This is a genomic window from Kribbella monticola, from assembly GCF_003261635.1.
Taxonomy (GTDB): domain Bacteria; phylum Actinomycetota; class Actinomycetes; order Propionibacteriales; family Kribbellaceae; genus Kribbella; species Kribbella monticola.
The window spans coordinates 342617-398597 of record NZ_QFXK01000031.1; the positions used below are offsets into that span (position 1 = coordinate 342617).

General features: G+C 67.8%; 56 protein-coding genes and 1 pseudogene (2 of these 57 cut by a window edge). 30 read left to right on the forward strand and 27 right to left on the reverse strand.

Annotation, left to right across the window (positions count from 1 at the left end; all coding sequences use genetic code 11):
* Window positions 1-2738: the 5' portion of an ATP-dependent helicase gene (locus DIZ26_RS20965; protein ID WP_232828492.1), read on the reverse strand. Its footprint begins 412 nt before the window's first position; 2738 of the gene's 3150 nt are visible here — the first part of the coding sequence; the start codon lies at window positions 2736-2738; its stop codon lies beyond the left edge, outside the window.
* Window positions 2739-2894: 156 nt separating this feature from the next.
* The gene (locus tag DIZ26_RS20970; protein WP_112244010.1) at window positions 2895-4817 is read right to left on the reverse strand and encodes a sensor histidine kinase; all 1923 of its coding nucleotides are present in this window, start codon (window positions 4815-4817) and stop codon (window positions 2895-2897) included.
* A gap of 231 nt (window positions 4818-5048) precedes the next feature.
* On the opposite strand from DIZ26_RS20970, the gene DIZ26_RS20975 reads away from it, so the two are divergent.
* The 4 genes from DIZ26_RS20975 to DIZ26_RS20990 all read left to right on the forward strand — a co-directional run bounded on the left by DIZ26_RS20975 (window position 5049) and on the right by DIZ26_RS20990 (window position 8116).
* Window positions 5049-5411, forward strand: a complete 363-nt coding sequence (locus DIZ26_RS20975; RefSeq protein ID WP_112244012.1) for a MarR family winged helix-turn-helix transcriptional regulator — start codon at window positions 5049-5051, stop codon at window positions 5409-5411.
* Window positions 5408-6856 carry an MFS transporter gene (locus DIZ26_RS20980; RefSeq protein ID WP_112244014.1) on the forward strand — a complete coding sequence of 483 codons (1449 nt, stop codon included), beginning with the start codon at window positions 5408-5410 and terminating at the stop codon, window positions 6854-6856. Before DIZ26_RS20975 ends, DIZ26_RS20980 begins: the two co-directional genes overlap by 4 nt.
* A 110-nt stretch (window positions 6857-6966) precedes the next feature.
* Window positions 6967-7437 carry an HIT family protein gene (locus tag DIZ26_RS20985; RefSeq protein WP_112244016.1) on the forward strand — a complete coding sequence of 157 codons (471 nt, stop codon included), beginning with the start codon at window positions 6967-6969 and terminating at the stop codon, window positions 7435-7437.
* On the forward strand, window positions 7424-8116 hold the full coding sequence (locus DIZ26_RS20990) for a DUF6624 domain-containing protein (RefSeq protein WP_157979770.1): 693 nt from the start codon (window positions 7424-7426) through the stop codon (window positions 8114-8116). The genes DIZ26_RS20985 and DIZ26_RS20990 overlap by 14 nt, the downstream gene beginning before the upstream one ends.
* Before the next feature lie 280 nt (window positions 8117-8396).
* Here the strand turns inward: DIZ26_RS20990 and DIZ26_RS20995 are convergent, their stop codons facing one another.
* Window positions 8397-8696 (reverse strand): MGMT family protein, encoded by a 300-nt coding sequence (locus tag DIZ26_RS20995; protein ID WP_112244020.1) that lies wholly within the window; start codon window positions 8694-8696, stop codon window positions 8397-8399.
* A 116-nt stretch (window positions 8697-8812) separates the two neighbouring features.
* The gene (locus DIZ26_RS21000) at window positions 8813-9652 is read right to left on the reverse strand and encodes a TIGR03560 family F420-dependent LLM class oxidoreductase (RefSeq protein ID WP_112244022.1); all 840 of its coding nucleotides are present in this window, start codon (window positions 9650-9652) and stop codon (window positions 8813-8815) included.
* A gap of 94 nt (window positions 9653-9746) precedes the next feature.
* Between DIZ26_RS21000 and DIZ26_RS21005 the strand changes: the two genes are divergently transcribed.
* Complete coding sequence (locus tag DIZ26_RS21005) at window positions 9747-10604, forward strand: phosphotransferase (protein ID WP_112244023.1); 858 nt, start codon at window positions 9747-9749, stop codon at window positions 10602-10604.
* A 19-nt stretch (window positions 10605-10623) separates the two neighbouring features.
* Here DIZ26_RS21005 and DIZ26_RS21010 read toward each other — a convergent pair whose 3' ends face one another.
* Complete coding sequence (locus tag DIZ26_RS21010) at window positions 10624-10962, reverse strand: hypothetical protein (protein ID WP_112244025.1); 339 nt, start codon at window positions 10960-10962, stop codon at window positions 10624-10626.
* Between the two features lie 7 nt (window positions 10963-10969).
* Window positions 10970-11236, reverse strand: a complete 267-nt coding sequence (locus DIZ26_RS21015; RefSeq protein ID WP_112244027.1) for a DUF2277 domain-containing protein — start codon at window positions 11234-11236, stop codon at window positions 10970-10972.
* Window positions 11237-11312: 76 nt separating this feature from the next.
* Between DIZ26_RS21015 and DIZ26_RS21020 the strand changes: the two genes are divergently transcribed.
* Both DIZ26_RS21020 and DIZ26_RS21025 read left to right on the forward strand, forming a co-directional pair.
* Window positions 11313-11957, forward strand: coding sequence for a TetR/AcrR family transcriptional regulator (locus DIZ26_RS21020; RefSeq protein WP_157979771.1), 645 nt, complete (start codon window positions 11313-11315; stop codon window positions 11955-11957).
* On the forward strand, window positions 11954-12757 hold the full coding sequence (locus DIZ26_RS21025) for a maleylpyruvate isomerase family mycothiol-dependent enzyme (RefSeq protein WP_112244031.1): 804 nt from the start codon (window positions 11954-11956) through the stop codon (window positions 12755-12757). Before DIZ26_RS21020 ends, DIZ26_RS21025 begins: the two co-directional genes overlap by 4 nt.
* 79 nt (window positions 12758-12836) lie before the next feature.
* Here DIZ26_RS21025 and moeZ read toward each other — a convergent pair whose 3' ends face one another.
* The 3 genes from moeZ to DIZ26_RS21040 all read right to left on the reverse strand — a co-directional run bounded on the left by moeZ (window position 12837) and on the right by DIZ26_RS21040 (window position 18290).
* Window positions 12837-14027: an adenylyltransferase/sulfurtransferase MoeZ gene (gene moeZ / locus DIZ26_RS21030; protein ID WP_112244033.1), complete on the reverse strand. Its 1191-nt coding sequence runs from the start codon at window positions 14025-14027 to the stop codon at window positions 12837-12839.
* Between the two features lie 334 nt (window positions 14028-14361).
* The gene (locus tag DIZ26_RS21035; protein ID WP_112244035.1) at window positions 14362-17130 is read right to left on the reverse strand and encodes a Calx-beta domain-containing protein; all 2769 of its coding nucleotides are present in this window, start codon (window positions 17128-17130) and stop codon (window positions 14362-14364) included.
* Window positions 17131-17372: 242 nt separating this feature from the next.
* Window positions 17373-18290, reverse strand: a complete 918-nt coding sequence (locus tag DIZ26_RS21040; protein ID WP_112244037.1) for an alpha/beta fold hydrolase — start codon at window positions 18288-18290, stop codon at window positions 17373-17375.
* A 41-nt stretch (window positions 18291-18331) separates the two neighbouring features.
* Between DIZ26_RS21040 and ligD the strand changes: the two genes are divergently transcribed.
* The 5 genes from ligD (at window position 18332) to DIZ26_RS21070 (ending at window position 21093) form a co-directional block, all read left to right on the forward strand.
* Window positions 18332-19258 carry a non-homologous end-joining DNA ligase gene (gene ligD, locus DIZ26_RS21045; protein WP_112244039.1) on the forward strand — a complete coding sequence of 309 codons (927 nt, stop codon included), beginning with the start codon at window positions 18332-18334 and terminating at the stop codon, window positions 19256-19258.
* Between the two features lie 50 nt (window positions 19259-19308).
* The gene (locus DIZ26_RS21050; protein ID WP_112244041.1) at window positions 19309-19515 is read left to right on the forward strand and encodes a hypothetical protein; all 207 of its coding nucleotides are present in this window, start codon (window positions 19309-19311) and stop codon (window positions 19513-19515) included.
* Window positions 19516-19580: 65 nt separating this feature from the next.
* Window positions 19581-20210, forward strand: a complete 630-nt coding sequence (locus tag DIZ26_RS21055) for a TetR/AcrR family transcriptional regulator (protein ID WP_112244043.1) — start codon at window positions 19581-19583, stop codon at window positions 20208-20210.
* 141 nt (window positions 20211-20351) lie between these two features.
* Window positions 20352-20579: a DUF3107 domain-containing protein gene (locus tag DIZ26_RS21060; protein WP_112244045.1), complete on the forward strand. Its 228-nt coding sequence runs from the start codon at window positions 20352-20354 to the stop codon at window positions 20577-20579.
* Window positions 20580-20814: 235 nt separating this feature from the next.
* Window positions 20815-21093: a GlsB/YeaQ/YmgE family stress response membrane protein gene (locus DIZ26_RS21070; protein ID WP_112244049.1), complete on the forward strand. Its 279-nt coding sequence runs from the start codon at window positions 20815-20817 to the stop codon at window positions 21091-21093.
* Window positions 21094-21460: 367 nt separating this feature from the next.
* Here the strand turns inward: DIZ26_RS21070 and DIZ26_RS21075 are convergent, their stop codons facing one another.
* Entirely contained in the window at window positions 21461-22144 is a 684-nt protein-coding gene (locus DIZ26_RS21075; protein WP_232828493.1) for a ferritin-like fold-containing protein, read from the reverse strand.
* Between the two features lie 325 nt (window positions 22145-22469).
* On the opposite strand from DIZ26_RS21075, the gene DIZ26_RS21080 reads away from it, so the two are divergent.
* The gene (locus DIZ26_RS21080; RefSeq protein ID WP_112244053.1) at window positions 22470-24719 is read left to right on the forward strand and encodes a DEAD/DEAH box helicase; all 2250 of its coding nucleotides are present in this window, start codon (window positions 22470-22472) and stop codon (window positions 24717-24719) included.
* 122 nt (window positions 24720-24841) lie between these two features.
* A complete protein-coding gene (locus DIZ26_RS21085) occupies window positions 24842-25780 on the forward strand; it encodes a DUF4349 domain-containing protein (protein WP_232828494.1) in 939 nt (312 codons plus the stop codon).
* Between the two features lie 5 nt (window positions 25781-25785).
* Here DIZ26_RS21085 and DIZ26_RS21090 read toward each other — a convergent pair whose 3' ends face one another.
* Window positions 25786-26544 (reverse strand): ParA family protein, encoded by a 759-nt coding sequence (locus DIZ26_RS21090; RefSeq protein WP_112244057.1) that lies wholly within the window; start codon window positions 26542-26544, stop codon window positions 25786-25788.
* 47 nt (window positions 26545-26591) lie between these two features.
* On the opposite strand from DIZ26_RS21090, the gene DIZ26_RS21095 reads away from it, so the two are divergent.
* Window positions 26592-27449, forward strand: a complete 858-nt coding sequence (locus tag DIZ26_RS21095) for an alpha/beta fold hydrolase (protein ID WP_112244059.1) — start codon at window positions 26592-26594, stop codon at window positions 27447-27449.
* Window positions 27450-27640: 191 nt separating this feature from the next.
* The gene (locus DIZ26_RS21100; protein WP_112244061.1) at window positions 27641-28660 is read left to right on the forward strand and encodes a winged helix-turn-helix domain-containing protein; all 1020 of its coding nucleotides are present in this window, start codon (window positions 27641-27643) and stop codon (window positions 28658-28660) included.
* A gap of 6 nt (window positions 28661-28666) precedes the next feature.
* Here the strand turns inward: DIZ26_RS21100 and DIZ26_RS21105 are convergent, their stop codons facing one another.
* From DIZ26_RS21105 to DIZ26_RS21115, 3 genes are all read right to left on the reverse strand, one after another.
* Window positions 28667-30166 (reverse strand): family 43 glycosylhydrolase, encoded by a 1500-nt coding sequence (locus DIZ26_RS21105; protein WP_112244063.1) that lies wholly within the window; start codon window positions 30164-30166, stop codon window positions 28667-28669.
* 174 nt (window positions 30167-30340) lie between these two features.
* Window positions 30341-31444 (reverse strand): hypothetical protein, encoded by a 1104-nt coding sequence (locus tag DIZ26_RS21110; protein WP_112244065.1) that lies wholly within the window; start codon window positions 31442-31444, stop codon window positions 30341-30343.
* Window positions 31441-31947, reverse strand: a complete 507-nt coding sequence (locus tag DIZ26_RS21115) for an RNA polymerase sigma factor (RefSeq protein ID WP_232828495.1) — start codon at window positions 31945-31947, stop codon at window positions 31441-31443. The genes DIZ26_RS21110 and DIZ26_RS21115 overlap by 4 nt, the downstream gene beginning before the upstream one ends.
* A gap of 218 nt (window positions 31948-32165) precedes the next feature.
* On the opposite strand from DIZ26_RS21115, the gene DIZ26_RS21120 reads away from it, so the two are divergent.
* Both DIZ26_RS21120 and DIZ26_RS21125 read left to right on the forward strand, forming a co-directional pair.
* Window positions 32166-32990: a hypothetical protein gene (locus tag DIZ26_RS21120; RefSeq protein ID WP_112244069.1), complete on the forward strand. Its 825-nt coding sequence runs from the start codon at window positions 32166-32168 to the stop codon at window positions 32988-32990.
* On the forward strand, window positions 32987-33301 hold the full coding sequence (locus tag DIZ26_RS21125; protein ID WP_112244071.1) for a hypothetical protein: 315 nt from the start codon (window positions 32987-32989) through the stop codon (window positions 33299-33301). Before DIZ26_RS21120 ends, DIZ26_RS21125 begins: the two co-directional genes overlap by 4 nt.
* On the opposite strand, the gene DIZ26_RS21130 is transcribed toward DIZ26_RS21125, so the two are convergent.
* From DIZ26_RS21130 to DIZ26_RS21165, 8 genes are all read right to left on the reverse strand, one after another.
* Window positions 33298-34257, reverse strand: a complete 960-nt coding sequence (locus DIZ26_RS21130; RefSeq protein ID WP_112244073.1) for an ABC transporter ATP-binding protein — start codon at window positions 34255-34257, stop codon at window positions 33298-33300. The genes DIZ26_RS21125 and DIZ26_RS21130 overlap by 4 nt on opposite strands.
* A 2-nt stretch (window positions 34258-34259) precedes the next feature.
* Window positions 34260-35075 (reverse strand): ABC transporter permease, encoded by an 816-nt coding sequence (locus DIZ26_RS21135; protein ID WP_232828496.1) that lies wholly within the window; start codon window positions 35073-35075, stop codon window positions 34260-34262.
* On the reverse strand, window positions 35068-35865 hold the full coding sequence (locus tag DIZ26_RS21140) for an ABC transporter permease (RefSeq protein WP_112244075.1): 798 nt from the start codon (window positions 35863-35865) through the stop codon (window positions 35068-35070). Before DIZ26_RS21140 ends, DIZ26_RS21135 begins: the two co-directional genes overlap by 8 nt.
* A gap of 193 nt (window positions 35866-36058) precedes the next feature.
* The gene (locus tag DIZ26_RS21145) at window positions 36059-36898 is read right to left on the reverse strand and encodes an alpha/beta fold hydrolase (RefSeq protein ID WP_112244077.1); all 840 of its coding nucleotides are present in this window, start codon (window positions 36896-36898) and stop codon (window positions 36059-36061) included.
* Window positions 36895-37737: an alpha/beta fold hydrolase gene (locus DIZ26_RS21150; RefSeq protein ID WP_112244496.1), complete on the reverse strand. Its 843-nt coding sequence runs from the start codon at window positions 37735-37737 to the stop codon at window positions 36895-36897. Before DIZ26_RS21150 ends, DIZ26_RS21145 begins: the two co-directional genes overlap by 4 nt.
* 115 nt (window positions 37738-37852) lie before the next feature.
* A complete protein-coding gene (locus DIZ26_RS21155; RefSeq protein ID WP_112244079.1) occupies window positions 37853-38749 on the reverse strand; it encodes a RecB family exonuclease in 897 nt (298 codons plus the stop codon).
* Window positions 38750-38771: 22 nt separating this feature from the next.
* Window positions 38772-39389 carry a MarC family protein gene (locus tag DIZ26_RS21160; protein WP_112244081.1) on the reverse strand — a complete coding sequence of 206 codons (618 nt, stop codon included), beginning with the start codon at window positions 39387-39389 and terminating at the stop codon, window positions 38772-38774.
* On the reverse strand, window positions 39386-40267 hold the full coding sequence (locus DIZ26_RS21165) for a PHP domain-containing protein (RefSeq protein ID WP_112244083.1): 882 nt from the start codon (window positions 40265-40267) through the stop codon (window positions 39386-39388). Before DIZ26_RS21165 ends, DIZ26_RS21160 begins: the two co-directional genes overlap by 4 nt.
* A gap of 80 nt (window positions 40268-40347) precedes the next feature.
* On the opposite strand from DIZ26_RS21165, the gene DIZ26_RS21170 reads away from it, so the two are divergent.
* The gene (locus tag DIZ26_RS21170) at window positions 40348-40752 is read left to right on the forward strand and encodes an NUDIX hydrolase (protein WP_112244085.1); all 405 of its coding nucleotides are present in this window, start codon (window positions 40348-40350) and stop codon (window positions 40750-40752) included.
* A gap of 13 nt (window positions 40753-40765) precedes the next feature.
* On the opposite strand, the gene DIZ26_RS21175 is transcribed toward DIZ26_RS21170, so the two are convergent.
* Window positions 40766-41515 carry a helix-turn-helix domain-containing protein gene (locus DIZ26_RS21175; protein WP_112244087.1) on the reverse strand — a complete coding sequence of 250 codons (750 nt, stop codon included), beginning with the start codon at window positions 41513-41515 and terminating at the stop codon, window positions 40766-40768.
* 84 nt (window positions 41516-41599) lie between these two features.
* Here DIZ26_RS21175 and DIZ26_RS21180 point away from each other — a divergent pair, with 84 nt between their 5' ends.
* Both DIZ26_RS21180 and DIZ26_RS21185 read left to right on the forward strand, forming a co-directional pair.
* Window positions 41600-42436, forward strand: a complete 837-nt coding sequence (locus DIZ26_RS21180) for an NAD(P)H-binding protein (RefSeq protein ID WP_112244089.1) — start codon at window positions 41600-41602, stop codon at window positions 42434-42436.
* A 17-nt stretch (window positions 42437-42453) separates the two neighbouring features.
* Entirely contained in the window at window positions 42454-43239 is a 786-nt protein-coding gene (locus DIZ26_RS21185) for a GNAT family N-acetyltransferase (RefSeq protein ID WP_112244091.1), read from the forward strand.
* Here the strand turns inward: DIZ26_RS21185 and DIZ26_RS21190 are convergent.
* Window positions 43228-43638: a hypothetical protein gene (locus DIZ26_RS21190; protein WP_112244093.1), complete on the reverse strand. Its 411-nt coding sequence runs from the start codon at window positions 43636-43638 to the stop codon at window positions 43228-43230. The two genes, DIZ26_RS21185 and DIZ26_RS21190, sit on opposite strands and share 12 nt — an antisense overlap.
* Window positions 43639-43869: 231 nt before the next feature.
* A complete protein-coding gene (locus DIZ26_RS21195; RefSeq protein ID WP_112244095.1) occupies window positions 43870-44316 on the reverse strand; it encodes a DUF4267 domain-containing protein in 447 nt (148 codons plus the stop codon).
* An 89-nt stretch (window positions 44317-44405) separates the two neighbouring features.
* Here DIZ26_RS21195 and DIZ26_RS21200 point away from each other — a divergent pair, with 89 nt between their 5' ends.
* Window positions 44406-44981 (forward strand): TetR/AcrR family transcriptional regulator, encoded by a 576-nt coding sequence (locus DIZ26_RS21200; protein ID WP_112244097.1) that lies wholly within the window; start codon window positions 44406-44408, stop codon window positions 44979-44981.
* 162 nt (window positions 44982-45143) lie between these two features.
* Here the strand turns inward: DIZ26_RS21200 and DIZ26_RS21205 are convergent, their stop codons facing one another.
* Window positions 45144-45731 carry a histidine phosphatase family protein gene (locus DIZ26_RS21205; protein WP_112244498.1) on the reverse strand — a complete coding sequence of 196 codons (588 nt, stop codon included), beginning with the start codon at window positions 45729-45731 and terminating at the stop codon, window positions 45144-45146.
* Between the two features lie 234 nt (window positions 45732-45965).
* Here DIZ26_RS21205 and DIZ26_RS21210 point away from each other — a divergent pair, with 234 nt between their 5' ends.
* Genes DIZ26_RS21210 through DIZ26_RS21235 form a run of 6 tightly spaced genes read left to right on the forward strand, consistent with a single transcriptional unit; the run spans window position 45966 to window position 53478 of the window.
* Window positions 45966-46994 carry a LacI family DNA-binding transcriptional regulator gene (locus DIZ26_RS21210; protein ID WP_112244099.1) on the forward strand — a complete coding sequence of 343 codons (1029 nt, stop codon included), beginning with the start codon at window positions 45966-45968 and terminating at the stop codon, window positions 46992-46994.
* Between the two features lie 19 nt (window positions 46995-47013).
* Window positions 47014-48306, forward strand: a complete 1293-nt coding sequence (locus tag DIZ26_RS21215) for a sugar ABC transporter substrate-binding protein (RefSeq protein WP_112244101.1) — start codon at window positions 47014-47016, stop codon at window positions 48304-48306.
* A 6-nt stretch (window positions 48307-48312) separates the two neighbouring features.
* A complete protein-coding gene (locus tag DIZ26_RS21220; protein WP_112244103.1) occupies window positions 48313-49269 on the forward strand; it encodes a carbohydrate ABC transporter permease in 957 nt (318 codons plus the stop codon).
* Window positions 49269-50078 (forward strand): carbohydrate ABC transporter permease, encoded by an 810-nt coding sequence (locus DIZ26_RS21225; RefSeq protein WP_232828497.1) that lies wholly within the window; start codon window positions 49269-49271, stop codon window positions 50076-50078. Before DIZ26_RS21220 ends, DIZ26_RS21225 begins: the two co-directional genes overlap by 1 nt.
* 17 nt (window positions 50079-50095) lie before the next feature.
* Complete coding sequence (locus DIZ26_RS21230; RefSeq protein WP_112244108.1) at window positions 50096-51673, forward strand: glucoamylase family protein; 1578 nt, start codon at window positions 50096-50098, stop codon at window positions 51671-51673.
* An 11-nt stretch (window positions 51674-51684) separates the two neighbouring features.
* Entirely contained in the window at window positions 51685-53478 is a 1794-nt protein-coding gene (locus DIZ26_RS21235) for a GH39 family glycosyl hydrolase (RefSeq protein WP_112244110.1), read from the forward strand.
* Window positions 53479-53484: 6 nt separating this feature from the next.
* Here the strand turns inward: DIZ26_RS21235 and DIZ26_RS21240 are convergent.
* Window positions 53485-54036 (reverse strand): annotated as a pseudogene (locus DIZ26_RS21240) (MaoC family dehydratase); the annotation flags it as partial.
* A 174-nt stretch (window positions 54037-54210) separates the two neighbouring features.
* Here DIZ26_RS21240 and DIZ26_RS21245 point away from each other — a divergent pair.
* Window positions 54211-55263: an ArsR/SmtB family transcription factor gene (locus DIZ26_RS21245; RefSeq protein WP_112244114.1), complete on the forward strand. Its 1053-nt coding sequence runs from the start codon at window positions 54211-54213 to the stop codon at window positions 55261-55263.
* Window positions 55220-55981, forward strand: partial view of an AfsR/SARP family transcriptional regulator gene (locus tag DIZ26_RS21250; protein ID WP_112244116.1) — the 5' portion only. It continues 582 nt past the right edge of the window; 762 of the gene's 1344 nt are visible here — the first part of the coding sequence; the start codon lies at window positions 55220-55222; its stop codon lies off the right edge, out of view. Before DIZ26_RS21245 ends, DIZ26_RS21250 begins: the two co-directional genes overlap by 44 nt.

Consider the following 55981-nt stretch of genomic DNA (forward strand, 5'->3'; position numbering starts at 1 on the left):
ACCTGGACGGCGGGCTTGTTCTCGTCGGGCAGCAGCACGTCGAACTCGACCTCGGTGCCGAGCAGTTTGCGGTCCGGCCGACCCTTGTGCCAGGCGACGAAGCGGCGCAGCGCGTCCTCGGCCTCGACCCGCTCGCGGTCGGAGATCCAGGTCGACTCGAACTCCAGCTGGGTCCAGACCTTGTCGAGCCACCCGTTCAGCTCGTCGATCTCCGGCGGCAACGCGCCGGTGGCAACCGCGTCCGCCAGTGTGTGCAGCACCATGCCGAACCCGATCGCCGACGTACTGGGGGTTTCGCCGCCCGCTCGACGTTGCAGGAACCAGCGCAGCGGGCAATCCACGATCGTCGTCAGGGCACTTCCGGTCAGCGGCACCGGCTTGTCCGGGTTCGCGACCGGACGCTCCGATCTGGTCCGCTCGCGCACGCCCCACCAGCGCTCGGGATTCGCCGTCGGGACCAGCGGATACTCGCGCTCGTCGACCGCGTCGGCCAACTGGGCGAGCCTGTCCGCCGCTACGCGCTTCAACGCGGGCGACGAGGCCGGATCGGAAAGCACACAGCGCAGGTCGGCGACCAGACCGGACAGTGACAACGGTCTACGTGGCCGTCCGGCGACCAACTTCAAAGGAATGTCGAGCTCTGCAAGGAATCGGGACGGTTGATCGCCGTCGGCCTCCGGCGCCTGCACCGCCGTGACGATCAGCCGCTCGCGGGCTCTGGTGATCGCGACGTAGAACAACCGTCTCTCCTCGGCCAGGAGCGCGCCCGCCGACAACGGCTCGACCAGGCCGTCTGGCCCGAGCCTGTCGGGCTCCAGCAAGGATCCGCGCCGCCGGAGGTCGGGCCACTGTCCTTCCTGCACGCTGGCCACGACGACCAGCCGCCACTGCAAGCCCTTGGAACGGTGTGCCGTCATCAACTGTACACCGGCTTCCCGGTACGTCGCGTCGAACCGGTTGTCGGCGGCGATCTCCAGCGATTCGAGCTCACTGAGGAACGCCGAGACACCCTTGAATCCGACCTGCTCCTCGGCCCGGCTGGCGGCATCGAACAACGCGCAGAGCGAATCGAGGTCCCGGTTGGCCGCGCGGGCGGTCTCACCGCCGCTGTTGGCCTGACCGCGAAGCCGGCGCAACCAGGGCGACTCGGACCACAACGACCACATCACCTCGTCCGGCGCGGCCCCGGCCATCAGGATATTCCTTGCCTTGAGCAACCTTTCGCCGAGCGCGACGAACCTCGCCTCGGCGGGTGAGGCCTGCTCGTCCAGGAGCAGCGGGTTGAGCAGAGCTTCGCGGAGCAGCTCGTCGGACGATCGCGGCAACCGTTGACCATTGGCGGCCTCGCGATCGCGCTTCCGCAGTACGCGGGCCAGTCGCCTAAGCTGCCCCGCGTCCATCGCGCCCAGTGGGGACAGTGCCAGCGCGCGGACCACGTCGACTGTCAACGTGACTGGATCCGCGACAGCTCTCAAGGCGAGCAACATGGGGCGTACTGCGGGCTCGCGCGACAAGGGCAACTCGTCGCCGGCGATGTCGACCGGGATGCCTGCGGCCGCCAACGCGCGGCGTAGCGGTGGGATCGACCAGGTGCCCGAGCGGACCAGGACGGCCATCTCGTGCCAGCCGACGCCGTCCTGCACGTGGGCGCGCCGGAGCAGGTCGGCGATGTGCTCGAGCTCGGCACCGCTGGTGGAGTAGAGGTTGGCCTCGACCTTTCCCGGCCCGAACACGCAACTGCTGGCATCCGGGTTGCGGAACCGGTCGAAGGTGTCGCGGTCGAGGGTGCCGGGCACGCCCAGGCGGTTGACGACGTTGCGGGAGACGCGTAACAGCGTCGTACCGAATCTTCTGGTTGTTGCCAGGGCGATCTGGGCTGCCTGGTCGCCCGACGCAGTACGGAACTCGTCGGTGAAGCGGAGCAGGCCGCGGACGTCGGCGCCGCGAAAGGTGTAGATCGATTGGTCGGGGTCGCCGACCACGACGAGGTCACGGCCGTCGCCGGCGATCGCCTGCAACAGCTTAGTCTGACCGGGGTCGGTGTCCTGATACTCGTCGACGAAGACGACCTTGAACTCCTCGCGGAGCTTGGCCTGTACTTCGGGTTGCTGGGCCAGGATGACCGCGCGGTGGATCAGCTCGGAGTAGTCCAGCACCTGCTCGTGGTCAAGGATCTGCAGGTACTCCTCGAAGAAGTCGCCGACCGCGACCCACTCCGAACGGCTCGCCGACTGCCCGATCGCGGACAGGTCCTCCGGGTCGAGCCCGAGCTGCCGGGCCTTGCCGATCACGGCCTGCACCTCGTCGGTGAAGCCGCGCGTCTTGAGCGCCGGGTGCAGGCTGCTCGGCCACTTCGTCATACCGACCTCGCGGCTGCCGGCCAGCGCTTCGCTCAATCGCAGCGACTGCTCGGGACCCGACGGCAGCCGGAGCGGAACGTCGAAGGCGTCGGGCGGCGTGAATCTTCTGAGCAGGGCATAACAGAACGAGTGGAACGTCATCGACGGCATGACGCGCGTCGTCCGGCCGAGACGAGCGGTGATGCGATCGCGAAGCTCGGTCGCTGCTTTGCGTCCGAAGGTGAGGACCAGCACTTGGTCCGGGCTCAGCCCTCTATTGCTGACACGGTCGACGACGGCCTCGACCAGCGTCGTCGTCTTGCCGGTACCAGGGCCGGCGAGAACGAGAAGTGGACCACCCGGGTGGTCCACGACGGCTTGCTGGTCAGCATCCAGCACGGGCCGTGGGTGCTGCTCGCCCACACGCCCGGCCGGCTTCACCAGCCGGTATCGAGAACCTGTTCTACTGACCACCACCCCATCCCATCAGAGGCTTCCGACAATTCGTGACGACACCCGGCCGCGGGCACCGGACTTCCCGGTATACGGACGGTTTCAGCGTCCGACGGAGACCTCACTGACCGGCAGCCACGCACTGAGCTTCGTCCCGCAGCCCGGGGTGGAGGAGATCGTCAGGGTCCCGTTGTGGACCCGGACCCGTTCGTACATTCCGGTCAGCCCGTGTCGCCCGGACCGGTCACCGTCAGGATCGAAGCCCGTCCCGTCGTCGGTGACGCACACGCGGACGCCGTTGCCGGAGGTGATCTCGACAATCACCTCGACCGCGCTCGCCCCGGCGTGCTTGATCACGTTGGTCAACGCTTCCTGCACCAACCGGTACGCCGTGAGTTGGATGCCGTCCGGAATCCCGGCGGCGCCACCCCGCAGCTCGAACGCTACCGGCAGTCCCTGCTCCAGCAGGCCGTTCGCGAGCTCAGCGATCTCGTCGAGCCCTGGTTGCGGTGCCAGCGCCGGATCGGGGCGGCCTTCCGCGTCACGAAGCGCGGACAGCATCCGGTCCAGCTCACCGAGAGCCCGGCGACCGGCGTCCCCGATGCGCTGAAACCCGGCCAGTACCTCGTCGAGGTCACGCTGGGCCAGGTCAGGACCGGTCTCGGCCTGGATCACCATCAGGTTCACGTGATGCGCGACCACGTCGTGCAGATCCCGGGCGATCTCGGAGCGCCCCTCGAGCAGGATCTGGGTCTCCTCGCGCTGCCGGTTCTGTTCCTCGAGCTCGACCTCACGCAGCCGCGCGACCCTGGTCCGCTGGTACAGCCGGCCGACGACGCCGAGGCAGACCGGCAATAGCAGGATCGCCGAGAGGGTGACCGGCCATTGCCGGCCGACCAGCTCTTGGTAGTCCCAATTGGTCTCGAGCCCTTCCGATGGGAACCATCGGTTCCGGACCACCGGGAAGAGCGTGGAGATCAGACCGAAGCCGGCTGTAGCCGCGACAATCGGTGGAGCCGCCAAGGCGACGACTGCCACCGGCAACGCGACCGGCAGTGGGCGGAGGACGGCCAGTGTGTACAGCGCGATCGCGAGGGCGATCAGGAGCGTCCAGCGCTCCTCCGTCTGCCAGTAGGTCAGCAGTCCGGCCGCCGCCATGACGACGACAGGCACCTCGGGGCAGAGCCGCCGTAGTACGAGTGTGAATGGTGCGAACCCGATCGCGTACTGCATCCAGTGCGGAGCGGTCCACCAGTTGCCGAGGCTCTTGCCGTGCCAGATGTCCATCAGGAGCAGTGAAGCCATCGCCGTAGCCAGCAGGAGATCGACAGCGATTGCGTGATCCGGCTCGCCCAGCACCCGGCGTACGTCGTCAAAGCGTTCGCCGGTGGTGGCCAGCACTCGCGGCCGGTTCCACCGGTGCAGAGCGGCCAGCCCGGCCAGGCCCGCGAATGCCAGTGCGGCCGAGACCCACCAGGGCCAGGACATGTTGGCGATCTGGTCGTAGACCGCTGATGGGGTCCGTCCAGTCGACCCGTGAGAGCCGTCCGGACTCGTGAACTCCTGGAAGATCTCCGGGTACAGGTCCCAGGCCAGGATCCCGATGGAACTAGAGGCCAGCAGCGGGGCGATGGCGACAACCGCCGTGACGCCGACGGTGGGCACAGCCCGGCAGCGGCCGGCCAGGGACCACAGTGCGAGCGTGCAGCCGATCAGCAGCACCCAGTCGGTCTCTCCGAGCAGTAGCGAGGTGTAGGCGCCGAGCGCCAGACCGGCCGAGGCCAGCACCGGATCCACGCGGCGGATCGCGATCAGCGCGGGCGCGACCGCAACGATCACCTGGAGCGCGATCGGCGCGTACGGCCAGCCGTGCTGGGACTGGATGATCCGCACCTGGGTGACGGCGAGCCCGGCGATCGCCAGCAGGACGTCCAGCGTAAAGGCGTCGCGAACCACCCGGCGGCTGATCGCTGCCATCAGCCGGGCTCCGTGCCCTCGCCGTACCGGCGCGATCGCTTCGTTCACCTCTTCATTCTGTGGCCCGACCAGGCCCAGGCCGTCACTCTTGAGAGTGATACCGACTCCTGGCGGGTCGAGGTGTGCGATGGTTCACCTTGGCGGATGTATAAATCGTTCATATAAATCGGTTATGTTCCTGAGGTGAGCCGACAAGAACCTGCTCGTCGCCCTTCCACTGCCATCGGGGCAGCGCTTTACGGACTGGCCCTCAAGGCTGTGCGACGCAGTCCCCGTGAGATGACCCTGACCTCCTCTTCCACCCTGGCCACTCTGGACCGGACCGGCCCACGACGAATCACCGATCTGGCCGTGCGCGAGGGAGTCACCCAGCCCGCGATGACCGTCCTGGTTCGGGTGATGGAGGAATCCGGACTGGTCGAGCGGAGAGGCGACCCGGCCGACAAGCGGGTCACATTGGTGGCGCTGACCGAGGCCGGTACGGCGTACGTGCGCGCGCGGCGCCGGGCGGGTGTCGACGAGTTCGTCCGCTTGATCGACCAACTCGAGGACGACGAGGTCGAGGCGCTCGCAGCAGCACTTCCGGCGCTGCAACATCTCGCAGCGCTCGACAGCCAAGAGCGAGAAGAGCCGAAGCAATGACCGGGCAGCCGACGAGCACGACTCCCGAGCACTCCGCAACGCGGCTGCTGGTGCCCGCCCTGATGTTCATAGCGCTGGTCGTGGCGGCAGTCGCCAGCCTCGGGACGCCGCTCATCACCAGCGTGGCGACGACGTTCCACGTCTCACTCGACAACGCGCAGTGGACGCTGACCATCGCGCTGCTGAGTGGAGCCGTCGCGACGCCCGTCCTCGGCCGGCTCGGAGCCGGCCCGCATCGACGGGCCACGATTCTCGCCACGCTGGCGATCGTCGTCGCCGGCAGTGCGCTCACTGTGCTGCCGTTGCCGTTCGCGTGGCTGCTCGTCGGGAGGGCGGCCCAAGGCGTCGGGCTCGGTCTGACGGCGCTGATGATGGGCGTGGCCCGCGACCATCTCCCCGAGGAGCGCAGCGCGCCCACCATCGCCCTGATCTCGGTGGTCTCGATCATCGGGGCCGGTGTTGGCTATCCTCTCGCCGCGCTGCTCGCGGAGTTCGGCGGGCTGCGCGTCGCCTACGGCCTCGGCCTGGTCGTCACCGCCGTCGCTTTCGTGACCGCCTGGCGCTCTGTACCCAAAGCCCCTGAGGGCCGCTCCGCCCATTTCGACATGGCGGGAGCGCTCCTTCTCGCGGGTGGTTTGTTCCTCATTCTGTTCCTCGCGAGCGAGACGAGTCTGTGGAGCCATCATCTGGTCCTCGCGGTGGTCCTCGCCGTCGTTGCTGTGCTCTTGCTCTGCGTCTGGACCCTCACCGAGCTTCGCAGCAAGACGCCGTTGGTCGACGTCCGCGCGGTACGGCACCCGGCGGTCGCCGGCGCGAACCTCGCCATGTTCGTCGGCGGGATCGGCATGTACCTCCTGCTCACGCTCATCACCCGGTACGCGCAAACGCCACACAGCGCCGGCTACGGCTTCGGCCTGACCACCTTCGTCGCCGGGCTGGTTCTCGTCCCGTTCTCTGTCCTGGGATTCGTCGCCGGCAAGCTCACGCCTCGGGTGCGTAAGCGGATCAACGGCCCCCTGCTCTTGGCCGGCAGCGCCGTCGTCGTCGGCGCCGGGTTCGTCCTCTTCGCAGCAGCGCGCTCGAACCTGCTCGAACTGTTCGCGGCGATGGGCGTCCTCGGTTTCGGCGTCGGCAGTTTCTCGGCAGCCATGCCCGGCGTCATCCTGGCCGTCACCCCCAAGAGCGAAACGTCGAGCGCCATGAGCTTCAACTACGTCGTCCGCAGCGTCGGCTACTCCCTAGGCAGCGCCACAGGAGGCCTGGTCCTGGCCGCCGGCACCAACCCGGGCCGGCTCTTCCCGACCAACGGCGCCTACACAACCGCAGCACTGGTTGGCACCGCGGCGATGGCAATCACAACAATCACCAGCCTCACCCTCGCCCGCCTCCACTCCCGCGACACCACGCCGACCGACGCGCAGCGCGAGGACCGGTCGAGTCGATAGCCGGCGCCCGTCGCGCCGCGCCAACCGGCCTGGCGGCTGACCGATGCTGTGGCGCCCGTAGCTGGTCGCCGGGACGTGGCAGGCTGGCAGTTCACCTGAACGGAGTTCGTGTGTTCAATCATGAGCCGGTTGGCTATCGGTGCCCGTTCTGTTTGGTGGCGGCAGGCGGGGAGGATCAGCTGACTTCGCGCGACGATGTGGTGCTGGAGTCGTCGCGGGCGTTCGCGTTCGTGTCGTCGCGCTGGTGGCCCAACAACCGCGGCCACGTGCTCGTCGCTCCGCGGGCTCACCACGAGAACTTGTACGACCTGCCCGCCGCCGACGGGTACGCAGTACACGATCTGGTCCGCGAGGTCGCGATCGCGATTCGTTCGACGTACGGCTGCACGGGCGTCTCAACGCGCCAGCACAACGAGCCCGACGGGTACCAGGACGTGTGGCACCTCCACGTCCACGTCTTTCCTCGCTATGCCGACGACAATCTCTACAACACTCGCCACTTGGCAACCCCGGCGACTCCGGACGAGCGCGCGCCGTACAGCCACAAGCTGCGGAGGTACTTCGCTGATGCGAAGGGATGAGGGACTGCGAGCAGAGCTGATCGGCCGGATGACCACCGACGGCGAGGCGGTGCGCGCGTACCTCGCGTCGGCGGACGAGTACCGCGCTGAGTTCGCTGCGCGACCGGAAGCGTCCGGCAGCATCGATTGGCCGTACGGGTTACTCGAATGGCGACCGCCGGAGACCGCACCGGCGACGGTGCGCCGGGTGATCACCGTCGTTCACGAGAACGCCGAGCGACTGGGTCACATCATCACGCAGTACGGCGAATGGCCGGGCAGGTCGCTCGTCGGCGAGGACGGGGCCGACGCGGCATGGCTCATCCTCCAGCATTGCGGCTCCGGTGTGCCCACTGTCGGTACGCCGGAGCTGCTGGCGTTCCAGCGGCGTTGCCTCCCGCTCCTCGAGCAAGCCGCGGCGATCGGCGAGGCGCACCCTCGCCACCTCGCGCACATAGCCGACAACCTGCACGCACGCGCCGACGAGCCACCGGAGTTCGCAGTACTCACGTCCGCGTACTCCGTCGTCGATGGTCAGCCGATCTTCAGCCGTCCCCTCGATCTCCGCGCCGTCGATCGCCGCCGAGGCGAGATCGGCCTGCTCCCATTGGCCGAGGACGTCCGCCGACGGGCATTCGGCGACCCCTTGTCGCCCATCGCCCCCGGCCTACCGGAGCCGTGGCCGGCGCTGGACCGCTGAGGTGCTGAAGTTCTCCCGGCCGTGTGGGATGACTGGCGCGCGAGCGTTGGCGCTATGACCTGACTCGGTCGAATCGTGGGCGCTGAAGTTTGGTTGTTGCTTCTGGTCGATCCGCTGGCTTGGGTGAGTGCGAGTAGTGCCGGATCCGGGCTCGTACGCATCAAGGTCCAGCTGAGCGACGTCCGCGAGCTGCGCAGCTAGGCGCGACGAAGGAGCGCCGCCAACGGGCGGGTGGGAGCAGCGACGCAGGAGCTGCGCGGGGGCTGTTCGTAGTACGAAGTCAGTCGTCGTTTGGGGTCCAGCGGACGGCGTTGAGGTTTACTTTGCCGTTGGTTACTCGGACTCCGTCGCCGCGGAGGAGTTCTAGCTGGGTGTCGCCGACTTCTTCGGCGGGGATGCCGCTGGCTCGGATGACGCGCCACCAGGGGACGCCGCCGCCGTACTCGCGCATGATGGCGCCGACCTGGCGGGGGCCGCCTTGGCCTACGTAGGTGGCGATGTCGCCGTAGGTCGCGACGCTGCCGGGTGGGATCGACTCGACGGCGAGCAGGACTGCTTCGACGTATTCCTCCCTGTCCACGGACAAAAGGTAGCTGCCCGCGCCGACAGAATCGGTGCGCGGGCGGCGTACGGGTCAAACGAGCGACCCCGAAGATGGCGCCGACAAAGGTGTCCGCCGAGAAGGCGCGGCTGAGGTCAGGCGAGTGGGGCCAGGGCTTTGGCGAGGGGTTCGACGGCTGCGGGTGGGGAGTCGAGGGGGAGGTTCATGACGACCAGGTCGACGCCTGCTTCGCCGTACGCCGCTGCCTCGGTTACTGCCTTGTCGAGGGGCTCGTCCGGGTCGATACGGACGTTGACCGAGCAGGTGATCTCGGCGGGGTCGCGGCCCAGGTCGGCGCAGTGGGCGACGAGGATCTCTTTCAGCGGGGTCCATTCGGAGGGATTCGCGACGATGACGTTCCAGTGCTGGGCCCAGCGGGCTACAGCGCGGAGGGTGCGTTTGGGGCCCTTGCCGCCGATGGTGATCGGTGGGTGCGGGGTCTGGACGGCTTTCGGCTCGCAGTACGCGTCGGTGAGTTTGATGTACTCGCCGTCGAAGTTCGCGACCTTCTCCGTCAGCAGCGCGATCATCGCCTGGACGCCCTCGTCGAAACGGTCGAAGCGTTCCTTCAGCGGCGGCAGGTCGATCCCGTACGCGTCGCACTCCATCTGGTTCCAGCCGGCGCCGATGCCGAGTTCGAGCCGGCCGCCGGAGATGATGTCGGTGGTCGCGGCCATGTTCGCGAGTACGGCGGGGTGCCGGTAGATCATCCCGGTGACCTGGCAGCCGACCCGGATCCGCTGCGTCGCCTGAGCCAGTGCGGCGAGCGTCGTCCAGGCTTCGAGGTTGGGGCCGGCCATGTCGCCGGTGAGCGGGTAGAAGTGGTCCCAGTGCCAGGCCGACTCGAAGATCTCGAAGTCGTCGGCCGCGATCCACACGTCGCGCAGTTGCTGCCATGTCGTGTGCTCGGGCCTGGTCTTGATCGCAAACCGCATCGCAGTTCCTCCAAGGTAAAGGCTTACCGCCGCCTCGCACATTACCTCGGTACGACGGAGGTGTGGACGGCGTGCGACGGCGATAATCGGTGCGATGAGCACAGCGGGGCGGGTCGAGCGGCTCGATGCCGCGCGGATGGCGGTTGGCGTCGAGCGTGCGACCGGGGTGCGGGTGGTTGTGGAAGGTCTGTGTTCCGGCGGCGAGGTCGGGGCTGCGTTCGTGCGCTGGGAGGACGGGCGGCGCGGAGTGCTGAAATGGCGGCCCGGTACGACGGTCGCCGAGCTGCGGGCGGGTCCGTTGGCGGTCGTGGACGTACTCCGGTCCGTTGGGTATCCGGCTCCGGCGACCGAGCTGGCCGCTCAGGTCGGCGATGCCGTCGTGACCATCCAGGAGGTCTTACCTGGCACCACGGTGGATCGGCTGGACGAAGCCACGCTCGATCAGGCGCTCGCGCTCAATGAACTGCAGGCGGGAGTTCTCGCCGAGCAGCCGGACATCCCGATCGTGAGTCTCCATCTCATCGAGGACGGCCCGGGATTCTGCCTGCACGGGCCGCTTCGCAGACACAGCCGGCGTACGGCGAAGCTCGAGAGCTGGATCGCCGAGGTAGGCGCCGCGCACCCGAAAGAGCTCGCGGGTGACGACGCGATGCATCTCGATTTCCATCCGGGCAACCTGCTCGCGGCCGACGGCAAGCTCACCGGCGTCATCGACTGGGACGGGGCGGCCCGCGGCGACCGCCGACTCGACCTGGTGACGTTGCGTTTCGGCGCGCAGATCGGCTCGACGGCAGCAGCGCGGCTCGACGAGTTGCTCGACAGCTTTCCCGAAGACGTACTCCGGCCGCTCTGGGCGCACATGAGCTTGCGCATGGTCGACTGGGCGATCCGCCATTTCACACCGGCCGAGGTCGACCACTGGGTCACGTTCGCAGAAAGACGGACGGACTGAATCAGCAGGCAGTGACCGGTCAGCCTCCGCACAGAGGATGGGCTTGCGAGATGGCGGCGAAGAGCGTGAACAGTTCGAACAGGATGCCGGCGACGGCTGTGATCGCGAGCGTCATCACGAGCGGCTCCGGGTTGTGGCGGAACCAGCGGATCAGCAGCACGAGTGCGAGAACGCCCACGGCCAGCCCGATACCGCAGTACAGGTAGCCGGACAGCGGTAGTGCCAAGGTGCCGTCGCAGGTGCGCTGACGATGCCGGGCCACCGCGCGTTGGACGTTGCTCGACTTCAGCGCGAGCACGATGCCGACCGCGAGGATGCCGAAGACGACTCCCTGCCGCCTCCGGGCGTCCATCGCCATGCAGCGGTCAGTCGAGCCCGAGTCGAGCCCGTACTTCGGGTCTGCGCAACGGCGGCACGGTCTGTGGCGGCACCCGGCGCTCGGGCATCTCGGCGAGCAGTTCCTGGGTGATCCGGGCGACCTCGGCGGCGGCGCGCTCGATCGGGCCGCGCGTGGTCGCGCTCAGCGAGCCGACGCCGGTCACCTTGCGCACGTACTGCAGTGCGGCCGCGTAGACCTCGTCGGAGGTCGCCGCCGGCTCAAGTCCACGGAGAACGGTGATGTTTCTGCACATGCTCCGACAGTACGTCCCGACGGGGACAATCTACGAGCTATTGACAATCCTAATGCCATTAGGTTTTCCTCAAGCCATGTCAACAGCGCAGGAGCTCGACCGCCGCGGCCGCCGTCGTCAGCAGACGATCGACGAGATTCTCGACGTGGCGGTGGAGTTGATGCAGACCGAGGGCGTCGCCGCACTGAGCCTGTCCGCGGTCGCCCGCAAGGTCGGCATGCAGCCTCCCTCGCTCTACCAGTACTTCGCCTCCAAGATGGCGATCTACGACGCGCTCTTCCAGCGCGGCGCCGAGCAGGTTCGCGACGCGCAGCGCTCCGCTCGGGCGGCGGCCGGCACGACGGACCAGCTCGAGCTCGGCATGATCGGCGTCGCCGCGTTCGGCAAGTGGTGCATGGAGAACCAGGTGCTCAGCCAGTTGCTCTTCTGGCGCACCGTGCCCGGCTTCGAGCCGTCACCGGAAGCGTTCGCGCCTTCTCTGGACATGCTGAACGACCTGCGGCACTACCTGCAGGGAGCAGTGGACGCCGGCCAGCTCGACAGCGGCGCGGTGAGTGACGACGGGATCGCCTTGTTCACCTCGATGACGGCCGGCCTGTTGTCCCAACAGCTGGCGAACGAGCCCGACACGACGTACGAGGAAGGCCGGTTCACCCGGCTGATGCCCGTCGTCCTCGACATGTTCTACCAGCGGTACAAGCCAACCAGGGGGAAGAAATGACCACCACCGTCCTGCACGCCAGGGAAATTCACCGGGCAGACCGAGCGACCGCCCGCAAACATCGCGACGCCGAGATCGAGGCCTGGCGCGACCTGATGGAATCGCTCGACGAGGCCGACTGGCACCGCCGTACGGTCTGTACCGCGTGGGATGTCGCCGATGTCGTCGGGCACCTGTGCGGGCAGGCGGAGGACGTCAACCGGCCGTGGCTGTTCCCGCTCCGGGACCGCCGGGCCAAGCGGGCCTACCCGGACGTCGTGCTGCTCGACGCGCACATGATGGTCCAGGCGGACGAACACCGCGGTACGCCGCCGGCCGAGTTACGCGAACGGTTCGCCAGGTTGTGGGGCAAGGCGACGCGGACGATCAGCCGCAATCCCGGACTGATCCGGCGCATGCCGGTGAAGGTGGAAGGCGTGCCAGGGTTCGAGAAACTCCACCTCGGCTACATCCAGGACATCCTGCTCGCTCGCGACCTGTGGATGCATCGCGACGACGTCTGCCAGGCCCTCGGACGGTCGTTCGACGCAGGCCCCTACGCCGAGGAGCTGGTCGCTCAGGTCGTCCTCGACGTTCAGGACGGGCCGTTCTGGCAGGGCGTCCCGGTGGAGCTCGTGCTCACCGGGCAGGGCGGCGGCACCTACCGGCTGGGCGACGGGACCCCGATCGCCACCGTCCGGACCGACGCGGTCGGCTACATGCGCACCCTGTCGGGTCGCGACGACCACCCGATCGTCGAACTGCTCGACGGCGATGAGACCGGCGCGAACGCAGTCGCCTCCTGCCGGATGCCCTTCTAGCGTTCGCGATGCGTACGTAGTACGGGGAAATGGAGCAGCCCCTCGACCGGGAGATCGAAGGGCTGCTGCAGAGCGGAGGTCAGTACGACGGTTGCGAGGGGTCGATCTGGTCGACCCACGCGACCACGCCACCGCCTACGTGGACGGCGTCGGAGAAGCCGGCACCCTTGGCGATCGCCAGGACCTCGGCGGAGCGGACGCCGGACTTGCAGTGGAAGACCAACTGCTTGTCCTGCGGCAGCTTCTCCAGCGCCACACCGGTCTGGAAGTCGGCCTTCGGGATCAGCACCGAGCCGGGGATCCGGTTGATCTCGTACTCGTTCGGCTCGCGGACGTCGATCAGCACGAAGTCCTTCTCGCCGTTGTCCTTGAGCTTGATCCACTCGCTCAGCTGCTTCACCGAGATGGTCGAGCCGACGGCCGCGTCGGCCGCCTCCTCGGTCAGCGCGCCGCAGAAGCTCTCGTAGTCGATCAGCTCGGTGACGGTCGGGTTCTCACCGCAGATCGCGCAGTTCGGGTCCTTGCGGACCTTCAGCGCACGCCAGTTCAGGTCGAGCGCCTCGTAGATGTTCAGCCGGCCGAGCGACGGGTCACCGATGCCGGTGAGCAGCTTGATCGCCTCGGTCACCTGGGCCGCGCCGACCGACGCGCACAGTACGCCGAGCACGCCACCCTCGGCGCAGGACGGGACCATGCCGGGCGGCGGCGGCTCGGGGTACAGGCAGCGGTAGCAGGGGCCGTGCTCGGCCCAGAACACGCTGACCTGGCCGTCGAAGCGGAAGATCGAACCCCACACGTACGGCTTGCCGAGCAGCACCGCGGCGTCGTTCACCAGGTACCGGGTGGCGAAGTTGTCGGTGCCGTCGACGATCAGGTCGTACTGCTCGAAGATCTCGAACACATTGTCGTTGTCGAGGCGCACCTCGTGCAGCACGACATTGGTGTTCGGGTTGGTCTCCAGGATCGACTCACGCGCCGACTGGGCCTTGGACTTCCCGACGTCGGACTGGCCGTGGATGATCTGGCGCTGCAGGTTCGACTCGTCGACGGTGTCGAACTCGACGATGCCGAGCGTGCCGACACCAGCCGCGGCCAGGTACAGCAGCGCGGGGCTGCCCAGACCGCCGGCGCCGATCACCAGCACCTTGGCGTTCTTGAGCCGCTTCTGACCGGCCATCCCGACCTCGGGGATGATCAGGTGCCGCGAATACCGGCGGACCTCGTCGATCGTCAGCTCGGCGGCCGGCTCGACCAGCGGTGGCAGTGACACGGGTACTCCTCGTCAGCGGGAAACGTCGCGGTACGGCTTTCAACCAGCCGCACCTCCCCCATGTTCCCGCACCACTCCAGCCGACCAGCCGTAGGTCCGCATCCCGGGACACACATCTCGTACTGCGAACAGTCTGGCGGGGCCCGGCGGTCGGGTGCGGGTTGAGGAAGGCGAGGGGCCAGCAGCGACGCCCGGAGCGCGTGGCGCCCGCAGGCGCTCGGAGCGGGTGGCGCCCGCAGGCGCCCAGAGCGGGTGGCGCCCGCAGGCGCCCAGAGCGGGTGGCGCCCGCAGGCGCCCGGAGCGAGGTGCTCCGGGCGCCTGCGCGCTCCTACCGTCAGTCGTCGTCGGTGATGGTGCCGGTGAGGGTGATGGGGAGTTTGATGGTCGCGCCGCTGGACTCGGTGAGGGTGACCGTGAAGGTCTCGGTCGGCTCCTTGAGTTTGTCGTCGAGGAGTTTGACCTCGATCTCACCGGTGGTCTGGCCCGGTTCGACGTAGCCGTCGATGTAGTCGTTCGGCTGCGGCTCGCTGCCGTCGTCGTTCGGGTTGCGGAAGTCCTTGCCGAGGACCGCCGTACCGCTCTTCATCGTGCCCGCGACGTAGACGAAGTTGTCGCTCGCCGCCGACAGCTTGATCGGGAACTTGATCGAGCCGGCGTTCTCCGCCGCCGTCGCCGGGCCGATCGTCATCGTCGGGGTCGGGTCGTCGTCGACCACCGTGCCGTACCCGAACGATGCCGCCAGCAACGCCTGCTTCGGCGCCGACAGCACCAGGCTGAACACCGCGTCGGCGCTGTCCCGGGTGTTTCCGGTGATCGCCACGGCCACCTTCTTGCGGGTCTGGCCCGGCTTGAAGACCAGGTGCTGAGCCACCGGGCTGACCGAGCTGCCGAGGTCGCCGTTCGTCTCGGCGTACACGCTGACCGGCACGATGCTCGGGCGCGACATCGTCACCCAGAAGTCGACGTTGCGGGTACCGCTGTCGCCTTCGGGGAGCTTGCCGATACTCGACGCCGACAACTGCGGCAGCCGCGACGGCGCCGACCAGCCGAGATCCGGCTTGGAGAACGCCAGATCGCTGACGAACACCGATCCGGAGGCGACCCGGTCGGTCCGCAACTCGACCACCCGGACGTCGCGCAGGTCGATCCCCTTCAGCAGGCTGACCGGGACCCGTACGGTCCGGAGCAGGTTCTTCGGCAGGCCGCTGTCGTTCGAGCCGGGCATCCGCACCAGCGCGTCACCAAGGCTGGAGGCCGGGATCGAGACCGCCTTACCCTTGCCGTCGACGACCCGGATGCTCAGGTCGGTCCTCGGCGCGCCGGCCGGATCGGGTGCCGCGCGGAACGAGAGCGCGGCGTACCGGCGTACGTCGCGCTGGGCCGCCGTCAGGTTGACCCGGACGACGCCGTTCTTCCCCGTCCAGGTCAGCTTGGTGACCGCGGTCGTCGGCGTCTTGGACGCGAGATACGCCTCGACCCAGTGCGGCGACTGCGAGCTGTCATCGTTCTTCACGCACTTGGGTGTCGCAACGGCAGCCCGACCCGCCGGCGCGTCCACGCCTGCGCACACGGTCGCCTTGGCGCTTCCGATGACCGCCCCATAAGGCAGTGGCTGGTCGAAGTGGTTGAGATCCCGCCGACTTCCCGCCGGTGCCTGCGAGACAACCCGTACGACGGAGTTGCCGGCCGACGCGGCCCGGCTGTTCGAGCCGTCGAGCAACCCGAAGAACTGCTTCTCGTGACCCAGCTGAAGGCGGAAGAAACCGGCCACGTACGCCGTACCGACGGCCTGCTGCTGTTTCGGGGTCAACCGGCCCGCGTACTTCGCGCCACACGGTGACGTCTTGTCGTTGTCGTCGCCGTACCAGTCGTCGTTCGAGGGCGCCTCGGACTGGCCCGGGGTCCACTCGGTGTTGAAGAAGTTGTGGTTCGCGCCGAGCACCGTCACGGTCGAGCGCGGCGCAGTGTCGCCGGCAACGGAGTACCGGGTGTCGTCGTAGAACTTCTGGCCCTGCAGGTCGGAGACGTCGCCGTCGCAGTACGGCAGGATGACACTCATCGCGACGCCGGGCACAGTGGCGCGGGCGAAGTCGGTCGGCGCCAGCGGCAGGACCGCGCGGACGCCGTACTTGCCGCCGCGATCCGCATTGAGCACGGCTGCGCGAGCGACGCCTTCGCCGCCTCGGGAGTGGCCCATCAGGCCGACGTTGTTCAGGTCGACCTTGCCGACGAACTTCGACCCGAACGGGCCGCCGCCGACGGTGGACCACTTCTTCCACAGGTCCAGGTGGTCGAGGATCAGCTCGGCACGCGCCTGCGCACCGGTGTCGACGACATCGCTGTCCCAGCCGTTGATGGCGTTCGCGCTGATCGAGACGACCTGGTAGCCGTTGCTCGCCAGCGCCTTGGCGGGACCGTCGTACCCCTTGTAGCTCGGGATCGGCTTCTCGCCCTTGGCACACGGCCACGGCTTCTCGGACGGCTCGGTCGCATCGCCGTAACAGACCTGGTGCCGTCCGTGCAGGAAGATCACCAGCGGACGAGCACCAGCCGCACCCTTTGGCGAGTAGACCTTGCCCCGTACTTCGGACTTGTGCCCCAGGCCGGGCAGGTAGACCGCCTCGTCACCCAGGTTGTACTCCGCGGTCTCGACCGCATATTTGCCGAGCGCACCGGGATCGGCCGCCAGCAGCGGACCCTTCGGCGCCTTCAGCCAGTCGGCGTCGGTCGGTCCCGCCGCGGCCCGGCTGCGCTTGTTGTTCTGCGCATCAGTGGTCCCGTCGGTGGACCACACCAACCGGACGTCCTTCGCCTTCAGCAGCGCCCGATCGGAACTCACCACGGTGGCGGTTCGCTGATCCGCGGACTGCTGGGCGACCCCCACCGCCTTTCCGTCGACGGCGATCAGCGGCAACGCGTCGCGCAACGGCGCCGGCGCGTCCAGCTTCAGTGTGATTTTGTAGCCCCCGGCAACTGGCGTGACTGTCCAGTTCTTGCCATCGGCAACGGGCGGTGGTGTTGCGGCCTGAGCCTGGGCGGCGGGTCCGAGCAGCGCGCCGCCGAGCAGCGCTACCGCAAGCCCCAGTCTTCCGAATACCCGCACAACGATCCTTTCGTCAGCAGACAGATCACTGCGACTGACTCCCGGAACACGCGGCGGGTTGTCGAATCCGGTGAACTCGACGCGAAGATCATCCCCCGGGATGATTTCGGCCTCACAGTTGGCTACCTCAGGAGGTAGCGGCTCCCCCACCGACACGTCCTGGTGTGTCAGTCCTCGCCGACGATGGTGCCCTGAACATCATTGCTCTTCCGTCCGGATTGGATCGCAGCTTCGTTGCAACCTCAGGCGATCAACTGGCGGAACGCCTTTTCGACGAGTTCTGGATGCTCCATCTGGGCGACGTGACCGGACTGCGGCAGATAGAGCAGCCGGGCATTGGGGAACGCGCGCTGGGCCTTGGTCCGGATCCGGGCGTCGACGAGGCGATCCTTACCGCCGTAGATCAGCTGCACCGGGCAGTCGATCCGGGCCGCATCCGCCCACAACGAACGGCGCGGCGGCGCGAGGTACGACAGCAGGATGCTGCGAGCCCCGTCGAGGGTCGCCTGCGAACCCCACGGCTGATCGTCGCGGCGGCGCAACTCGTCCTCATAGACCCGCAGTACTTCGGGCGGCAGCGCGCGCGGGTCGCCGAAGACCATCGACAGCCCGACCTCGAGCCGCTTGTCGAACGGCATCCGCTTACTGCGATCCAGAACCGCCTTGCCCAGCCGGGGAGTCGCCAGCGCGGCGAACCAGACCGCGACGGCCGAGGCGCGAGGATGTGGCAGCGCCGGCGAGATGAGGGTCAACGACGCGATCTGCTCCGGGCGCGAGGCCGCCAGAGCCACCGCCGCCGCGCCGCCCATCGAGTTCCCGAACAAGTGGACGGGCTGGTCGAACTCGGCGTCCATCAATTGACCGAGCAGGTCCGCCTGCTGCCGGATCCCGCCGATGCCCGCCAGCGGTGGCGTCCGGCCGAAGCCCGGCAGGTCCGGCGCGATGCCGCGGACCGTGTCGTTCAGCAACAGCCCGAGTGCGGTCCAGTTCAGCGACGACCCGCCGAGCCCGTGCACGAACAAGGCCGGCGGCAGGTCCTTCGCCGCGTCCGGCACCTCCCTGACCAGCAGGTCGACACCCGCGACCGGCACCGTGCGCGCCGGCCATTCCTGCGCCCCCAACGACACCGAAGTGCCGGTTACCGCCCCGTAACTTTCCACAAAGCCATGGTAAGACTCCTCGAGACTGGACACTGGGAGACATGGCAGCCGGACAGACGCAACTGACCACCGAGGTCGACGGGCAGACGATGAAGCTCACCAACCTCGGCAAGGTGCTCTATCCCCAGACGGGTTTCACCAAGGCCGAGGTGATCGACTACTACCTCCAAGTGGCGCCGCTGCTGCTGCCACACCTGTCGGACCGGCCGCTGACCCGCAAGCGCTGGCCGGACGGAACCGGCGCGGCGTACTTCTTCGAGAAGAACGCACCACGCGGTACGCCGGACTGGGTCCACACCGTGACGCTGCCGACCCCGGGGAGCTCCACCGGCCGCGACGAAGCCGAGTTCGTGGTCGCCAACGACGTACCGACCATCGTCTGGCTCGCGAATCTGGCCGCGCTCGAACTGCACGTGCCGCAGTGGCGCATCGCGCTGTCCGACGACGGCAAGACGCCGACAGCCGACCTCATCGTGTTCGACCTCGACCCGGGTCCCGGCGCGACCATCGTGGACTGCTGCGACGTCGCGCTGGCGCTGCGCGAACTACTGAACCACTTCGGCCTCGAAGGCTGGCCCAAAACGTCCGGAAACAAGGGGATGCACCTCTACGTACCGATCGAGCCGGCGACGTCACGCAGTACCAGCGCGTTCGCCAAACAACTCGCCGAGCAGTTGGCCGAGGCGTTGCCGGAGAACGTGACCGCGACGATGACGAAGGCGCTCCGGCCCGGCAAGGTGTTCATCGACTGGAGCCAGAACGCGGGCGCCAAGACCACGCTGGCGCCGTACTCGCTGCGCGGCGCCGAGGAGCCGCGCGTGTCGACCCCGATCGACTGGGACGAAGTGGCCGCGGCGACCACCGTCGAGGAACTCACGTTCCTGCCGCACGACGTACTGGCCCGGATCGAGGAGTACGGCGACGTGCTCGAAGGCCTGTACGACGATCCGCAGCCGCTACCGTCTTAACCCGCGCGACTTGGGTACCGGTCCACAACCGACACGAGAGGAGAGCTCCAATGGTCAGCGATCCCGACGTACCGGACAGTGTCGTCGAGGTGCCTGCCGAGGCGCCCGAGGCCGATGTCCTCGAGCAATACCAGCCGTCAGCTGGTCTGGAAGAAGTCATCGACACCCACCCCGACCTGCCGGACGAGGCCGACCCGGCCGATGTCGACGAGCAGCGCCGAACCGTCGGTGAAGCGGACGACGACGACTACCGCTAGGTAGGATTCCCTTCAACTACCGGGGGCCGCGCCGGCTGCCGGACCGCAAGACCGAAGGAGCCGACGTGTCGACGACACCGGAGACCGCGCCCAAGCGCGGCAGCCGCCTGCCGCGGCTGGCCCGCCGCGCGCAACTGCTCGAGGCGGCCCAGGAGGTCTTCGTCGCGAACGGCTACCACGCCGCCGCGATGGACGACATCGCCGATCGCGCCGGCGTCTCGAAGCCAGTCCTGTACCAGCACTTCCCCGGCAAACTGGACCTCTACCTCGCGCTGCTGGACAGTTCGTGCGAGGCCATCGTCGCCTCCGTCCGGCAGGCGCTGCGGTCCACCGAGGACAACAAGGAGCGGGTCGGCGCGACGATCCACGCCTTCTACGAGTACGTGGCGAATGCCCAGGGCGCGTTCCGGCTGGTGTTCGAGTCAGACCTGACCAACGAGCCCGCCGTGCGCGAGCGGGTGGACCGCGTGACGCACGCGTGCGCCGAGGCCTGTTCCGAGGTGATCAGCGCCGACGCCGGGCTGAACAAGGAACAGTCGATGGTGCTCGCCGTCAGCCTGGTCGGGATGGCCCAGGTCAGCGCCCGCTACTGGCTGGCCGCCGACAACCCCACCCTCGCCCAGGAACAAGCCGCCGACCTGGTGGCCAGCCTCGCCTGGCGAGGCATCCGAGGCTTCCCCCGCACCGAATCCTGACCCCCTGTACTACGAGCCCCTACTTTCCGGGCCTGATGGTTCTGCTCTGGGCGGACTGGTGAGAGACGGGGACCGGTAGCGGATAGGCTCGAATCGGGTACCGGCGATCCCCGCCGGTCGGAACGCGCCCGGGAGGGTTTCGTGGAGGTCAAGATCGGCGTTCAGCACGCCAATCGCGAATTGGTGCTGGAAAGCGAACTGAGCCCGGCCGAGGTCGAGCAGGTCGTGGCGGACGCGTTCAGCGGAAAGAGCAACTTGCTGTCCCTGACCGACGAGAAGGGCCGCAAGCTACTGGTACCGGCCGACCGGCTGGCCTATGTCGAGATCGGTGAGGTCTCCAGCCGCAAGGTCGGCTTCGGCGCCATCTGAGCGCCCGCACCACGCAGTACCGGCAGTAACGAGTGCAAGCCGGTCCCGTCCCAGAGCCGGCCGTCACGGCCGGCTTCGGGGCCGGGTTGGCAACGGTTGCGGCACCGCCTGCGTGTCCCGGTTGCGGAGTGCGACGAACCGAGGACTATGAGGATTAAGACCTGCGGGTCCGGTGGCCTGTTTAGCCCTGGGGCACCTGGATGACTGCAGGTCAGTTATCCCTCTAGGAGGAACCGTGTACTGGGTCTGGATGCTCATCGTGAGCCTCATCGCCGGCATCATCTTCGGGCCGTTGGCCCGGCTGATACTCCCCGGCAAGCAGAACATCAGCCTCGGCTGGACGATCCTCGGTGGCGGCATCGGTGCCTTCATCGGCGGTCTGATCGCCAAGGCTCTCGGCGTCAAGGACACCAGCGGACCGGACTGGACTCAGTACCTGATCCAGATCATCTGCGCCGTGATCGTCGTCGCCATCGTCGCCGGCTACCAGAGCCGGTCCAGATCAACCGTCTGACCAACACCTCCAGCGGCCGCCACCCCACCCCGGGGCAGGCGGCCGCTGTGTTTTCCGCGGTACGCCGCCCACGCAGTCTCCTGCGTCGCCTGCTCCCCGCCCCCAGCTACGGCGCTCCTCCGTCGCACCTCCGCTGCCTCGCCCACAGGTGGAACGTCTTCGCTTGCAGCGGTGATAGCACCAGGCGAATCCGCACAATAGTGGCGATATCCGCACTATTGTGCGCAACCTCGGTCTGCATTCGCCTCGCTGTCGACTGGGTGATTTTGGCCGCGACGAGCTCTGACAAAGGCAGCGCAGGCGTGACGGAGGAACGCCGTAGCTGGGGAGTGGGGAGCAGGCGACGTAGGAGCCTGCGTGGGTGGGGTCAGGCTTGGAGGCCTAGGGCTGTCATTCGGGCGGTGTGGGCCTCGGTGAGGCGGGTGAACATGCGGCCGATGGCGGCGAGGTCGAGGCCGGGGCGGTCCACGCTGCCGGCCAGGAGGGCGGCGAGGGGGTCTCGGTCGGCGGCGATTCGCTGGGCCTGGCTGAGGGCTTCGCCGACCAGGCGGCGGCCCCAGAGGGCGAGTCGGCCGCCGACCTTCGGGTCTTCCTCGATCGCGGCCCGGACGCGGTCGACCACGAACTCGGCCTGGCCGGAGTCGGCGAACACCTCGAGTACGAGGGCGCGGGTCTCCGCGTCGACGTACGCCGCGACCTCGCGGTAGAAGTCGTTCGCCAGGCCGTCGCCGACGTAGGCCTTCACCAGGCCCTCGAGCCAGTCGGACGGCGCGGTGTGGTCGTGGAACGCGTCCAGTGGGGTGACGAACGGCTGCATCGCGTCCATCGGATCGACTCCGAGCGCGACCAGCCGGTCCCGGAGTTGGACGAAGTGGCCGAACTCGGTGGTCGCCAGCTGGGCGAGCTGGGCCTTGTCGTCGAGTGTCGGAGCGAGCTTCGCATCTTCGGCGATCCGCTCGAACGCGGTCAGTTCGCCGTACGCGAGCACACCCAGCAGATCCACCGCCGCGGCCCGGTAGGCGGGATCGTCGAAGGCCGTCAGTTCGGTCATGACCCGCACCATATCGGTCCACCGGCGCGGTGGGTGGAAAGTGCGTGCGGCGGCCGGGGCGAGTATTCCGGCTACACTGGAGGGTGTTTCGCCGGTGACGCGCCCAGATGGGCAGCTGGTGCGAGCCGCTTGCACAGTGTCCCGCGCCGTGAATACGAGGGTGGATCTCATCGATCCGCCCCTGGCGCCCGGCCCTGCTGCAACTGTCCGTACAAGCATGTGAGAGGCGATCAGCCTGACCACCTTCCGAGAGCTCGGCGTCCTGCCCGAGATCTGTGACGCGCTCGATCGCGTCAACATCGTGGAGCCCTTTCCGATCCAGGAGATGACGCTTCCCATCGCACTGATGGGGACCGACCTGATCGGCCAGGCCCGAACCGGTACCGGTAAGACCCTCGGGTTCGGTATCCCGCTGCTGCAGCGCACCATCTCCCCCGGCGAGCCGGACTACGAGGAGCTGGCAGCGCCCGGCAAACCGCAAGCGCTGGTCGTCACCCCGACCCGCGAGCTGACCATCCAGGTCGCCAAGGACCTGACCACCGCGTCGACCGTGCGGACCGTTCGCGTCCTCACCATCTACGGCGGTGTCTCGTACGACCCGCAGCTGGACGCCCTGAAGTCCGGCGTCGACGTCGTCGTCGGTACGCCGGGGCGGCTGCTCGACCTCGCCAACCGCGGCGTTCTCGACCTGTCCCACATCAAGGTGCTGGTGCTCGACGAAGCCGACGAGATGCTCGACCTCGGCTTCCTGCCCGACGTGGAACGCATCCTGCGCAAGACGCCGGAGCTGCGCCAGACGATGTTGTTCTCGGCAACCATGCCGTCGGCCGTCATCACCTTGGCCCGCACGCACATGCGCCACCCGCTGAACATCCGCGCCGAGTCGCACGACGACTCGCAGATGGTTCCGGCGACCGCGCAGTTCGTCTACCGCGCGCACGACCTGGACAAGCCCGAGGTGGTCGCCCGCATCCTGCAGGCCGACGACCGTGGCCGGGTGATGATCTTCTGCCGGACCAAGCGCGAAGCGTCCCGGCTGACCGATGATCTGATCGACCGGGGCTTCAAGGCCGCGGCGATCCACGGTGACCTGAACCAGCAGGCTCGCGAGCGGGCGCTGACCAGGTTCCGCGGCGACAAGATCGACGTACTGGTGTGTACCGATGTCGCTGCCCGCGGTATCGACGTCGAGGGCGTCACGCACGTCATCAACAACACCTGCCCGGAGGACGAGAAGGCCTACGTGCACCGCATCGGCCGCACCGGCCGCGCGGGCGCGAGCGGGATCGCCGTCACCTTCGTCGACTGGCCGGATGTCGTCCGCTGGAAGACGATCAACAAGGCACTCGACCTTCCGTACGACGAACCGCAGGAGATCTACTCCACCTCGCCGGAGCTGTACCACGATCTCGGCATCCCGGCCGAGGCGAAGGGCCGGATCAAGCCGGCCCGCCCGGCCGAGGAGCGTTCCGCCCGGGACAAGCCGTCTCGCCGGTCCGATGGCGAATCGCGCGGCGACTCCCGTGGTGGGCGCAGTGACTCCCGTGGTGAGTCGCGAGGGGACTCTCGTGGCGATACCCGCGTGGAGCACAAGGGCGACGGCGATGCGGGCGAGCGGTCGAACCGTAAGCGCAACAGCCGCAACCGCCGCCGTACTCGCAGCGGTCGTCCGCTCGAGGGCGACGCCGCGACGCAGGTGAAGTCCGAGGACGACGTGACTGCCAAGACCGCGGTACCGCCGACGGTCGAGTCGTCGACCGAGGCCGCCGAGGGGTCGCGCGAGCGCAAGCCGAGGCAGCGCACCCGCCGCCGTACGTCGAACTCCGCCGAAGCACCTGCCGCCGAGCTCAGCAACACCAGCGCGGAGAGCAAGGCCGAGGTCGCCGAGAGGAAGACCGAAGCCGCCGAGGCACCGGTCGAGCAGCAGGCAAGTGTCGAAGCACCGGCCCGGAAGCGGACCCGCAAGCGCGCGGCCGCTGCCACCGAGACGACCGACACAGCACCGCAGGCAAGCGACAGCGCATTGCAGGTCACCTCTGACGCTGCCGCACCCGCCGAGGAGGCTACGAGAGCTCCCCGCACCCGGAAGCGCGCGGCGGCCAAGGCGAGCGCGGAGTCGGAAGCGGCTGAAGGAACGCCGGCCGATGAGGCTGCGGCGGACGCCCCCAAGGCGAAGCGGACGAGGAAGCGGGCGACGGCGAAAGCCACGACCGACTCCGAGCCCGGTGAGCAGGCGTCGACCAAGGCGTCCGGCGAGCAGACGACCGGAAACGCGGCCGGCGAGAAGGCGACAGCCAAGACCACCGGCGAGAAGGCTGCTGCTGAGGTGGGCGAGGCGCCGGTCAAGGCCACGCGGAAGCGCGTTGCGAAGGCTGTGGCTGAGGTCAAGGCCGAGTTGAGCGAGGCTTCGGCCAAGAGCACCAGTGACCAGGCACCGGCGAAGAAGGCGACCCGGAAGCGGGCGGTCAAGGCAACGGATGCGCCGTTCGCGGCGGACGAGAAGCCTGCTGCCGCAAAGAAGCGGACTGCCAAGAAGGCCTCCGCCGTGATCCCGACCTTCACGGCACCGGAGTAACGCAGTACCGAAGCAGGAGCGAGACCGGTTCGTGGCTGAACGGTGACCGGTCTCGCGCAACGAACGCCGCCCGCCCACCCGTCCTAGGTCCACAGTGACCATCGGGTGGGAAGGGTGTGGCGATGACGAGGACGCGTTTCACGGCCGCGGTAGCAGGAGTGATCCTGACCGCGGCCGTCCTGCTGTCCGGCTGTAGCGGGGAAGGCGGCAACAGCAGCTCTGGTAAGGCAGACAGCGGTTCTGCGGCAGCGCCGGAGCGAGCACAGTCCCAGGCCGACGGAGCGGCCACGGACGGCAAGGTGCCCGCGGCACCGAAGTCCGGTGACAACGCCGCCGACCAGCCGACGGTGACCCGGGCGATCATCAAGACCGGGTCGCTCAGCATCGAGGCCGATGACGTGGATGCCCAACGCCAGAAGGCGATCGGGATTGTCACCGGACTCAACGGTCAGGTGGCGACCGAGGATTCCGGCAGCGACCTCGACGGCCGGATCACCCGGGCGAACCTGACGCTGAAGGTGCCGACCGCGCAGTACGAGACCGCGATCCAGCGGTTGTCGGGCCTGGGCAAGCGGACCGCGATCCACCAAGAGTCGACCGACGCGACCGAGGCCGTGGTCGACGTCGCGAGCAGGATCTCCACCCAGCGGGCCAGTCTCGAACGGATGCGGGCCTTGCTCGCGAAGGCGACGACGATCGGCGAGATCGTGTCGGTCGAGTCCGAGCTGACCCGGCGCGAGTCCGACCTCGAATCCTTGCTGGCCAAGCAGAAGGCGCTGGCCGGCCAGACCGAGCTCGCCACGCTCAACCTCGTCCTGTCCGAGCCCGGCAAGGCGCCACCGGCGCCCAAGAAGGAGGAGACCGGCTTCCTGGCGGGGTTGAAGGGCGGCTGGAACGCGTTCGCCGCGACTGTCACCGTGCTGCTGACCGCGCTGGGCGCATTGCTGCCGTTCCTGGTTGTCTTCGCCATGATCGGCATCCCGCTGTGGCGCTTCCGCCACCGCTTCCGCCGGACTCCGGCGACAGCGCCCGCCACCGGCGTACTGCCGCCGACGGAATAACGCAGCTAGAGAAGCCCGGCGGCCAGTTTGCGGTAGGCGTCGGCGCCCGCCGTACGCGAGGCGGTCGAGAGGATCGTCTGGCCGATCGCGGGCGCCTCGGCGAACCGGATCGACTTCGGAATCGGTGGCCCCAGCACGGTCAACTCGTACGTCTCGGCGATGGTGTCCAGCACAGCGCGGGCATGGGTCGTACGCCCGTCGTACAGGGTCGGTAGGACGCCGAGGATCTGCAGGCCCGGGTTGGTCAGCTGCTGGACATCGTGGATGGTGTCGAGCAACTGGCCGACGCCGCGATGCGCCAAAGTCTCGCACTGCAAGGGAATCAGGACGTCGGTTGCCGCCGACAAGCCGTTCACCGTGAGCAGCCCGAGCGTCGGTGGACAGTCGATCAGGATCCAGTCGTACGCCGATCGCAGCGGGCGCAGCGCAGTACGGACGAGTTGCTCAGGTCCGCTCTCGGCCGCCAGCCGTACATCGGCCGTCGCGAGTTCGATCGTCGCCGGCAAGACATCTGGGCCTTCGTCGGTCTCGACCAGCACATCGCGCGACTTCACTCCGCCGAGCAGGACATGGTGGATCGACTTGTCCAGGTCCTCGGGATCGATACCGAGGGAGAACGTCAGGCAGGCCTGGGGATCGAGGTCGACCAGCAGCACGCGCTGACCGAGCTCCGCCAGGGCAGCTCCGAGTGAGGCAACCGTGGTCGTCTTGGCCACGCCGCCCTTCTGGTTGGCAACCGCAAGTGTGCGAGGCACCCGAGCCATTGTGCCGTACGAACGCCCCGGTCCTCCGACCGGTTACCGTTGGGTTCGTGAGTACTCCGCGCACACTGATGTTGCCCGATGGCGTGCACGCCGCAACCCTGGAGACCGACCGTGGCAGCTTCGCCACCTTGCAGGCGCGCCCGGACGTCGGTACGCCGCTCGGCACGGTGCTGCTGATCCCCGGTTGGACCGGCAGCAAGGAGGATTTCACCCCACTGGTGCACCACCTCGCGCGGTACGGATGGATCACCGTCGCCGTGGACCAGCGCGGTCAGTACGAGACGCCTGGGCCGGCCGACCCGTCGGCGTACACGCTGGCGGAGTTCGGCGCGGACGTGGTGGCGATGAGCAAGGCGCTCGGTGGCTACAGCCAGTTGGTCGGGCACTCGTTCGGCGGTCTGGTCGCGCGCGAAGCGGTGCTCACCGATCCCACCGTGTTCTCGAGCATCACGCTGCTGTGCTCAGGTCCGGCGGCTTTCAGCGACGAGGTGACGCGGCAGGGCCTGCAGATGCTCGCGTTCGGCCTGGAGAACCTGCCGATCGAGCAGGTCTACGACTTGAAGCTCGACCACGACAGCAAGCAGCCGACGTACGTCGCGCCGGCCGAAGACGTGGCCGCCTTCCTGCGCAAGCGCTTCACCGGCAATGCCCCGATCGGGCTGGCCGAGATCACCAAGCGGCTACTGGACACCGACGACCGGACCGACATGCTGGCCAAGTCGGGCGTCCGCGCACAGGTCGTGTACGGCGAGACCGACGACGGCTGGCCGCTGCCGGTCCAGGAGGCGATGGCCGAGGTGCTCGGCGTACAGGCGCAGGTGATTCCGTCCGCGGGCCACTCCCCCGCGATCGACCAGCCGGCCGCGACCGCCCGGATCCTGGTCGACTTCTTCCACAAGCGCTGACCGCGTCCGTACCGGGCCGGCCAACGGCCGGCCCTTCGGCGACCTCTCGAAACCTGCTTGTCCAGGAGTGCCGTCAAGCCTTTTCACGACGATCGAAAGGGACTGGACGGCCTCCTATCGTGACCTGTAGTGGCCCCAGCGCCGACTATTCTGGTCTAGACAAGTGATTCCGAGTGGAGGGTCCCCACCCCATGACGGTGCAATCCGGGCAGGAAGGGGTCGCACTGCAGACCCACAGTCCACGGCACACCGAACTGTTCCTGGGCGGCCTCGACAGAGTCCGTATCGCAGTCGCGCCGGCCCCGATGGCCAGCCTGGTCTCGCTGGTCGTCGACGCCCTCGGCGGGCCCCGGCAGGGCATCGCGCCGGACTGGATCCGGACCGTACGCCGTTCGCTGCCCGCCGACGCCGCGCAGGCCGTGACCCCGATGTTCGACCGCACACGAGCGCTGCTGCCTGCTTGCCTGACCCCGCTGGGCATCGACGGCTCCCCGGTGCAGGACCAGCTCACCCGAGTTGCCGACCTCTCCCCGGACGATCTGAGCCAAGGGGTCGAAGAGCTGACGCCGGGAGAGCCGCCGCTGCCGTGGCGAGGCGCGCTGCGCAGGCCGCGACAGTGGACCAGCCTGTACGTGAAAGTGCTGACCGCGGCCTGGAAGGCGTACGCGCCGATCTGGCAGCAGTCGACCGCTCTCCGCACCCGTGAGGCGGAGCGCATCGGCGCAGCCGTCGTCACCGGCGGCCTCGACGTACTGCTGTCGAACCTGAGCACCAGGGTCCGGTACGCCGACGAGACGCTCTACCTGTCCGACCGCCATCCGTACCGGGTCGAGCTCGCGGACCGGCCGCTGGTCCTGGTGCCGCTGGTCTCCGGCTCCGCCGCGTCGGTGTTCAACCTCGACGAGCCCGACCGCGCCTGGCTCGGCTATCCCGTGCCAGGGCTGGAACGACTCGGGACCCGCTCAGTCGCCAGCGCCCCCGACAGCTTGAGCCTGCTGCTCGGGCCGATCCGTGCTGCGATCCTGCGTGCACTGGACCGTCCCAACAGCATGGGCGGCGTGGCCGAGCACCTGGACGCCGGGCCGAGCACCGCGACGTACCACTGCACTCAGCTCGCCTCTGCCGGGCTGGTCGTCCGGCAACGCGTCGGCCGCGAGGTGCGCATCCAGCGCACTCCCCGCGGGGACGCCCTCGTCGATCTCCTCAGCTGACCCTGGTCAGCCGACCTTTTCGAGCTTCCACTTCTGGCACTCGCCCTGCCAATAGGGCCATACCCGTACGTCGGCACCGGCTGCGGTCGAGCAACCGCTCACCTCGAGGGTTCGGCCGCCGATCTTCGACGTGACCTTGTAGTAGCCGCCGCTGAGCGCGTCGAGGTACCACTGCTGGCAGGTGCCGCCCCAGTACGGCCACTGGATCACGTCGGCGTTGTTGGCCGCCGAGCAACCGGCCACATCGAGCGCCTTGCCGCTGTGGTTGGCGGTCAGCCGGTATGAGCCGTCACCGAGATACGTCAGCTTCCACTTCTGACACGGACTGCCTGCAACCACGCTGTAGACCTGGACGTTCGCGGCGTCCGCGGTGGAGCAGGCTGCGACCTCCAGCAGGTTGGCCGGGTTGTTCTTCGGCGACAACTGGTAGATGCCGTCAGCAACGATGTCGGCGCCTGGGTCTCCCGACGGCAGCGTGACGGTCTCCCAGGAGGCCTTTGGCTGACCGAGTTGCGGGCGGTCGGCCGAGTCGAAGGTGACCTTGCCGATCCGGACCGACCTGCCGGCGCTGCAGCTGCCGGTCGGCGTACCGGCGCTGTTGGTGACACCGTGGTAGACGATCCACGTCTCGGTGCCGTCCGGTGAGGTGAAGAAGCCGTTGTGCCCGGTGCCGTAGACCCAGCCGGCGTCGTTGCGTTTGAAGACCGCCGCGGACGACTTCGTCCACGAGGACTGCTTCAGTACGTCGGTCCCGGTCAGTTCGAGGACGCCAAGCGAGTAGTCGGGCGTCTCACAGGCACTGGCCGAGTAGTAGAGGTACACCTTGTCGCCCCGGACCAGGGCGACCGGTGCTTCGGTAACCCGGCGGCCGTACTGCTCCCACGGCTGGTCGGGCGTGGTCAGCAGCGACGGCGGACCACTGATCGTCCATGGGTCGCTCATCGGTGCGATGAACAGATCCTGACCGTCGGGCCGTCCGCTCGACCAGACGTGGAACAGCCGCCCGTCCGGCAGCTTCAGGACGGTGCCGTCGATCGAATGGAAGTCGCCGGTATCGAGCTTGGCCTTGAAGACGTACGGCCCCATCGGATGATCCGACTCCAGCACGAACATCCGGTGCTGGGAATCGGTCCCGTTGTCGGCCGTGAAGTAGAGATACCACTTCCCGTCCAGCTGATGGATCTCCGGCGCCCACAAGTTGCAGCACGCCTCACCGGGCTGCGGTGTCCACAACGTCTGCTGAGCAGCCGAGGCGAGCCCGGCCACCGAAGGCGCCGACACCCCGACGAGCTTGTCACCGTGCGTGTAGAGCAAATGGTAGTTGCCTTCAGCAAACACCATCCACGGATCCGCGGCCGCCTCCCGCACCGGATTACGAATCGTCGCCGGCTTCACCACCTGTACGACGGCCTCCGCCGCCGCCCCCTCCGTCGGCACCTGCACACCACCGACCACCACAGCCGCCACCACCAGCCCGGCCCCGAAAACCCTCCGCCACCCAAGCATCCCGAACTCCGATCAGACCTGGTCGAGCTCCAGCATCGGTCTCCACCTGCTGGATGGTTGACCTGCTGAGTTCAATCCGGTCCGAGCCGGTTCGCAACGGATTCGACCGACTTCGAATGCCCGGAGGGCATCGCGGAGCGGTCTTGCACACGCAGGTCGACCAGGAGTGGCGGGTCAGTTCACCGGTCTGACGATCGGGGTGATGGTGAGGTTGTCGAAGCCGAGCGGTTCCAGTGCGGTGACGGCCTTGTCGTCGAGGATGCGGAGAGTGATGTTGATCGGGTGGTTACCAACGCTGCCGCCGTAGCTGAGAGGGCGGAGTACGGAAGGTGGAATGGCGCCGACCTGGTCCCGGAGCTTGTCGACCTCGGTCTTGCTGAGCTTCACCCTGGTGACGCACAGGTTGCCCTTCACCAGCGGGGTGAGGAGCTGGCGGATCTGGGCGAGATCACCGTGCGCCACACCGATGATCAACACGCTCGGACCGCCCGGAGTGCCGCCGCCGGCCGGGAGTGCGGTCGGCGATCCGAACGACAGCTCCTGCAGTTGGTTCGGGCGGCCATCGACGAAGGCGGCGACGGCAGGGGTGACCAGATCGTCGGAGTAGCCCGGCTTCCAGCCGCCTGGCGGCGCGGCGCACGGAACCTTGGGTCCCGGATCCGCCGCCCTCACGACGGGACCTTGTTTGTCGACCGTGAACTTGTCGCCGCCCCAGATCCCTTCCAGGTGGGCGAATCCGGCCTTCACGCCCTGCACGGTGGACAGATCGGACAGCCGGTCCACGTCGACCCCGGTCACCGGGAGCTCGGCGCCTTGCTCACACTTGGCCGGCTGGGGACCCTGGCCGACAATCGCCGGGAGGCTCGTCACGACGGGGAAGCAGTAGACGACCGGTTTGCCCGGCGCGGCGACCACCTGGCCGTCGACCTGGACACGGTCACCGATCCGCACCTGCAGTGGATGTTTCCTGCCTCCGGCGATCGCACCCAGCGAAGTCGGCGCTCCGCCCTGCGTCGCAGACTGCTTGCCTTGGGCAACGGAATGCTGATGCTTGTCGGGCAGGACGATGAGAGCGGCCGTCGCGATCGCCGCGACGCTGGCCGCGGCAAGCGCGGGGACGACCCAGCGGCGCGCCTTCTTCGCGGGGACACCCCAGGGGCGCGCCTTCTTCGTCGGCACGATCCGCGACAGGTCCGGCTCGGGCGGGGACGGCTGACTGGCCCGCCAGTTGGCACCGGCCTTCGTCAGCAGGTCGTCGACCTCGTCGCTCGGGCTCATTCGCTGACCTCCAGCAAGGAGCGCAGGCGGGCCCGCGCATCGGAAAGAGTTGATTTGACGGTGCCCTCGGAGCACCCCATCACCGCCGCCGTGTCACCGATCGACAGGTCGGCGAAGTAGTAGCAGTCCACCGCCAGTCGCTGCCGTGCCGACAAGCTGGTGAGCGCCTGGTCCACGTCCACTCGCCCTTCGACGTCTTGCCGCGCCTCGGCGGCATCGTGGTCGCCGAGCTCCGCGACCGGCCGCAGTCGACGGACCGCCTTGCGGGCTTGGTCCGCGGTGATCGCCAGCAACCACGACGACGCCGTACCACGGGACGCGTCGTACTGGTGTCGCTTCATCCACGCGCGGGCCAGCGACTCCTGGACGATGTCGTCGCGATCGGTTCCGGCCGCGAGCCGGGCGGCCAGTCTCGCCATCGCGGCCAGATGCGGACGCACCCAGTCGACGAAGGCCGCGCCGTCCGCGGGCGGAGCTGTGGCACCCGCTCGCTCATCCGTCATCGTCGACACACCCTGTCTACCCGCGAACACCCGGACCGGTTGGGTCCCGCCACCAAGTCAACGACATCGCAGTCACCGGGTCATGGTCGCAGCCAACCGGCAACCCGATCGCAATCAGCCAACCCGCACCGGAGTTATCCACAGATTGCCGAAGTCGCCCCACAGCCACGCCGCCGCTGACTACCGTCGAAGCAACGAAATCGACTGGGGAGATTCCGATGCCGCCGCCAGACCTGGACGACCTACCGGAGCCACACGACCTCCACGCCCGCCTCACCACCCACCGCCCCCTCGACTGGGGCGACCCCCTCCCCACCAAGGCCGAGATCGCCGCCGAGTTCGGCGAAAGTCGAACTGCTCGGAGCTTGGCGTTACTGACCAGAGCGGCCGAGGTCGAAGAGCGTGCGACAGCAGACTTCGCCGTGGCCTTGCCGGCCGGATCGGTGCCACATCAACTGAAGAACCGGATGAAGTCGCCGCACTCGTTGGCCCGCAAGCTCAAGCTGACCGACAAGCACCGGACCGGGCGGACTCCGGAAGACCTGCTGCGCTACACCGTCGTGGTTCCGGATCCCGACGATCTCGTCGATGCGGCCACGGAAGTCGTCCGCAATCTCCAGACGCGCGGCTGGACGATGGACTCCGCGCATCATTCCTATGTCGACGGCAGCAGATACAAAGGGGTGCACGCCTTCCTGCGCTGCGGCGGCGAACTCGTCGAACTGCAGGTCCATTCGCAAGAGTCGATCGAGGTCAAAACGCGGACCACCGCCTTGTACGAAGTCGAACGAGATCCGCGTCAGCCCAAGCAGGCCCGCGACACGGCACGCGCAGCCTGTATCAGCCTTTCGGTCGGCATGCGGGAGCCCGCCGGACTGGCCGACCTCGCCGAACTCGGTGGCGTGCCGATCGAGGTCAGAAAGTACGGTGGTGGGCACGTCAGTCCGTCGGCGAGGCCGGGTGCGGGACAAGCCGCACATCGGGAGCAGGCCAGACCTGGACAGACCCCGACAGGCAAATCTCGAGATGGGATCGAACGATGACACGGCTGTACCTGGTGACCGAAGGGGCTCGGCGCGCCTGGGTCGCGGCGCTGATCGACGAGGACATCTGGACCTATGTCGTCAACACCGGCCGGTTCCACCGCAACGACGGCCTGCGGCACGACTTCTTCATGCTCAGGGAACTCGGCTACACCGATATCGGCCTTGCCGAGGCTCGCCGTTTGATTGCCAGTGGTGTCGGGACTATTGATGGCTCTTTGTTTCCCGACTCGCTGGAGCCTTGGTTGAACGACACGGAGTCCCTCTCTCCCGATGAGGTTTTTGCGGCGCACATCGCTGATCTGGCTTAGGGCGTAGGGGTGGCGGCCGTGTAGAGGCGGGCGATGATGGATTCGATGGTGGGTTCGGCGACCGAGAGGTCCACCAGCGGGTAGTTCGCGGCGATCTGGGCGACCAGGGGTGCGGCCGAGGTGCTGGTGGGGAAGGTCAGGTGCTGGCGTGGACCGTCGACCTTGGTGACGGTGGCGCCGTCGACGGTGATGGGCGGCATCGACGAGGCGAGGTCGACCACCAGGGTGCGGGGCGCCGACTGGCTGGCGCGCAGGCCGGCCAGCGTGCCGTCGTACACCTGACGGCCGTGGTCGATCACCATCACGCGGGAGCAGAGCGCCTCGATGTCGTCCAGGTCGTGGGTGGTCAGGATGATCGTGGTCCCGCGTTCCTTGTTGACCTCGGCAAGGAATTCGCGCAGCCGCGCCTTGCTGATGATGTCGAGCCCGATCGTCGGTTCGTCCAGGTAGACGATCTCCGGATCGTGCAGCAGTGCGGCCGCGATGTCGCCGCGCATCCGCTGGCCGAGCGACAACTGCCGGACCGGTACGTCGAGCAGGTCGCCGAGGTCGAGCAGCTCGACGAAGGTGGCCAGGTTCTCGGCGTGCCGGGCCCGCGGTACGCCGTACATCTTCTGCAGTACCGCGAACGAGTCCTTCAGCGGCAGGTCCCACCACAGCGTCGTGCGCTGGCCGAAGACGACGCCGATCCGCTTGGCCAGTTTCATCCGGTTTCGCGACGGATCGACACCTGCGACCCGGATCGTGCCATCGCTGGGAACCAGGATGCCGGTCAGCATCTTGATCGTGGTGGACTTGCCGGCGCCGTTCGGGCCGATGTAGCCGACCACCTCGCCGGGCTCGACGGTGAAGGACAGCCCGTCGACCGCCCGTACCTCGCGCCGGGTGCGCCGCAGGCCGGTCCGGCTGGACACGGTGAAGGCGCGGGACACGTTCTGGAGTTCGATGACGCTCACGATCAGCTCCCTGTACTTCGATAGCGACGCAGGCCTCCGCGCCAGGCGAGTGCCGCCAGCGCGATCATGACAACGGCGACGACCGGTGCGAGCAGCCCGATCCAGGCCGGCAACCCGAGCGGTGCCGGCTTGTCGAGCAGGTAGAGCACCGGGTAATAGTTGACGAAGGCAAGTGGTACGACGAAGGTGACGGCCCGGACGATGTTCTTGCCGAAGATCGACAACGGGTACTGCGTCAGTTGCTGGCCGCCGTAGGTGAAGGAGTTGGCCAGCTCGGCGGAATCGATCGAGATGAACTGGAAGGCCGCACCGAGCACGAAGATCGCGGCGAAGATGATCGACCCACTGATCAGCGAGATCGCCAGCAACAGCACCTTCGGTACCGTCCAGTTGATCGGAAGGTTGCCGAGAGCAATCGCCATCACGAGCAGCGCCTGCAGCGGGCGCCCCAGCCGGCGCAGCGCGAAGTTGTCCGTGACGGCCTGCAGGAACGCCGGTACCGGCCGGATCAGCCAGACGTCGAGCTCACCGCCCCGGATCCGCTGCCCGATCCGCTCGACCGAGCCGGTGGCCAGATCGGCCAGACCCAGCGTCATCGAGGCCGTCCCGTAGAGCAGCGCCATCTCGGCCAGGCTGAACCCACCGAACGACTTCAGGTGGCTGAACATCAACAGAACGGCGATGAAGTCGGTGCCCGTGATCAGCGCCTGGCTGACCAGCATCAAGAGAAACGACGCCGGGTACGCCAGCGACGACCGCACCCACATCATCACTAGCATCCAGTACTGCGCGGGAGCGCGTCGCAGCAACTCAACCACCGGCGATCACCACCTTCCGGGTCGCCAGGACGGTCACCAGCCGGCCGGCCAGGAACAGCACCACGATCCAGAACAGCTGGAACAGCAATCCGGACCTGACGCCGCCGGGATTCCGCCCGAGCCAGACGTCGATCGGCACCTGTAGCGTCGCTGCCCACGGCGTCGCCCGGGCCACCTCACCGATCCAGCCCGGGAACACCACCAGCGGCAGGATCGTGCCGGAGAAGAACAGGGACAGCACCATCGCCAGGCTTTCCAGGCCCCGGGAGTCGGTGATCCAGAAGCCCGACAGGGCGACCAGATAGCGGACCCCGAAGCTGACCAGGATGCCGAACGCCAGCGCGACCGCCACGGCCAGCCATTGCGCGGCCGATGTCGGGAAGTTCAGATCGAACACCAGCGCGCCGACCAGCAGCGGCGCGCCACCCCGGGTCAGCAGCTGGAACCAGGCCCGGCCGGCATCGACCGAGAGCCACCAGATCATCAGGTGCGTCGGCCGGTACAGGTCAACCGCGACCTCGCCCGTGCGGACCCGCTCACCGAGCTCGACCGTGGTGGTGGCGCCGAAGATCCCGATCGGCGCCAGCAGTCCCTGCTGCAGCCAGACGAACGTGAGCGCATCGGACACGTCGTACCCGCCGAGTCCCGGGGACGTGTGCCACAGGGTCAGATAGACACCGCAGAAGATGAACCCGAAAACGGTATTGGTGAACGCACCGGACAGGGTGGCGATCCGATAGGTCGAGAATCGCCGGAACGACCGCACCGCGATCGCCCAGTACACCCCCACGCCGTACCTCCTCTCACTACTCGAGGTGGTGTCCGACGCTTCAGCGGCACGCGGAACTACCCCGGATCCACCAGGACCCGGGGGTTCGGACACCACTGTGGCGGCATGCAGAACACGCCGTTGTCAAGGGAAGGAGAGTGACGGTACGCCGATGCGCGGCCGAGCGTCAACCTGATTAGGTGAGCTCCGCCGCTCAGGTGAGCTCCGCCTCCAGCACCTGGGCCAGCAGGGTGGCGAAACGCCCCGGCTGGCTCGCGTACCCGTTGTGCCCGCCCGGGAAGCTGACCACCGGCCAGCCGATGACGTCCGAGAGCACCACGACGGGCTGGGCCGGCAGATGCCTGGCCGCGTCCACGCCGGCAGCCGGGACCACCTTGTCCGCAACCGCCTTCAGCGCAACGAGGTCCGGCCGATAGCGGGTGAACGGCAACAACTTGTGCGCGAAGAAGACCCCCGCGTTGGCTTCGGTCCGGTCCAGCAACTCGCGGAACTCAGGACGCAGGTCCTCCGGCGCGGGCAGGTCGTCCTCGTCCAGGCCGGTCCCACCGGCGTAGAGCAACTGCGCCATCGGCGCGCCTTCGCGCTGATAGGTGTCGTAGACCTCCTCGAAGAACGCGCGCGCGTGCTGAGCCTCGGCGAGCAGTTCGACGGCCGGTGGTTCGTGCGCCACCAACATCCGGACCCGATGCGGGTACCGGCTGATCAGGTCCATCCCGGTGATCGCGCCCGTCCCGGTGCCGAAGACGAAGGCGGGCGCGTCCGGGGACAGCAGGTCGATCAGGGTCAGCGCATCCGCCGACGAGAGCTCGACCTGGTCATCGGCCGGCTTCCCGGCGTACGGGCTGCGGGAGTTGCCGCGCGGGTCGTAGGCGACCACTGTGTACTGCGTGGCGAGCGGTTCGACGATGCTGTCGAACGCGCCCGAGTCGGTCTCGCCGTCGGCGATCAGCAGCAGCATCGGCCCCGACCCCGTCACCTCGTAGTGCAGCGTCGCGCCGGGCACGGCCAGCTTGTTCAGCGTCTTCGCGGTCATCGCGCAACCTTTCCGGCCAGCACCCGCTGCAGCAGGGTGGCGAACTCGAACGGATCACTGGCGTAGCCCCCGTGACCACCAGGGAAAGCGACTACGGACCAGCCGAGTCGCTCCGACAGCGCCAGGATCGGCTCGGCCGGGAGGACCTTCGACGACTCGCTGCCGACGGCCGGTACGAACTTGTCCTCGAGCGCGACCAGCGCCGCGACATCCGGGCGGTAGCTGATGAACGGCAGCAACTTGTGCTCGTAGAACACGTCGCTGTTGGCGTCCATCCGCTCCATCACCTCGCGGAACTCCGCCGGCAGCTCGGCCAGGGGCGGCAGCTGGTCGTCGTCGATGCCGATCCCGCCGAGGAACAACTGGTCGGCGGCGGCCCGGCCGTCGCGCCGATAGGTGTCGTACACCTCGAGGAAGAACTCTCGCGAGGCGGCCGGTTCCGGCAGCAACTCGACCGCCGGCGGCTCGTGCGCGACCAGCAACCGCACCCGGTCCGGGTGCCGGACGAGCAGCTCCATCCCCGTGATTGCTCCGGAGCTACTGCCGAACACGTACGCCGGTACGCCGGGTGCCACGGCGTCGAGGACGGCCAGCGCATCCTCGGCGGCCCGGTCGACCCGCTCGTCCTCGGGCGCGCCGGTGAACGGACTTCGCGAGTTGCCCCGCGGATCGTAGGTGACCACGGTGTACTGCTCGGCGAGTTGCGGCGCGATCCCGTCGTACACCGCCGCGTCGGTGCCGCCACCGGAGATGAGCAGCAGAACCGGGCCGCTCCCAGTCACCTCGCAGTGCAGCGTCGCTCCGGGCACGGAAACCTGGCGGAGTAGCTTGGTGGTCATCACGGTCACCTTCCTTCTTCGGTGACCTCACTTTCCCGCCCCTCGCTGGCACGCCACGCACATACCGCTGACACGCACAAGGCCCACCAGCCCCACTCGTGCCAGCGAACCTCCGTCAGACGGCTTCGGCGATGTCTGGGGCGGGGATGCCGTCGGTTTCGTCGAGGGCGGCCCAGGGATCGCGGGGTGGGGCGACGCGGCGGCCCTGCGGGCAGATCCGGGCGAAGTCGCACCAGCCGCACAGTGGTGACGGCTCGGGCGGGAAGAGTTCGTCGGCCTGCGCGGGAGTCAGTCCCTCGCGCCACTTCGCTTCGGCCGCGGCGGCGTCGTCCGCGATCGACTCGGCACGGCGCTGGTGCCGGGCCAGCGACTGCTCGTCGTGGTCGGCGACCGCGATCGTGTTGGTCGGCAAGTGGTGCAACTCGACCCGCGTACAGGGCCGGTGCAGCACCCGGCGCGCGCCGAGCACGTACAGCGCCATCGCCAGCGACGACCTGGCATCTGTGCTGGTCAACGGGCGACGGCCGGTCTTGTAGTCGACGATCGCGAGCTCGGTACCGCCGCTGCCGTCCCGGGCCGGCCGCTCGTCGATCCGGTCCACCCGGCCGCGCAGGCTCGCTCGCTCGGTGGTGAACGCCACGGTCCGCTCGACCCCGCGAGGCTCGAAGTACGGATCGGCGTTGTGCAGGTAGGTGGCAACCATGTCCGCCGAGCGTTCCCGCCAGACGGCCGACTGGTCGAGATCGCGGAATCCCTCGTTCCGCCAGCTCGACCGGACCTTGTTCACCGCCTCCACCCCGGTACGCCGGGAGGCCGGCCAGCGCCAGAACTCGGCGAGGACCTCGTGCACGATCGCGCCGACCGTGTTGTGCGCCCAGGGCGGCCCCTTCGGCGGGCGCGGCGTCTCCAGGTAGGTGTAGCGGTACTTGCGTTTGCAGTCGGCGAAGTTGAGCAGTTTCGTCGGCGTCGCGACGAACAGCCTCGTCGGCATCCCGGGCAGCATGTCGTTCATCGGTCAGGCCCTTCGTCCGCCGTCAGCCGGCCTGGATGAAGTCGGTGACCGCGTCGGCGACCAACTGGACCGCGATCGCGCTCAGCAGCAGACCGGCGATCCGGGTGACCAGCAGGACGCCGTTCTCACCGAGGATCCGCATGATCACGCCGGAGAACCGCAGCGTCAGCCACATCACGATGTGGATCAGCACGATGCCGACCGAGATCGCGACGACGTCGGCCAACTTCCCGTCGGCCTGCTGCACGAACACCATGGTGGCGACGATCGCGCCCGGGCCCGCGAGCAACGGCGTACCGAGCGGGACGAAGGCGATGTTGACGTTCTTCGTCTGGACCGGGTCCTCGGCCGTGTCGGTCAGCAACTGCAGCGCGATCAGCAGAAGCAGCAGGCCGCCCGCGCATTGGAGCGCCGGCAGGGTGATGCCCAGGTGTTGCAGGATCTGCTGACCGAAGGCGGCGAACACCACGATCACGCCGAAGGCGACCAGCACCGCCTGCCAGGCGGCCTTCTTCCGGACCGCGCGCGACTGACCGGCCGTCAGCGAGATGAACACCGGCACGGTCCCGGGTGGGTCCATGATCACGAACAGCGTGACGAAGACCGAGCTGAGCAACGAGACGTTGATGACGCTGTTCACGGCAGGTAGGCCTCGGGGACGGTCGCGTCGGCGGCCGCGGCGTTGGTCTTGGCCACCTCGAGCAGGGCCTCGAACTGCTCGGGCTCGGTGCTGTTCACTCCCAGCTCGTGGTCGATCTTGCCGGCACCGTGGTGATCGCTGGAGCCGGTGTAGATGATGCCCAGGTTCTGCGCGATCCCGCGCAGCGCGACCCGTGACGCGGGTGAGTGGTCCTGATGGTCGACCTCGATCCCGGCCAGGCCGTTCTCGGTGACGAAGCGCGCGATCGTCTCCTCGGTGATCACCTTATGGCTGGACCTGCCCCACGGATGCGCGATCACCGGCACCCCACCGGCCTCGCGCACGAGGTCGATCGCCCGGCCCGGGTCGATCGCATAGTGCGACACGTGCCCGGGGCGACCGTCGGCGAGGAAGCGGTCGAACGCCTCTCCGCGGTCGGCGACCGTGCCCCTGGCGACCAGCGCGTCGGCGACATGCGGCCGGCCGACGGACGGCGTACCGGTTGCCTGGGCGAGCACCTCGTCGACGGTCAGGTCGACGCCGAGTGCGTTGATCCGGGCCACGATCGACGGAATCCGGTCGGTGCGACCGTCACGGACCGTGGCGAGCTCCCGCGCGAGCGGCTCGTACGACGGATCCAGCAGGTACGCCAGCAGGTGGACGCTGATGCCGTTGAGCTTGCAGGAGATCTCGATCCCGGGGACGAAACCGACCGCGAGGTCCTCTGCGGCCCGGCGACCCTCGGCCCAGCCGTCGGCCGTGTCGTGATCGGTGAGCGCGATCACGTCGAGGCCGTCCCGCTTCGCGCGCGCGATCAGGACGTCGACCGGGTCGGTGCCGTCCGAGCGGTTCGAATGGGTGTGCAGGTCGATGCGCACGAGCGATCGGGATCCTTTCTCTGGACAACTGTCAGCAGTGATGCTATCCGTGTCCGCCCGTTGCTCTTATGGTTCTCCACATGGATGGCGACCGCGTCGAGTGTGTCGGGGCTCTCGTGTACGACGACGAGCACCGGTTGCTGCTCGTCCAGCGGGCGAACGAGCCGGGCCGCGGACTGTGGTCGCTCCCCGGCGGCCGGGTCGAACCGGGCGAGGACGACTCGACCGCGCTGACCCGCGAGGTCGCGGAGGAAACCGGGCTCGCGGTCGAGGTCGGTTCGCTGGTCGGCGAGGTAGAACGCGATGCTCCGGGCGGCCGCCTGTATGTGATCCGCGACTACGAAGCGGTCCCGGTCGGCGGCGTACTGACAGCCGGCGACGACGCCTCCGCCGCCAAGTTCGTCAGCCGGGAAGAATTCGAGAACCTCCCCACCACCACGCTCCTGGCCTCCACTCTCGCCCAATGGAACGCCCTCCCGGGCTGAGGCGCAGCAGATTTCAGCAGGTGGTGACCGGGACGCGGCCGGCGGCGAAGGCTCCCGGCGTCACGCGCATGATGCTGCGGAACTCTGCGACGAGATGTGACTGATCGAAGTACCCGGCCTCCGTCGCGATCCTCGACCAGGAACCCGCGCGCCCGAGCACGCTCCGTACGCGGTTGATCCGCGCGAAGTGCTTCGGCGAGATACCCACCGCCTCGGTGAACACCCGACGCAGGTAGCGCTCGCTCACACCAGCACGACCAGCCGCCTGCCCGACCCGGCCACCCGCCGACAACTCTTCGATCGCTCCGAGGACGAGCTGCGAGCGCCCAGACCGACCCTGCCGATCCGGCGCCTTCGCAGCCAACTGCCGCGCGAGCAGGTCCACCGCTTGGTCGGGTTCGTCTCGACGCTCGGTCAGTTCTGCGGCCAGCGACGTAGCGGCAGTCCCCCACAGCTCGGTCAGCGGCACCACTCGATCGACCAACTCGTCCCCGCCCACGCCCAGCAGCGACCTGACGTGCCCCGGCTGGACCCGCAACCGCACGAGCGCCGGCAGTTCCTTCTTCGCCTGGTACGACGCCTTGGTACGCGGGCCGGCCACGAGTACGTCGGAATCGCCCGCGGCCGTCATCCGCCAGACGACGGTCGTCGCCGGATCCGGCGGCAGTACGAGGACCTGCGAGTCGCCGACGCTGAGGTCGTCGTCGTACGCGGTTGTCGCCGTCGAAGACCTGACGCCGAGCTCCTCGATCCATGTCGTCACCTCTCGAGCGTAGCCAGGTGACGGCAGTCGGCGTAGTACCGAAAGTTCCTATCCGTGGGACCTCTCGCTGACGACAGTGGTGGCATGTTTCTGATCACGGGTGCGAGCGGCACCATTGGTAGCGAGGTCCTCCGGCAATTGGTTGCTCAAGGCAACACGGCTCGCGCGATGACACGTAATCCACTGACCCCTGGGATGCCGATCGACGTAGTACAAGGGGATTTCGAGAAGCCTGAGTCGTTGGCGGAAGCGGTTGACGGAGTCGAATCGGTGTTTTTGCTGAGTGCCCCTGGGCCGTGGGTGCCGGAGCATGATCGGGCAATGGTGCGGGCGGCGAGCGCGGCCGGCGTACGGAAGATCGTCAAGCTGTCCGCGATCGGCGGCTCGGACGAGAAGTTGCCCGGGAGCTGGCATGTCGACGGTGAGCAGGCAGTTCGCGAAAGTGGGCTGGCGTGGACGATTCTGCGGCCAGCGGGGTTCGCCTCGAACGCGCTGCGCTGGGCGCCGGCAGTGCGGGCCGGTCAGCCCGTCCCCAATCTGACCGGCTCCGGGCGGCATGCCTTCGTCGATCCTCGCGATGTGGCGGCTGTTGCCGTCGACGCGCTCCCGCTTGGCTCGTACGACGGCGAGGTGCTCACGCTGACCGGCCCCGAACTGCTCAGCGTGCCCGAGCAGGTGGCACAGCTGTCCGCAGTACTACGGCACGAGGTCGGCGTGGTCGACGTACCGCCGTCGATCGCCGAGGAGCAGATGCTCGCCGCGGGCTTCCACGAGGCGGTAGTAACAGTGGCCCTTCGAGGCGCCGAGCTGATCCGCACGGGCGGCGCCGAAACCCTCACCACCGATGTCGAGCGGGTGCTCGGCCGCCCGCCCGGCACCTTCCGCGCCTGGCTGGAAACCCATCGCGCCGCCTTCGCCTGATCGGTGAAACTGGCTGGATGGATGCGGCTGAGGTGGTGCGGGCGATCGAGCGCAATGCTGCTGAGCTGTTGATGCGGATGGGCACGGTCGGTGGTGGGGAGCAGCGGGAGACCGGCGGGGTGCGGTGGACCATCGGTGGGTCGCCGCTCGACTATCACAACGCTGTGGTCGAGGCCGACTTGTGGCCTGAGACAGCGGATTCGGCGATCACCGAGTCGCTGCGGTTGATGGACTCCCACCGGGTGCCCGGGACCTGGCATGTCGGGCCGTCGATGCGACCGGCGGATCTCGGCGAGCGGCTGGTGCGGGCCGGTTTCACGGCCGATGGAAGCGAGCCGGGGATGGCGGTCGAGCTCACCCAATTGGTCTCTCCGCGCCCGCTGGATGATCTACGGATCACCCGGGTCGAGGACGACTCGGACCTTGCGGTCTGGCAGGCGACGTTGGCGCGCGGCTTCGGGGAGGGCGAGAAGGAGGCCCGTTGGGTGGCGGAGATCTACCGGCGCGAAGGCTACGGCGACCCCTGGCGGCACTACCTCGGCTGGCTGAACGGTGAACCAGTCGCGACCACCACCATCTTCCTCGCGGCCGGAGTCGCCGGGGTCTACTTCGTGATGACCGTCCCCGAAGCCCGTCGCCGCGGCATCGGCGCCGCCATCACCCACGCCGCGTTGCGCGAGGCCCGCGACTCCGGCATCGCGTACGGCGTACTGGGCTCGTCCTCTGCAGGACGTCCCGTGTACGCCGGACTCGGCTTCCGCGAGTACTGCACGATCGAGCTCTACCAGTGGTCAGCGAACTGACGGCGATGGGGAGCTGGGGAGATCTCGCCGCTTGACCAGCGTCCCGTCGGCTTGCGGGATCAGGTCGACCTGCTCGCCACAGTCGCAGCCTTTCCCGGTGGGACGTCTGAGGCTCAGATCATCGAGCTGATAGGACGCACGCATCTTTGCGCCCACAAAGGTCTCAAGCCTGATCGAGGCATGGTCGTACACCTCTTGCGACATCACCCAGACACCTGGCTGCTGGGTATTCAGAGCTTTCGAGTCACCACAGCCGTCATTGAGGCACACCCGCACCGAGTCGACCTCAGACCTGAACGAACTCACATCAATCACCACCGGCGGCCCACACGGCTTGCAAGCGACCACGTCCGTACACCCGGCAACGAGTAGCACCACCAACTCCAGGGCGAGCAGCATTCGAGAGAAGTCCCTCATGCTGCAGCCCACGGACGCCGCCAGCTCGCCTTCAACAACAGAGGCTCCGTTGAAACAGCTTCATGTGCCCTCCAGCGGCGGTTCCTGTCGGGCGAAGGTACGCCCAGAAGACTTTCTCTGGACAGGCGTTGCGCCGGCAACTGCACCTTAATGCAACAGGCTTATCGGTTCCCGTAGGCACATCGCAAGCAACTTGCGCCCTGCCGGACCGGCTCAGCGAGGTGTGTGTTCGTTCGCGGGTGACGTCTGAGGCTCCGGGGCGGTCGGTGCCGCTTCGGAGCGGTTGACGCGGAACAGGAGGTAAGCGTCGATCGCGACAACGAGCGCCGTCAGGCCGTGGATGCCGAGGGCGGTCGCGACTGAGCCGCCGTGAGTGAGAACAGTGATCATGTCGACGATCGGGATGAGGGTGACGATCGCCATCGTGATCGCGGTCGCGCGTCGCTCGCCGGCGACGAACAGCGCCAGCAGGACCACGCCGAGGGCCAGGTCACGAATCCCCTTGACAGGGAAGTAGCCCGCCGCCACCCCGGTCGGCCAGGGGTCGATCCCGAAACCACTCGCGGCACCGGCGCCGTCGAAGATGAATCGGAGACCGAACGACATCGGAAAGAGCGCGAGGGCGACGGTCAGGATTGTGGTGAAACGACGCAGGGACATCTTCAGCTCCAGTTTCTAGCGTTGCTAGTATTTCGGTCAACGCTAGCCGAACTAGCGCTAGATTGTCTAGCGCTGCTAGATTCGAGCCCATGGTGGAGTCACGGAAAGAGCGGGAACGGGCCGAACGCGGCCGGCTGATCGTCGCCGCCGCGCGAGAGCTGGCCGAGGCGGAGGGCTGGGACGCGGTCACCACCCGCAAGCTGGCCGAGAAGGTGGAGTACAGCCAGCCCGTCCTCTACAGCCACTTCAAGAACATGGACGCCATCGCAGCCACGGTCGCGTTGGAAGGCTTCGAAGAACTAGCCGGCGTACTACGTGCTGCCACTTCGGCCGCAACCACACCGACCGAGGCGCTCCGCGCTCTTGCGCGCGCCTACTGCGCCTTCGCCACCGAGCACCCCGCCCTGTACGACGCGATGTTCGTCCGCCGCACCGACCTGACCTTCGGCACCGGCGAGACCCCGGCACCGATGCGAGCCGCCTTCGAAGCTTTCCACGAAACCGTCGAGCCCTTCGCCGGAGCAGAACACGAAGCCCTCACCGAACTCTTCTGGAGCTCCCTCCACGGCCTCACCACCCTCGCCCGCACCCATCGCCTCCGCCCGACCCACCACGAAGAACGCCTGGACCTCCTGATCGACCTGATCACAACCGGCTCCAGCTGACCGAGAGCTGTATCGGAAGACGAAGGGCAGGGCTCAGATTCAGTTAGCCCGGGCCCCCGGTGCGCCGGACCTAGCGTCTTGCGCGAGGCAGCACGCGGCGCAACGGAGGAGCGCCTTAGCTAGGGGTGGGGAGCGGCGGCGTAGGAGTTGCGGGGGGCGGGGTTAGCTGTTCCAGTGGTGGATTACTGGGGAGCCTCGTTCCCAGCCCAGGACTGAGACGGTGGCCGTGTTGAGGACGAAGTGGCGGCCTTCGGTGACGTCCAGTTCCAGCCAGCGCGCCGTCAGAGCGCGGAGGGCGTGGGAGTGGCCGAAGACGAGGACGTCTCCGTCGACGGCGGCGATGCGGGCGTTGACCCGGTCGAGGCGAGCAGCTACCTGGGCAGCGGTTTCGCCATTGGGTACGGGATTCGCCCAGACCGTCCAGCCAGGGACGGTCTCGCGGATCTCCGCGGTGGTGATGCCTTCGTAGTCGCCATAGTTCCATTCGACCAGGTCGTCGTCGACCTCGGCATCCGGGAAGCCGGCGAGTTCCGCCGTACGCCGAGCGCGTTGGCGCGGGCTGGTCAGTACCAGGTCGAACTGCTCGCCCGCCAGCCGTTCCTTCAGCGAGGCGGCAATTCGTTCGCCCTCCTCGGTAAGCGGCAGGTCGGTCGTCGACGTGTGGCGTCCCGACTTGCTCCATTCGGTTTCGCCGTGCCGGACCAGCCAGAGCCGGTCCTCCCGTTCTGCTGATTGCCCGTGTGTCGTCACGCGTTCATGGTTGCAGACGAGCAAGTTCAGCATCGCCGGCGGACCGCTGCGGCGAGCCCGAAGAGCAAGCCGTCCTCAACCTCGCATCCACCGGTCCCGCGCTGCGACAGAGCGTGACGGACACCGCCGAGGCCTTGACCGAACCGGTCCGGACAGGGCAAGGTCGAAAAGTGTAAGCGCTTCCACTTTCACTATGGGAGCTCGTCCGGCAACGAGCGCAGGAGGACTCGCCCGATGGCATCCGGTACCAGCAGACCCGCGACGATCTACGACGTCGCGGCACTCGCGAAGCTGTCGATCGCGACGGTTTCGCGTGTCCTGCAAGGGACTGGGCCGGTATCGGCGAAGGCGAAGGCCCGAGTCGACCAAGCGGCGCGCGAGCTCAACTATGTGCCACTGCGGGCGGCAAGAAGTCTCGCGGTGCAACGACACGAGGCGCACGGACTGGTGCTGCCGGACCTCGCTGGTCCGTTCTACGGCGATCTGCTGATGGGATACGAGCGGTGGGCCGGTGAGCACGGTCAGAGCGTGATCCTGACCGTCACGCACGGGAACGCGGACCCGCAACGCAGTCTGCGCGACCTGGCCGGACGGGTGGACGGGATCGTTGTCCATGGCAACGCGCTCGACCTGCCGGCGGTGCAGGAGTTGCGTCGGGCCGGCGTACCGATCGTTCTCGTTGCACATCCGCCGGTCACCGGATGCGACTCGGTGCGCAGCGAGAGTGCGAGCAGCGCCGAGCAATTGACCAGCAGGCTGCTGGACCACGGACGGCGCAACTTGCTGTTCGTCGGAGACCCAGCCAGCTCGTACGACGTATCCGAGCGGTACGCCGGGTACTCGGCTGCCCTCCGCGCCCACAACCTCCCGGTCAACGAGCCTGCGCGAGTGCCGCTCACGGAAGAAGCCGGCACCACCTTCGGCGAGAAGTTGCTTACAGCAACCACAAGACCTGACGGGCTGGTTTGTGCCAATGACGAGTTGGCGCTGGCGGCCCTCAAAACCTTGCGAGCCGGCGGTGTCGGCGTACCGGAAGAGATTGTCGTGACGGGCTGGGATGACGTGATGGCGGCGCGGTATGTGTCGCCGGGGTTGACGACTGTGCGGCAGCCGATGGCCGAGTTGGGCCGGCTGGCGGCGCAGCGGCTGCATGAGCGGATCACCGGGGAACGGAGCCGGGCGCGGAACGACGTACTGGCGACAGAGCTTGTGCTGCGGGACAGCTGCAGTACCGGGCCGGGGGTAGCGAGTGAGAAGCAGTAACCGAGTGAGGAGACCAGAAATGACCACGCAGACCCTCCACCGTCGACTGGTGATCGGCGGTGCGGCTCTTACGGCGACGGCGCTGGCGCTGACCGGTTGTGGCCGGTCCGCCGACTCCGGCGAATCAGGGCCCAAGGCAACGACCAGCGTCGGCAGCGAGCCGGCGACCGGGAACCTCACCGTCTGGGCGATGGGCACCGAGGGCGAGAACCTGCCCAAGCTGACCAAGGAGTTCGAGCAGGCCAACCCGGGCGTCAAGGTGACCGTCACGCCGATCCCGTGGGACGCCGCGCACAACAAGTTCACCACCGCGATCACCGCTCAGTCGGTGCCCGATGCAGCAATGGTCGGCACCACCTGGATGGGCGAGTTCGCCGACCTCGGCGCGCTGGACCCGACTCCGAGCGGCATCGACACCGCCGGCTTCTTCCCGGGCGCGCTGGACACCACCAAGGTGGGCGGCACGTCGTACGGAGTGCCTTGGTACGTCGAGACGCGGGTGGTCTTCTACCGCAAGGATCTGGCCGCGAAGGCCGGCATCACCACTCCCCCGACCGACTGGGACGGGTTGAAGGCGATGGCCAAGGCGATGCAGGAGAAGGCCGGTGCGAAGTACGGGATCAACCTGCAGCCGGGCGGGACCGGGTCGTGGCAGACGGTGATGCCGTTCGCCTGGTCGGCCGGTGCGAAGATCACCAGCGACGACGACAAGCAGTTCACGTTCGACACCCCGGAGATGCAGGAGGGCCTCAAGTACTACCAGAGCTTCTTCACCGAGAAGCTGGCCGGGACGGATCTGCCGCCGAACCAGACCGAGGCGCAGTTCGTCAGCGGTCAGGTGCCGATGTTCATCTCCGGCCCGTGGATGGCCGGCTCGATCGCCAAGCTCGGCGGCGACAAGATCAAGCCGAACATCGGCGTCTTCCAGCTGCCGAAGAACAAGACCGCGACCTCGTTCGTGGGCGGCAGCAACTTCGTCGTCTTCAAGAACAGCAAGAACAAGGACAGCGCCTGGAAGCTGGTGAAGTGGCTGTCCGACGCCAAGACGCAGGCCTCCTGGTTCAAGCTGTCCACCGACCTGCCCGCCGTGAAGGCCGCCTGGGACGACCCGAGCATCGCGAACGACCCACTGCTGCCGGTGTTCGGCAAGCAGCTCGACGACGCGAAGGCGCCGCCGGCGATCGTGAACTGGGAGCAGGTAGCGACCGCCTTCGACACCGAGGTGGAGAAGATGGCCAAATCGGGCCAGTCCCCCGCCGACACCGCGAAGGCGATCCAGACCAAGGCATCGTCGATCGGCACTGGTAGCTGATCGGCCATGAGTTCAGCGACGCTGAAGGGACCGGCCGCGCAAGCGGTCGGCCCCACCCCGCGGCCCAGCTCGAAGCCACGGCGTTCCGGAGCGGTCGGCCGGCAAACCGCCGCGGCGTGGATCCTCGCTCTCCCGTTCGCCGTACTGTTCCTGGCTTTCACCGCCGGGCCGGTGCTGGGATCGCTCGGGATGAGCTTCACCGACATGAAGCAACGCGACCTCCGTACGCCGTTCGCGGTGAACGGGGTCGGCTTCGACAACTACGTGAAGGCCTTGTCGGACGAGACGTTCCGCAAGGCGGCGTTCAACACGGCGTACTTCGTGGTGATCGGCGTACCGCTGACGCTTGTCGTGGCGCTGGCGGCGGCGGTCCTGCTGGACAAGGGCGTGAAGAAGTTCCAGAGCCTGTTCCGGGTGGGCTACTACCTGCCGGTGGTGACCTCGATCGTCGCGGTCGCGGTGATCTGGCGGTTCGTGCTCGCGCCGGACTCGGGCCTGCTGAACACGGTGCTCGGCTGGATCGGCATCGACGGGCCGAACTGGCTGGCGTCGAAGACCTGGGCGATGCCGTCGCTGATCATGATGGCGGTCTGGCGGAACTTCGGTTCGGCGATGATCATCTTCCTGGCCGGTCTGCAGGGCATCCCGCACACCGTCGAGGAGGCCGGCCAGCTCGACGGGGCGAGCGCCTGGAAGCGGTTCCGCTATCTGATCGTGCCGCTGTTGCGACCGACCATCCTGTTCACCAGCGTGGTGACCGGGATCGGCTACCTGCAGTTCTTCGAGGAGCCGTTCGTGATGACCCAGGGTGGTCCGCTGAACAGCACGCTGTCGGTGTCGATGTACACCTACCAGCAGTTCGGCTTCGGCAACTATTCGCTGGCCGCGTCGATGAGCTACATCCTGTTCGTCGTCATCGCCGTGCTGACGTTCCTCCAGTTCCGGCTGCTCAGGGAGAAGTGATGAGACGCTGGTGGATCTACCTCATCGCCGTACTCGGCCTGATCGCGGTCGCGGCCCCGTTCGTCTGGATGCTGCTCGGTTCCTTCAAGACCGACGGCGAACTGCTCCGGGTGCCGCCGACCTGGTTGCCTGAGGCACCGACCAACGGCAACTACAGCGAGCTGTTCGGCAAGGCGAACTTCCCGCGCTACTTCTTCAACTCCACGCTGGTCGCGCTCGTCGTCACGGCGGGCAACCTGACCTTCTGCTCGATGCTGGGCTACGCCCTCGCGAAGTTGAACTTCAAGGGCCGTACGCCGTTGTTCGTCCTGGTGATGGGCACCTTGATGGTGCCGGGCATGGTCACCTTCGTGCCGCTGTTCGTACTCGTCACCAATGCCGGGCTGGCGAACAGCTATCCCGGCCTGATCCTGCCGTTCCTGGTCTCGCCGTTCGGCGTCTTCCTGATGCGCCAGTTCTTCGCCGGGCTGCCGGACGACCTGATGGACGCCGCCCGGGTGGACGGGACCAGCGAGCTCGGCATCTTCGGCCGGATCATGCTCCCGCTGACCAGGCCGGCCCTGGCCACGCTCGGGATCCTCACCTTCCTCGGCTCCTGGAACAACTTCCTCTGGCCACTGGTGATCGCCCAGACCGAGGACAAGTACACCCTGCCCGTCGCCCTCGCCCTGTACTCGACCGGCCAGAACGCGCAGCACTACGGCCTGTTGATGGCCGGCGCGGTCGTGGTCGTCGTACCGGTGCTGGTGATCTTCCTGGCCTTCCAGCGCCACGTCACCAAGGGCATCGCCATCACTGGAATCAAATAGACCTTCTGGAGGCTCAGATGACCGCCAACATCAGCCGACGCACGCTCCTCGCCGCCACCGGCTCCGCAGCACTGATAGGAACAGCCAGTACTTCGTACGCCGGTACGCCGCGCGACCCCGCCAAGATCCTCAAGGGGGACTGGCGACCGAGTCGCCAGGACCGCGCTCTGGTAGGCCGCTGGGCGCGCGACACATGGCGCAGCCTCGTCGCGATGACCGACGAGCGAACCGGTTTGCCCGCCGACAACATCGGCGAGTCCGTCACCAGTCCGGTGCGCAGCAGCTACACCTCCCCCACCAACATCGGCGGCTACCTCTGGAGCACCGTCGTCGCCAAACACCTCGGCATCATCTCGCCGCAGGAGTCGTACCGCCGGATCACCCAGACGCTCACCACCATGAAGAACGTGGATCATCACGAGCCGAGCGGCATGTTCTTCAACTGGTACGACGAAGCCACCGGCGAGGTCCGGTACGTCGATCCGGACGGCACCAAGCCGATCACGCCGTTCGTGTCGAGCGTCGACAACGCCTGGTTCGCCTGCGCTCTGATGGTCGTCCGCAACGCCGAGCCGCGGGCGCGCGCGCTCGCCGATTCGCTGCTCAGCAAGATGAACTTCCTCTACTACTACAACCCTGCCGCGAAGCCGGGTGGCCTGATGCGCGGTGGCTTCTTCGAGACTCCGCCGCCGGACGAAGAGACCGACAAGGGCAACCACGCCGGAACCGGCCCGGACGTCTACTACCGCAAGTTCCACTACGACACCTGCAACACCGAGGCGCGGATCGCCGGGTACATCGGTTTCGCGCTCGGACAGGTCCCGCACACGCAGTACTTCGCCACCTACCGGACGTTCCCGGACAGCTGCGACTGGGCCTGGGTCGAGCAGAAGCCCAAAGGCGTGCACCGGACGTACCTCGGACTCGACGTCTTCGAGGGCAGCTACTCGTACCGCGGTATGCGCCTGGTCCCATCGTGGGGCGGCGACATGTTCGAGTCGCTGATGCCCGACCTGTTCGTCCCCGAGGCGACCTGGGCGCCCCGCAGTTGGGGCATCAACCACCCGCTCACCGTCCGCGCCCACATCGAGCACGGGCTCGACGACGCGAAGTACGGCTACTGGGGTTTCTCGCCCGCGAGCAACCCGAAGGGCGGCTACTCCGTCTACGGCGTCGACGCGATCGGGATGGACCCGAGCGGTTACCCGTCCGACCTGGAGGCGACGAACTTCGACGCCGGCTTCGAGGGCTGCCGCGAAGGCACCAATCCGAACCCGACGTACGGTGACGGCGTGGTCACCCCGCACGCGGCGTTCCTCGCGATGTCCTACGCGCCCCGTCAGGCGATCGACAACCTGAGCCGGATCGAGCGGACCCTGCACGCGTACGGCGGTGGCGGGTTCTACGACTCGGTCGCGGTGAAGTCGGGCCTGATCGCCAAGCGATACCTGTCGCTCGACCAGGCGATGGTGATGGGTGCCGTCGGCAACGTATTCGCCGGTGACGTGCTCAGGCGCAACTTCGGCGTCCACGAGGTCGAGCGCCGGATCCGGCCCCTGATCGCGCAGGAACAGTTCTCCGCCGGCCTCGACTGATTGGTTGCCCTGTGCCAGACGCAAGAGCAGATTGGGACGCGCGGATCGCGATCCGCAGTGACGAGACCCGCGAGTTCGGCTTCCCGGATCTCGATCCGCCCAAGGAGGTTCGGGCGGTGGGTGGGGTCGGGCAGGTGACCATCGACTGGTCGCCGGTCGACGGGGCGGTCGGCTACCTGATCCTGCGAGCGACCGAAGACGGCCCGCTGGAGCCGGTCGACCATCACAGCGGGGACATCCTGGCGGTAGCGGGTCCGCCGTACGTCGACACCACCTGCACGCCCGGTACGCCGTACCGGTATGCCGTCGCCAGTGTGCCCGAGGTGACGGCGTCCGGCCGGGCGAGCGAGGTCGTCGGCGCAGTGCCGCTGGTTGCTGACGGCATCGATCCGGTCGTCACGGTCACGGTGGATGCGGTTGCCGAGGGCACCGACCTGCACCGGCCGTGGATGCCGATGGTCGGCAGCGAGCGGCTGAGTCAGCTGCTCTGCAAGGACCTCACGGGTGGGCGCGAGATCGGTGTCGAGCTGGAGCAGGCGCTGCGCCGGATGCACGACGAACTCGGTGTCCGGACGGTCCGGGCGCATGCGATCTTCCACGACGACACGCACGTGATCACCGACAGCGGCTACGACTTCAGCGTGGTCGATCAGATCTACGACAAGGTGCTGGAGATCGGGCTGCGACCGGTGGTCGAGCTCGGCTTCATGCCGCGCGAGCTTGCCGCCGACCCGACGAAGACAGTCTTCGCGTACGGCGCGATCATCTCGCCGCCGAGGTCCTACGAGGAGTGGGGTGATTTGGTCCGCGCTCTGGTCCAGCACCTGGTCGACCGTTACGGGCTGGACGAAGTACTGGGCTGGGACTTCGAGGTCTGGAACGAGGCGAACCTCTCGGTCTTCTGGTCCGGCACCAAGGCGGAGTGGCTCCGCCTGTACGACGTGAGCGCGGCCGCGGTCAAGGCGGTCGACCCACGACTGGCCGTTGGCGGTCCCTCGTCGGCGGCGGCCGGGTGGGTCGACGACCTGCTCGCGCACGCAGCCTCGACCGGGTCACCCGTGGACTTCGTGTCCACGCACCTCTACGGCAGCGCGCCGCTCGACGTACGGGCTTCGCTGGAGCGGCACGGCTTCGGAGCAGCACGGATCCTCTGGACCGAGTGGGGTGTCACACCACGGCACTTCAACCCGATCAACGACTCGGTCTTCGCCGGAGTGTTCGTACTACGCGGCATGCGATCCGCGGCAGGCCGGGTCGACGCCCTGTCCTACTGGGTCGCGTCCGACCACTTCGAGGAACTCGGCCGGCCGCCGAGCTTCCTGCACGGCGGCTTCGGCCTGCAGACCGTCGGAGGGCTGGCCAAACCGCGGTACCACGCCCTCGCGCTGCTGAACCGCCTCGGCCCGGTCGAGCTACCGGTCACCCTGACCGGCGACGGCGGCGGCAGCCTGGTGGAGGCCTGGGCGACCCGCGATCGCGACCGCATCGCCGTACTGCTGTGGAACCTCACCCTCGACCAGACCAAAGCCGACGGCGCCGAGGAACTCACCAGGACTGTCAAGCTGTCGCTGCCAGGGATGGAACCTCAATGGCGAGTCACTGCTACTGAGCTCGCGAACGGCACCGGCGATCTCGTGGCAGCGGCCCAGGAGCTGGATGTCGGCGACTGGCCGACCGATGACCAGTGGCGCGAGCTGGCCGAGCGAAGCCGACTCGTCAGCAAGCCGTTGGAGTGGAGCGGCTCGACCCTCGAGCTGACCTTGCCGATGCCGTCGGCGATCCTGCTGGAGATCGAACCGACCTGACCCGTCCTACGATTTGGCGGGTGGCTCGACCGGGGTCGGGCGGCCGGGCTGCTCGCCGCCACGGGCTTCGAGGTAGGAGTTCTTCGGGACCATCACCTTGCGCTTGAACAGGCAGACGACCGTGCCGTCCTGCTTGTAGCCCTTGGTCTCCACGTAGACGACGCCCCGGTCGTCCTTGGACTTCGACTCCCACTTGTCCAGCACGGTGGTCTCGCCGTAGATGGTGTCGCCGTGGAAGGTCGGTGCGATGTGCCGCAGCGACTCGATCTCCAGGTTGGCGATCGCCTTGCCGCTGACGTCGGGGACCGACATGCCGAGCAGGATCGAGTAGATGTAGTTGCCAACTACAACGTTCTTGCCGAACTGGGTGGTCTCGCCGGCGTAATTGGCGTCCAGGTGCAGCGGGTGGTGGTTCATGGTGAGCAGGCAGAACAAGTGGTCGTCGTACTCGGTCACCGTCTTGCCGGGCCAGTGCTTGTAGACGGCACCGACCTCGAACTCCTCGTAGCTCCGCCCGAACTGCATGGTTCTCCTCCTGGTCGCCTGTCCCGCCCATGCTGCCCAATCCGTCGCGGTCCCGGCAGTACCCCGGCGCGTGGCCTACCTCTCAAACCGGTGACAGGGCCCGAGAGATGCGTCACGCAGCCCGCGCGAGGCGGAGGATGCCGAACGGTGAGCGATCGGTAAGCGGCAGCTGTTTGGCTGGTGCCCTGGGGACAGGGGATACGACAGATGCTGCGAATTCACTTCACTGCGGAAGATTTCGCCCGGACCACACTGGCACCGGGACCGGACCCGATGTGGGAGATCCTGCACAGCCTGCACATGCTGCAGGTCGAGGACGGGCCGATCGCCTACGGCGCCTGGCGGCAACGGATGCGGCGCCGGCTGCCGCGCGAGACGGTCGGGGCAGCCACAGGGCCGGTCTCGCATGGCGGCCTCCCCGTGAGGGCGACCGCCCATTCAACGCCCCCGGCCGGCGTCGGGGAGTTCGACGACGCGGTGGACCGGCTGCTCGCCGTACCGCGTGAGCGGTTCCACACCGACCTCGCCCAGCTGACGCCGCGACGGAGCTCGGTCGGGTGGGTCCGGCAGCTCTCCGAAGCCCGACCGGAATCGCTGCACCGCCTCCGGCACGCCATCCGGATCTACCACCAGTCCGCACTGCTGCCGTACTGGCCGTCCCTGAAGGCAGCCGTCCAGGAAGACCAGCGGCACCGCCTGGACCAGCTGACCAGCGGTGGCATCGCCGCAGTACTGGAAGGCGTCCACCCGCAGGCACGCTGGCGTGACCAGGTGCTGGAGATCGCGGCCTTCCAGGACAGCGATCTGCGCCTGAACGGCCGAGGCCTGCGCCTGCAACCGTCGTACTTCTGCTGGCGGCAGCCGACGAAGCTGGCCGACCGTGAGCTGCCACCGGTGCTTGTCTTCCCGATCCGGAACGCCACCGGACTGGTGCACTCGGACGGGGAGAGCAGCGCCAACCAGGAGCAGCTCGCCGCGTTGGTCGGCCGCACCAGAGCGACAGTGCTCGCCCTGACGGTCAACGGCACCACCACGACCCAGCTGGCCGAGGCCTGCGGCATCACCTTGGCGACAGCGAGCCACCAGACCGCAGTACTGCGGGAAGCCGGGCTGATCGAGTCGCACCGGCGCGGCAAGTCCGTGGTGCATCTGGCGACCAGGCTGGGACGCGCGCTGCTGGAAGGGTCGCCCGCGGGACCAGGGGACACTGTGATGCATGAGTCCCGTCTTCCGCATCCTGGGCCCGATCACGGTCCTTGAAGAGGGACGGGAGATCCCGATCGGCGCGCCCCGGCTACGGACCCTGCTCGCCGCCCTGCTGGTGAATGCGAACCAGACAGTCAGCGCCGCGGAGCTAATCCAGTGGCTGTGGGATGGTGAGCCGCCAGCGCAACCGCAGCGGGCCCTGCAGACTGCGGTGTCGCGGCTGCGTGGCGTCATAGGTCCCGGGCTCGACCTCCGGCACCACGCGGGCGGCTACCGGCTCGAGGTCCCCGCAGGCGGCCTGGACCTGTGCCAGTTCCGCCTGCTCACCGCGGCCGGAACCGCTGACGCACTCGCCGAGGCACTGCGGCTCTGGCAGGGCGAACCGCTGACAGGTGCACACGACTACGCCGTAGTCCGCGACAAGCGAGCCGTGCTGCAGGAGGAATGGCTGCGCGCGGCCGAGCAACTCGTCGACGCCAGGCTGGCCCTCCGCGAGTACGCCGAACTCATTCCTGAGCTGACCTCGCTCACCAAGCGATTCCCGCTGCGAGAGCGCTTCTGGGCTCAGCTGATGCTCGCACTGCACAACTCGTCCCGCCAGGCAGAGGCGCTGGCGGCGTACGAGGAGCTGGCTTCGCTCCTGCGCGACGAGCTCGGCATCGACCCGGGCGAGGAGGTCCGCCGGCTGCACCTCGAAGTACTGAACGGACCGGACGCTACTTGGCAAGTGCACCGCCAGTTACCGGCTGACATCGGGGACTTCGTCGGTAGG

Bases quoted from the DNA above. Each gene is read 5' to 3' on its own strand.
- DIZ26_RS20975 (WP_112244012.1), top strand. From the start codon at position 5,049: ATGACCCTGACCTCCTCTTCCACCCTGGCCACTCTGGACCGGACCGGC.
- DIZ26_RS20980 (WP_112244014.1), top strand. From the start codon at position 5,408: ATGACCGGGCAGCCGACGAGCACGACTCCCGAGCACTCCGCAACGCGG.
- DIZ26_RS20990 (WP_157979770.1), top strand. From the start codon at position 7,424: ATGCGAAGGGATGAGGGACTGCGAGCAGAGCTGATCGGCCGGATGACC.
- DIZ26_RS21000 (WP_112244022.1), bottom strand. From the start codon at position 9,652: ATGCGGTTTGCGATCAAGACCAGGCCCGAGCACACGACATGGCAGCAA.
- DIZ26_RS21005 (WP_112244023.1), top strand. From the start codon at position 9,747: ATGAGCACAGCGGGGCGGGTCGAGCGGCTCGATGCCGCGCGGATGGCG.
- DIZ26_RS21010 (WP_112244025.1), bottom strand. From the start codon at position 10,962: ATGGCGATGGACGCCCGGAGGCGGCAGGGAGTCGTCTTCGGCATCCTC.
- DIZ26_RS21015 (WP_112244027.1), bottom strand. From the start codon at position 11,236: ATGTGCAGAAACATCACCGTTCTCCGTGGACTTGAGCCGGCGGCGACC.
- DIZ26_RS21020 (WP_157979771.1), top strand. From the start codon at position 11,313: ATGTCAACAGCGCAGGAGCTCGACCGCCGCGGCCGCCGTCGTCAGCAG.
- DIZ26_RS21025 (WP_112244031.1), top strand. From the start codon at position 11,954: ATGACCACCACCGTCCTGCACGCCAGGGAAATTCACCGGGCAGACCGA.
- ligD (WP_112244039.1), top strand. From the start codon at position 18,332: ATGGCAGCCGGACAGACGCAACTGACCACCGAGGTCGACGGGCAGACG.
- DIZ26_RS21050 (WP_112244041.1), top strand. From the start codon at position 19,309: ATGGTCAGCGATCCCGACGTACCGGACAGTGTCGTCGAGGTGCCTGCC.
- DIZ26_RS21075 (WP_232828493.1), bottom strand. From the start codon at position 22,144: ATGACCGAACTGACGGCCTTCGACGATCCCGCCTACCGGGCCGCGGCG.
- DIZ26_RS21080 (WP_112244053.1), top strand. From the start codon at position 22,470: ATGACGCTTCCCATCGCACTGATGGGGACCGACCTGATCGGCCAGGCC.
- DIZ26_RS21085 (WP_232828494.1), top strand. From the start codon at position 24,842: ATGACGAGGACGCGTTTCACGGCCGCGGTAGCAGGAGTGATCCTGACC.
- DIZ26_RS21090 (WP_112244057.1), bottom strand. From the start codon at position 26,544: ATGGCTCGGGTGCCTCGCACACTTGCGGTTGCCAACCAGAAGGGCGGC.
- DIZ26_RS21100 (WP_112244061.1), top strand. From the start codon at position 27,641: ATGACGGTGCAATCCGGGCAGGAAGGGGTCGCACTGCAGACCCACAGT.
- DIZ26_RS21105 (WP_112244063.1), bottom strand. From the start codon at position 30,166: ATGCTTGGGTGGCGGAGGGTTTTCGGGGCCGGGCTGGTGGTGGCGGCT.
- DIZ26_RS21110 (WP_112244065.1), bottom strand. From the start codon at position 31,444: ATGAGCCCGAGCGACGAGGTCGACGACCTGCTGACGAAGGCCGGTGCC.
- DIZ26_RS21115 (WP_232828495.1), bottom strand. From the start codon at position 31,947: ATGACGGATGAGCGAGCGGGTGCCACAGCTCCGCCCGCGGACGGCGCG.
- DIZ26_RS21120 (WP_112244069.1), top strand. From the start codon at position 32,166: ATGCCGCCGCCAGACCTGGACGACCTACCGGAGCCACACGACCTCCAC.
- DIZ26_RS21125 (WP_112244071.1), top strand. From the start codon at position 32,987: ATGACACGGCTGTACCTGGTGACCGAAGGGGCTCGGCGCGCCTGGGTC.
- DIZ26_RS21145 (WP_112244077.1), bottom strand. From the start codon at position 36,898: ATGACCGCGAAGACGCTGAACAAGCTGGCCGTGCCCGGCGCGACGCTG.
- DIZ26_RS21150 (WP_112244496.1), bottom strand. From the start codon at position 37,737: ATGACCACCAAGCTACTCCGCCAGGTTTCCGTGCCCGGAGCGACGCTG.
- DIZ26_RS21155 (WP_112244079.1), bottom strand. From the start codon at position 38,749: ATGAACGACATGCTGCCCGGGATGCCGACGAGGCTGTTCGTCGCGACG.
- DIZ26_RS21170 (WP_112244085.1), top strand. From the start codon at position 40,348: ATGGATGGCGACCGCGTCGAGTGTGTCGGGGCTCTCGTGTACGACGAC.
- DIZ26_RS21180 (WP_112244089.1), top strand. From the start codon at position 41,600: ATGTTTCTGATCACGGGTGCGAGCGGCACCATTGGTAGCGAGGTCCTC.
- DIZ26_RS21185 (WP_112244091.1), top strand. From the start codon at position 42,454: ATGGATGCGGCTGAGGTGGTGCGGGCGATCGAGCGCAATGCTGCTGAG.
- DIZ26_RS21190 (WP_112244093.1), bottom strand. From the start codon at position 43,638: ATGCTGCTCGCCCTGGAGTTGGTGGTGCTACTCGTTGCCGGGTGTACG.
- DIZ26_RS21195 (WP_112244095.1), bottom strand. From the start codon at position 44,316: ATGTCCCTGCGTCGTTTCACCACAATCCTGACCGTCGCCCTCGCGCTC.
- DIZ26_RS21200 (WP_112244097.1), top strand. From the start codon at position 44,406: ATGGTGGAGTCACGGAAAGAGCGGGAACGGGCCGAACGCGGCCGGCTG.
- DIZ26_RS21210 (WP_112244099.1), top strand. From the start codon at position 45,966: ATGGCATCCGGTACCAGCAGACCCGCGACGATCTACGACGTCGCGGCA.
- DIZ26_RS21215 (WP_112244101.1), top strand. From the start codon at position 47,014: ATGACCACGCAGACCCTCCACCGTCGACTGGTGATCGGCGGTGCGGCT.
- DIZ26_RS21220 (WP_112244103.1), top strand. From the start codon at position 48,313: ATGAGTTCAGCGACGCTGAAGGGACCGGCCGCGCAAGCGGTCGGCCCC.
- DIZ26_RS21225 (WP_232828497.1), top strand. From the start codon at position 49,269: ATGAGACGCTGGTGGATCTACCTCATCGCCGTACTCGGCCTGATCGCG.
- DIZ26_RS21230 (WP_112244108.1), top strand. From the start codon at position 50,096: ATGACCGCCAACATCAGCCGACGCACGCTCCTCGCCGCCACCGGCTCC.
- DIZ26_RS21245 (WP_112244114.1), top strand. From the start codon at position 54,211: ATGCTGCGAATTCACTTCACTGCGGAAGATTTCGCCCGGACCACACTG.